Raw genomic sequence first — 57,671 nt, 5'->3', positions numbered from 1 at the left:
GCCCCACCGCACCGCGGTGGGGCGGGCGTCGGCGTTGTGCGGGTGTGCGCCCTCGGCGAACACCGGCCGTGGCGGGAGTGGGCTGTCGGACGTGCGCGTTAGGGTCGACGTGACACCGAGAAGGGGCCCGCCCGCACCGGGCGCGACCCGCCCCCGGCGGCCCACAGCACCACCGCACCACCACCCACGAGACCGCCTGCTCGACAGTCCTACGGAGGTCACCGCACACGTGAGCACCACACACCCGACCGCGCCGGTGATGCGCGGCGCCGGGACCATGATGAACCTCGGCGACTCGGTCTACGAGCGCCTGCTGCGCGAGCGCATCATCTTCCTGGGCACCCAGGTCGACGACACGATCGCCAACCAGTTGGCCGCGCAGATGCTGCTGCTGTCCGCCGAGGACCCCAAGCGCGACATCCACCTGTACATCAACTCGCCCGGCGGCTCGGTCAGCGCCGGCATGGCGATCTACGACACGATGCAGTTCATCGACTGCGACGTCGCCACCTACGGCATGGGGCTGGCCGCCTCCATGGGGCAGTTCCTGCTCACCGCCGGCACCAAGGGCAAGCGCTACGCCCTGCCGCACGCGCGGATCATGATGCACCAGCCCTCGGCCGGCGTCGGCGGCACCGCGGCCGACATCGCCATCCAGGCCGACCTGTTCCGGCGCACCAAGCGCGAGCTCAACGAGCTGCAGTCGCTGCACACCGGGCAGACCGTCGAGCGCATCAACGAGGACTCCGACCGCGACCGCTGGTTCACCGCCCAGGAGGCGTTGGAGTACGGATTCGTCGACCACGTGGTCACCCGGGCCTCCGCGACGACCGAGACCGACAACCCGGTCACCGAGAACTGACGGTCGGAGGACCTGACATGAGCTTCCAGCTGCCGAGCAGCCGCTACATCCTGCCCTCCTTCACCGAGCGCACCAGCTACGGCATGAAGGAGTCGAACCCCTACAACAAGCTCTTCGAGGAGCGCATCATCTTCCTCGGGGTGCAGGTCGACGACGCCAGCGCCAACGACGTCATGGCCCAGCTGATCACGCTGGAGTCCACCGACCCCGACCGCGACATCACGATGTACATCAACTCGCCCGGTGGCTCCTTCACCGCGCTGATGGCCATCTACGACACGATGCAGTTCGTCCGGCCCGACATCCAGACCGTCTGCATGGGCCAGGCGGCCTCCGCCGCCGCCGTCCTGCTCGCGGCCGGGACCAAGGGCAAGCGGCTCGCGCTGCCCTACTCGCGGGTGCTCATCCACCAGCCCTCGGGCGAGGCCGGTGGCCAGGTCACCGACCTGGAGATCCACGCCGCCGAGATCGAGCGCGTGCGCACCCAGATGGAGCAGATCCTGGCCCGGCACACCGGCCGGTCCCAGGAGCAGGTCCGCAAGGACATCGACCGCGACAAGATCCTGACGGCCGACGAGGCCAAGGAGTACGGGATCGTCGACGAGGTCATCAAGAGCCGCAAGCTCAACGCCCTCCCGGCCTGACCCGGTGGGCTCCGGGGTCTCGCTCCTGAGGCTCCGGAGCCCTACGGTCGCAGGCGTGCACCGGGGGTCCCCGGGGCTCGTGCGACTCGGGGTGAACGACAGCAGAACACCGGGTGCGTCACTGCCCGAGAACGTCGGAGATGGCCGGTACGGTCGGCGAGCGCCCGATCCCCGGTGACCACCGGCTCGTGCACGAGGCCCGCCGCCGGCGGGGTGATCAGGGACGACGAACGAGGGACCTGCACTTCCCAGCAGGCCCGTTGTGACACGGAGGTCAGCCAGGTGGCACGTATCGGTGAGAGCGGCGACCTGCTCAAGTGCTCGTTCTGCGGGAAGAGCCAGAAGCAGGTCAAGAAGCTCATCGCTGGCCCCGGGGTCTACATCTGCGACGAGTGCATCGAGCTCTGCAACGAGATCATCGAGGAGGAGCTCAGCGAGTCCACGGACCTCAAGTTCGACGAGCTGCCCAAGCCCAAGGAGATCCACGACTTCCTCGAGCAGTACGTCATCGGCCAGGACAAGGCCAAGCGCACGCTCGCGGTCGCGGTCTACAACCACTACAAGCGGGTGCAGGCCGGCGGTGAGCGCTCCTCCCGCGACGAGAGCGTCGAGCTGGCCAAGTCCAACATCCTGCTCATGGGCCCGACCGGGTGCGGCAAGACCCACCTGGCGCAGACGCTGGCCCGCATGCTCAACGTGCCCTTCGCCATCGCCGACGCCACCGCGCTCACCGAGGCCGGGTACGTCGGCGAGGACGTCGAGAACATCTTGCTCAAGCTGATCCAGGCCGCCGACTACGACGTCAAGCGCGCCGAGACCGGCATCATCTACATCGACGAGGTCGACAAAATCGCCCGCAAGAGCGAGAACCCGTCGATCACCCGTGACGTGTCCGGAGAGGGTGTGCAGCAGGCGTTGCTGAAGATCCTGGAGGGCACCACGGCGTCGGTGCCGCCGCAGGGTGGGCGCAAGCACCCGCACCAGGAGTTCATCCAGATCGACACGACGAACGTGCTGTTCATCGTGGGTGGTGCCTTCGCCGGGCTCGAGGAGGTCATCGAGGCCCGCACCGGCAAGCAGGGCATCGGCTTCGGGTCGACGGTGCGCGGCAAGGCCGAGATCGAGGAGGCCAACGCCATCGCCCAGGTGCTGCCCGAGGACCTGCTCAAGTTCGGCATGATCCCCGAGTTCATCGGCCGCCTGCCGGTCATCACCACGGTGCAGAAGCTCGACCGCACCGCGCTGATCAACATCCTGACCGAGCCGAAGAACGCGCTGGTGCGCCAGTACCGGAAGCTGTTCGAGCTCGACGGGGTGGAGCTGGAGTTCACCGACGACGCCCTCGAGGCCATCGCCGACCAGGCGTTGCTGCGCGGCACCGGCGCGCGTGGGCTGCGGGCCATCCTCGAGGAGGTGCTGCAGTCGGTCATGTACGACATCCCCAGCCGCGACGACGTGGCCACTGTCGTCATCACCGGCGAGGTCGTGCTGGAGCGCGTGAACCCGACCATCGTCCCGCGCAAGCCCGTCCGCGAGCGCCGCGAGAAGTCCGCCTGACCCGCCGCTGACGCCGTGAGGCCCAGGACCCTGTGGGGTCCTGGGCCTTTCGCGTTCCGGGCGCGCCGCCCTCTGGACCCGTGGGCTCCCGCAGGCTGCGGCGCTCCAGGGATCCTGTGCCCCTGCAGCGCCGCAGGATCCCTGTAGCGCCACAGGGCGCGCGGGCTGGCGCCCCGCGGCGACTACTCGGCAGCGGGGACTTCGGCGAGCACCACGTCGACGCTCAGCGGGCCCTGGCCGGGCTCGACGGTCAGGGTCGAGATGATGCCGGCGGCCACGAGGTCGCGGCGCACCGCCTCGACCAGCCCGACCGCGGCCTCCGGGGCGTGCACCACGGCGGACTCGACCGGCGCCCGCATCGACACCTTGGCCTCGCTCTTGGCCTTGCGCACCGCGGCCAGCGCCTCGGCGGCCAGCCCCACCAGCGCTGGGTCACCACCGGCGGGCAGCTCGTCGACGGTCGGCCACGCGGCGCGGTGCACCGACCCCGTCTGCCACCACGACCAGACCTCCTCGGCGGCGAAGGGCAGCACCGGGGCGAGCAGCCGGCCCAGCACCGACAGCGCGGTCGCGAGGCCTGCCTTCGCGGAGGTGGCGCCCTCGACGGGGCCGCCGTCCTCGCCGTAGGCCCGGGTCTTCACCAGCTCCACGTGGTCGTCGCAGAACTGCCAGAAGAAGGTCTCGGTGACCTCCAGCGCGCGGGTGTAGTTGTAGGCCTCCATCGCGGCGGTGGCCTCCTCGACCACGGCGCGCAGCCGGGCCAGCAGGGCGGCGTCGACCGGCTCGGTGACCTCGGCGCCCACCAGGTCGGCGGTGGCCCCCAGGCTGCCCAGGACGAACTTGCCGACGTTGAGCAGCTTGATGGCCAGCCGGCGGCCGACCTTCATCTGCACCTCGTCGAAGGGCGAGTCCGCACCGGGGCGGGCGCCGGCGGCTCGCCAGCGCACGGCGTCGGTGCCGTACTTCTCCAGCACGTCGATCGGCGTGGTGGCGTTGCCCTTGGACTTGCTCATCTTCTTGCGGTCGGGGTCGACCACGAAGCCGGAGATGGCGGCGTGCGTCCACGGCACCTGGTCCTGCTCGTAGTGCGCGCGCACGACGGTGGAGAACAGCCAGGTGCGGATGATGTCGTGCGCCTGGGGCCGCAGGTCCATCGGGAACACGTGCGCGAACAGCTCGGGGTCGGTGTCCCAGCCCGAGGCGACCTGCGGGGACAGCGACGAGGTCGCCCAGGTGTCCATGACGTCGGGGTCGGCCATGAACCCGCCGGGCACGCCGCGCTGGTCCTCGGTGTACCCCTCGGGCACCTCGGAGGACGGGTCGACCGGCAGCGCCGACTCCGGGGCCAGCAACGGCTGGTCGAACACCGGCTCGCCGGCGTCGTCGAGGCGGTACCACACCGGGAACGGCACCCCGAAGAACCGCTGGCGGCTGATCAGCCAGTCACCGTTGAGGCCCTCGACCCAGTTCTCGTAGCGGTGCCGCATGTGCTCGGGCACCCACTGGATCTCCTTGCCCCGGGCCACCAGGGCCGCGCGCAGGTCGGCGTCGCGGCCGCCGTTGCGGATGTACCACTGCCGGGTGGTGACGATCTCCAGGGGGCGCTCGCCCTTCTCGAAGAACTTGACCGGGTGGGTGATCGGCCGCGGGTCGCCCTCGAGGTCGCCGGACTCGCGCAGCATCTCGACCACGCGCTGCTGGGCGCTGAACACCGTCTTGCCGGCGAGCTCGGCGTACACCTCGGCGGGGACGCCGTCGGGGGCGTCGGCCAGCAGCCGGCCGTCCCAGCCGATGATCGCCCGCGTGGGCAGCTGGAGCTCGCGCCACCAGGTGACGTCGGTGAGGTCGCCGAACGTGCAGATCATGGCGATGCCCGAGCCCTTGTCCTTCTCGGCCAGCCGGTGCGCGACGACGGGGACCTCGACGCCGAACAGCGGCGTGCGCACGGTCTGGCCGAACAGCGGCTGGTAGCGCTCGTCGTCGGGGTGGGCCACCAGCGCGACGCATGCCGGCAGCAGCTCGGGGCGGGTGGTCTCGATGTGCACCGGGCCGTCGGGACCGGCGAAGGCCACCCGGTGGTAGGCGCCGGGTCGCTCGCGGTCCTCGAGCTCGGCCTGGGCGACCGCCGTGCGGAAGGTGACGTCCCACAAGGTGGGGGCCTCCTGCGCGTAGGCCTCGCCGCGGGCCAGGTTGTGCAGGAACGCCCGCTGCGCGGTCGCGCGGGAGGTCTCGGAGATGGTGCGGTAGACGTTGCCCCAGTCGACCGACAGACCGACCTGGCGCCACAGCTTCTCGAACTCGGCCTCGTCGACGGCGGTGAGCTGCTCGCACAGCTCGACGAAGTTGCGCCGGCTGATGGGCACCTGCTCCTTGCCCGGCTTCTCCGGCGGGGTGAAGTCGGCGTCGTAGGGGAGCGACGGGTCGCAGCGCACGCCGTAGTAGTTCTGCACCCGGCGCTCGGTCGGCAGACCGTTGTCGTCCCAGCCCATCGGGTAGAAGACGTGCTTGCCGGTCATGCGGTGGTAGCGGGCGACGATGTCGGTGTGGGTGTAGCTGAACACGTGACCCACGTGCAGCGACCCGCTGGCGGTGGGCGGCGGGGTGTCGATGGCGTAGGTCTGCGACCGCGGCGCGGCGAGGGCGGCGGACCGGTCGAAGCCGTAGACGTCGTCGCGGGCCCACGCGGCTACCCACTTGGCCTCGAGGCCGTCGAGGGTGGGCTTGTCGGGCACGGTGCCCGGGGCGGTGACGTCGGTGGACATGCCCTCATCCTAGGAAGGGCCGCGACTGGCATCCTGGGCGGAGTGACCACCTCCCGTGACGAGGCCCGGGTCGAGGCCGAGCTGCTGGCCCGCTGGCCCGAGAGCCGGCTCGAGCCCAGCCTCACCCGCATCTCGGCCGTGCTCGACCTCCTCGGCTCCCCGCACCGCGCCTTCCCGGTCGTGCAGGTCACCGGCACCAACGGCAAGACCTCGACCGCGCGGATGGTCGACGAGCTGCTGCGCGGTTTCGGGCTGCGCGTCGGGCGGTTCACCAGCCCGCACCTGGAGTCGATCCGCGAGCGCATCGTGGTCGACGGGCGACCCATCAGCGCCGAGCGGTTCGTCGAGGTGCACGACGACGTCGCGCCCTACGTGCAGATGGTCGACGGGTCCTCCGACGTCCCGATGTCCTTCTTCGAGGTCATGGTCGCCATGGCCTACGCCGCCTTCGCCGAGACCCCGGTCGACGTCGCCGTGGTCGAGGTGGGCATGGGCGGTACCTGGGACGCCACCAACGTGGTCGACGCCCGGGTCGCCGTCGTCACCCCGGTCTCGATGGACCACGCCGAGTACCTGGGCCCCGACGTCGCCACGATCGCCACCGAGAAGGCCGGCATCATCAAGCCCGCCCCGCCCACCGACGAGGGCGTGCCCGGCCCCGACGTCGTCGCGGTGCTGGCCCACCAGCCCCCCGGAGCGCTGGAGTCCCTGGTCCGCCGCGCGGTCGAGGTGGAGGCGGTCGTGGCCCGGGAGGGCACGGAGTTCGGCCTGCTGGAGCGGAAGGTCGCCGTCGGCGGTCAGCAGCTGCGCATCCAGGGCCTGGGCGGGGAGTACCCCGAGGTGTACCTGCCGCTGTTCGGGGCGCACCAGGCGCAGAACGCCGTCGTGGCCCTCGCCGCCGTCGAGGCATTCCTCGGCGCCGGCTCGGCGAGCGGGCCGGTCGACCCCGAGGTCGTGCGGGCCGCCTTCGCCGCCGTCCGGTCGCCCGGTCGGCTCGAGCGGGTGCGCAGCTCGCCGTCCGTGCTGGTCGACGCCGCGCACAACCCGGCGGGCATGGCGGCCACGGTGGCGGCGGTGCGGGAGTCGTTCGACTTCACCCGGCTGGTCGGGGTCGTGGGCTGCGTGCGCGGCAAGGACGTCGCCGGCATGCTGGCCGAGCTCGAACCGCTGTGCGCCGAGCTGGTCGTGACCCAGAACAGCTCGCCGCGGGCGATGCCGGCCGACGAACTGGGCGCGCTGGCCGTGGACGTCTTCGGGGCCGACCGGGTCAGCGTGCACCCGCAGCTGTTCGACGCCCTCGAGTCGGCCATCGAGCTGGCCGAGGCCGGCCGCGACCACGCCCTGGGCGGGTCCGGTGTCCTGGTCACCGGCAGTGTTGTGACGGCGGGGGAGGCCCGCACGCTGATGGGCGGGAAGGGGAAATGAGCGCGCCGCGCGCGGCCGACCCCGCGCGGGCGGCCAAGGCGCTGTCGGGCGCAGCTGCGGCCGTGCTGCTGCTGGAGGGCATCGCGGTGCTGTTCGTGCCGCGGGGGATCGTGCAGTCCGACGGGCTCGGCTGGGTGCGGCTCACCGTCCTGCTCGTGCTCGCGGTGGTGCTGGTCCTGGCCAGCGGGCTGCAGCGCCGTCCGCGGGGCCTGCTCGTCGGCACGGTGCTGCAGGTGCCCCTGCTGCTCACCGGGCTCTACTCGAACGCGATGTGGTTCGTGGGCGGTGTCTTCGTGCTGGTCTGGCTGTACCTGTTGCAGATCCGCAAGGACCTCGTCGGCTCCCCGTTCGGCCCGCCGCCGGACGCCCCGGCGCCGGTCGACGACGATCCCCGCCGATAGGGAGCAGGACGGTCCGGTGAGCAGGGGAGTGACGGTGCGCCCGACGAGGATCCGCCGACGGGTGGTGCCAGCGGTGCTGGCCCTCACGCTGCTGGCCGGCTGCGGGGGCGAGGACCCGGCCCCCGCCGCGGCCCCCAGCACCACCGCACCGACGCCGCCGCCCGCGGCGCCGGTCACGACCCCCGCCCCGCAGCCGGTGGCGCCGCTCACCGGGCTGCCGGTGGACGCCGTGGCACCCCGGGCGGCGCTGGCCGTGAAGGTCGAGAACCCGCCGATCGCCCGACCCCAGGCAGGGCTGACCGAGGCCGACATCGTCTGGGAGCAGGTCGTCGAGGGCGGGACCAGCCGGTTCGTGGTGGTCTACCAGTCGCAGCTGCCCGCCTCGATCGGCCCGGTGCGCTCGACCCGTCCGATGGACCCCGCGATCGCGGCCCCGCTGCACGGGCTCTTCGCCACCTCGGGCGGGCAGGGGCAGTACCTGTCGGCCGTGTCGGCCGCCGGCCTGCAGCTGTTCAGCTTCGACGCCGGGGACGACGGCTTCGCCCGGCAGGGCCCGCGGCAGGCGCCGCACAACGTCTACCTCGACCCCACTGCCCTCTACGCCGCCGCCGACGCCGAGCACCAGGCGCCGCCGGCCGCCCAGTTCGGCTACGCCCCGACCGCCGGCACGCAGACGACCATCGCCCAGGGGAGCGCGGCGACCGGGCTGGACTTGGAGCTGGCGGCGGCCGCCACGCCGTCGTGGCGCTGGGACCCGGTGGCGCGCACCTGGGCCCGCGCCGAGGCCGGCACCCCGGCCACGGCCGCCGACGGCGTCCAGGTGTCGGCCACGAACGTCGTCGTCCTGCGGGTCGAGGTCGTGGAGACCGACGCGGTCGACCCGGCCGGCAACCCGGTGCCCGAGACCCTGCTGGCCGGTCGTGGCGGCGAGGGCCTGGTCGCCACCGCGGGACGGACCGTGCCGATCACGTGGACCAAGGGTGCCGAGGGCGACGCGATCGCCCTCACCGCCCCCGACGGCAGCCCGGTGCTGCTGGCGCCGGGCACCACCTGGGTGGAGCTCGTGCCCACCGGCAGCGGAACGGTCACCGTCGTTCCGTAGGCTGCGGCCTCGTGACTGAGCGCACCCTGATCCTGGTCAAGCCCGACGGCGTCGCCCGCGGCCTCGTCGGCGAGGTCGTCTCGCGGCTGGAGGCCAAGGGCCTGCGCCTGGTGGCCGCCGAGCTGCGCACCCTGCCCCGCGAGACCGCCGAGCAGCACTACGCCGAGCACAGCGAGAAGCCGTTCTTCGGCTCGCTGGTCGACTTCATCACCGGTGGCCCGCTGTTGGCCCTGGTCGCCGAGGGCCCTCGCGCCATCGAGGCCTTCCGGGCCCTGGCCGGTGCCACCGACCCGGTGAAGGCCGCCCCCGGCACGATCCGCGGCGACTTCGCCCTCGAGGTGCAGAACAACATCGTCCACGGCTCGGACAGCCCCGAGTCGGCCCAGCGCGAGATCGGCCTGTTCTTCCCCTCGCTCTGAACGAGGACCCCCTCGCCCCCCACCGCGGGCACGCTCGCGGCGGGACCGTGCGAGGGGGCCTTGCGGGCCCCCGCGCCCGTCTACCCTGGGTGCCGCTATGACTGTCGAGAGCCTGTACCCCCGACTCGAGCCGCTGCTGGCGCAGGTCCAGAAGCCGATCCAGTACGTCGGCGGCGAGCTGAACGCCCAGACCAAGCCGTGGGAGGACGTCGCCGTCCACTGGGCGCTGATGTACCCCGACGCCTACGAGGTGGGGCTGCCCAACCAGGGTCTGATGATCCTGTACGAGGTGCTCAACGAGCGCGCCGACGCCCTGGCCGAGCGCACCTACGCCGTCTGGCCCGACCTCGCCGCCCTCATGCGCGAGCACGGCGTCGGCCAGTTCACGCTCGAGAACCACCGTCCGGTGCGCGCCTTCGACTTCCTCGGCGTCAGCTTCGCCACCGAGCTGGGCTACACCAACCTGCTCGAGGCCCTCGACCTCGCCGGGGTGCCGCTGCACGCGGTCGACCGCGACGAGACCCACCCGGTCGTGGTCGCCGGCGGGCACGCCGCCTTCAACCCCGAGCCGGTCGCCGACTTCGTCGACTGCGCCGTCCTCGGGGACGGCGAGCAGGTCGTCGGTGACATGACCGACGTGCACAGCGCCTGGACGGCGGCCGGCCGGCCCGGCGGCCGCGCCGAGCTGCTGGCCCGGCTGGCCCGCGTCGAGGGCGTCTACGTGCCGCAGTTCTACGCCGTGGCCTACGCCCCCGACGGCACGATCGCCTCGCTCGACCGCACCCGCGACGACGTGCCCGCGACGATCACCAAGCGCACCGTCATGGACCTCGACGAGTGGCCCTACCCCAAGCAGCCCCTGGTGCCGCTGGCCGAGAGCGTGCACGAGCGCATGAGCGTGGAGATCTTCCGCGGCTGCACCCGCGGTTGCCGCTTCTGCCAGGCCGGCATGATCACCCGTCCGGTGCGCGAGCGCACCATCACCGGCATCGGGTCGATGGTCGACACCGGGCTGAAGGCCACCGGGTACCAGGAGGTGGGCCTGCTCTCCCTCTCCAGCGCCGACCACTCCGAGATCGGGCAGCTGGCCAAGGAGCTCGCCGACCGGTACGAGGGCACCAACACCGGGCTGTCGCTCCCCTCCACCCGGGTGGACGCGTTCAACGTGACGCTGGCCAACGAGCTGTCCCGCAACGGCCGCCGCTCGGGCCTCACCTTCGCCCCCGAGGGCGGCAGCGAGCGCATCCGCCGGGTCATCAACAAGACCGTCTCCAAGGACGACCTCGTCCGCACCGTCACCACCGCCTACGCCAACGGCTGGCGGCAGGTGAAGCTCTACTTCATGTGCGGTCTGCCCACCGAGACCGACGAGGACGTCCTGGAGATCGCCGAGCTGGCGGTCGAGGTGATCCGGGCCGGGCGCGAGGCGAGCGGGTCCAAGGACATCCGCTGCACCGTGTCGATCGGCGGCTTCGTGCCCAAGCCGCACACCCCGTTCCAGTGGGCGGCCCAGGCCTCGGCCGAGACCATCGACCACCGGCTGCGCGTGCTGCGCGAGGCCATCAATGCCGACCGGCGCATCGGCCGCTCCATCGGGATCCGCTACCACGACGGCAAGCCCGGCGTCGTCGAGGGCCTGCTGTCCCGCGGCGACCGCCGCGTCGGCCGGGTCATCGAGCGGGTGTGGCGCGACGGCGGGCACTTCGACGGCTGGAGCGAGCACTTCTCCTACGACCGCTGGGTCACCGCCGCCGCCGAGGAGCTGGCCCCCTTCGGCGTCGACCTCGACTGGTACACCGTCCGCGAGCGGGGCGAGCACGAGGTGCTGCCCTGGGACCACCTCGAGTCGGGCCTGGACAAGGAGTGGCTCTGGGACGACTGGCAGGAGGCGCTGAACGAGGACGAGGTCGCCGACTGCCGGTGGACCCCCTGCTACGACTGCGGCGTCTGCCCGACCATGGGCACCGAGATCCAGATCGGCCCCACCGGCCGCTCGCTCATCCCGCTGACCCCGGTCGGGGCCGGCCCGCGGCCGCAGGTGCGTGCCCAGGTCGACGTCGACGTCGAGGGTGCCGTGCCCGACCCGGTGCACACGCACTGATGGCCCGCCAGCCCGACGGCCCCCCGCCGCCGCCCACCGTGCAGAAGCTGCGGCTGCGCTACACCAAGCGCGGCCCGCTGCGGTTCGCCAGCCATCGCGACCTCGCGCGGGCGCTGGAGCGTGCCCTGCGCCGGGCGCAGGTGCCGATGGCGTTCTCGGCGGGGTTCAGCCCGCACCCCAAGATCAGCTACATGGGCGCGGCGCCGACCGGTGCGGCGTCGGAGGCCGAGTACGTCGAGATCGGGCTGGCGGCCCGCTGCGACCCCGAGGCGGTGCGGCTGGCCCTGGACGCGTCCCTGCCCCCGGGCATCGACGTCGTGGAGTGCGTCGAGGCGGCCGAGGGCGCCGGCGGTCTCGCCGAGCGGCTCGACGCCACCCGCTGGCGCATCGACCTGGCCGAGGTCGACCCGGCCGAGCTCGCCGCGGCCGTCGAGCAGCTGCTCGCAGCCGACGTCGTGACCATCGCCAAGCGCACCAAGAACGGCCTCAAGGACGTCGACGCCCGAGCCGCCGTCGTCTCGGCTGCGGTGTCCGAGGAGCCCGGTCGTGCCATACTGCACGTGGTCGTACGGCAGGTGACGCCGACCGTACGACCGGACGACGTGTTGGCCGCACTGGCTGCCGTCGCCGACCTGCACCCGCCGTTGCCCCCCCGGGCCGTGCGTGAGGCGCAGGGCCGGCTCGACGACAGCGGTGAGGTGGCCGACCCGCTCGGACCGGACCGCGAGGCCGGTTCCCGCTGCCAGGGGGAGCCCCAGCCGGTCTGACCCGGAGGGTCGCCCCGCCGGCCGACGGCGACGCCCGCGCCGCGAACTGCCAGCCGCGGAGCACCCCAGCCTTCTGCACCAGCAGCACCCGCACCACCGGCAGCACCGCTCCACCCCGCGAGCCAGCACTGCACCTGCACTGCACCTGCACCACCGGGGCCCGACCACGAGGCCGGGGCCCGGCACAGACTTCACGCGGGCCCGGCGCGCCGCACGGCGTACCGACCCGCCCGACCCGCGCCCCTGCGCGGCCGCCAGTCGTCGACGACGATCGGCGCCCGGGGGCGCACCAGGAGGCGAGCCCTTCGTGGCCGACACCGACGACACCAGCAACGAACCGACCAGCGAGGGCACCGCGCCCGGCAGCCCGGACCAGGACCTCACCCCGCCCGACACCGCCGCCGGCGACCCCCGCCCCGACGACTCCCCGGCGCCGGACGCCCCCGGGACGGGCGACCCGGCCACCGAGGACACGGCCACCGAGGACCCGGCCACCGAGGACACGGTGACCGAGGACACGGTGACCGAGGACCCGGCCGAGGAGGTGTCGCAGCCGCCGGTCGAGGAGTTCCGGCTGCGGGCCGACGCCGAGACCCTCGAGGCCGCGGCCATCCCGCCGTCCCGGGTCGTCGGCGAGCCGACCACCACCCGGTACGGCGCCCAGTTCAGCTCGGCCGACACCAGCACCGTCACCGCGCGTCCGCGCCGCCGCGCCACCCGGCCCGCGCTCGCCGCCGACCCGGACTCGGTGGAACCGGCCGCTCCCGCGCTGCCCCCGGCGCCGGCGTTCGTCGCCTTCGTCGCCCCTCCGGCCGAGGCCGAGCAGGCGCCCCCGGCGCCGCGCCGGCGCAGCCGCCGCACCCAGGCGGAGACCCCCGCCGAGGCACCGACCGAGGCGCCCGCCGACCCGGGGGCGGAGCGGGGCGCCGTCGAGGACAGCGCGGATGAGCAGTCCGGTCGCCCGCGCCGCAGCCGCTCGCGCCGCCGGGCGCCCGAGGCGGAGCGCCCGGCCGAGGACGAGGAGACCGTCGTCCTGCCGGCGCCCGACGCCGACGAGGACACCGAGGACGACACGGACGACACCGACGGCGACGACCGCGATGCCGACGCCGGTGGGTCGGGCAGCCGCCGCCGTCGTCGTGGCCGCCGCGGCCGGGGCCGGGGCCGGGCGGGCGAGGACGACGACGACCGCGACGAGTCCGAGGGCGGCACCGACGACGCCGCCACCGCCGACGGCGACGGCGAGGGCGCCGGCGAGGACGCCGAGGACACCGACGGCGACGCCACCGGGTCGGGGACGCGCCGACGCCGGCGTCGGCGGCGTCGCGGGGGCGAGTCCGCCGGGGAGAGCAACGACAGCAGCGACGACGACCGCCCCGAGCGGGCCGGGCGCAACGGACGCGACTCCAGCGACGACGCCGTGAAGGGCGTCTCCGGGTCGACCCGCCTGGAGGCCAAGCGCCAGCGCCGCCGGGACGGGCGCGACACCGGACGCCGCCGGGCGCCCATCCTGTCCGAGTCGGAGTTCCTGGCCCGCCGCGAGGCCGTCGACCGGGCCATGGTCATCCGCCAGCAGGGTGAGCGCACCCAGATCGCCGTCCTCGAGGACGACGTGCTCGTCGAGCACTACGTCACCCAGGCCCAGTCGACCTCGTTCGCCGGCAACGTCTACCTCGGCCGCGTGCAGAACGTGCTGCCCTCGATGGAGGCGGCGTTCGTCGACATCGGCAAGGGCCGCAACGCCGTGCTCTACGCCGGCGAGGTCAACTGGGAGACCGCGGGCCTGTCGGGCAAGTCGCGCTCCATCGAGCAGGCGCTGAAGTCCGGCGACAAGGTGCTGGTGCAGGTCACCAAGGACCCGATCGGCCACAAGGGCGCCCGGTTGACCCAGCAGATCAACCTGCCCGGACGCTTCCTGGTCTACGTGCCCGGTGGCTCCATGACCGGCATCAGCCGCAAGCTCCCCGACGTCGAGCGCCAGCGGCTCAAGGACATCCTGAAGAAGATCGTCCCCGAGGACGCCGGCGTCATCATCCGCACCGCCGCCGAGGGCGCCTCGGAGGAGGAGCTGACCCGCGACGTCGCCCGGCTGCAGGCGCAGTGGGAGGTCATCCAGACCAAGTCCCAGACGGTGACCAACGCGCCGACCCTGCTCTACGGTGAGCCCGACCTGGCCATCCGGGTCATCCGCGACGTCTTCAACGAGGACTTCAAGCGGCTGGTCGTGCAGGGCGACGACGCGTGGGACACCGTCGAGGCCTACGTCGCGCACGTCTCGCCCGAGCTGTCCGAGCGCCTGGAGCGCTACGTGGGCAACGGCGACGTCTTCCGCGACCTGCGCGTCGACGAGCAGCTGCTCAAGGCCCTCGACCGCAAGGTGTGGCTGCCCTCGGGCGGCTCGCTGGTCATCGACCGCACCGAGGCCATGACCGTCGTCGACGTCAACACCGGCAAGTTCACCGGCTCCGGCGGCAACCTCGAGCAGACGGTGACCCGCAACAACATCGAGGCGGCCGAGGAGATCGTGCGCCAGCTCCGGCTGCGCGACATCGGCGGCATGATCGTCATCGACTTCATCGACATGGTGCTGGAGAGCAACCGCGACCTCGTGCTGCGGCGGCTCACCGAGTGCCTGGGCCGCGACCGCACGAAGCACCAGGTCGCCGAGGTCACCTCGCTGGGCCTGGTGCAGATGACCCGCAAGCGGGTCGGGCAGGGCCTGCTCGAGGTGTTCAGCGAGAACTGCGAGCACTGCCGCGGGCGCGGCGTCGTCGTCCACCTCGACCCGGTCGACGAGAAGAAGCGCTCGGGCGGCAACGGTGGCTCCGGCCACGGCGGCTCCAACGGGGGCTCGGGCAACGGGAACCACGGTGGCTCGGGCAACGGTGGCTCGGGCAGCGGTGGTGGCCGCAACCGCGACGGCGGGCGGGGCCAGGACCGCGGTGCCGAGCCGGCCACCGACGAGTCGGTGGCGCCGGCGACCGGACCCGACGCCGGGGAGGAGACCGAGAGGGAGCCCTCGGGTCGCTCGGGCCGTCGCAACCGGGGTCGCCGCAACCGCGGCCGCAACGGCGACGAGCAGGTCGCCGAGGACGCCGCCGTCCTGGCCGCCAGCCACGGTGCGGCAGCGGACGCCGCCACCGAGGTCTCCGCCGACGCGCCCACCGAGGCCCCCATCGATGCCCCCACCGAGGCAGCGGCCGAACCAGCCGCCGACGCCCCGGTGGCGAGCCCGGATCCCGACGTCACCGACGACGAGGCCGGCCCGCAGGAGGACGCCGGCCCGCAGGAGAAGGCCGGGGTCGTCGAGCCCGACGAGCTGGCCGGCGCGGTCGACCAGGCCGCGGCGGAGGAGCTGGACCCGGTCGGGGCGACCCAGCGGGACGGCGCGGCCGGCCACGACGGCGGCGACGAGCCGGTGGTGACCCCCGAGGACGTGACCCGGGCGTTGCCCGAGGCCGCCGACGCGGTGTCCGAGGAGACCCCGGCCAGCAGCACGGAGGGCGACGCGGCCCCCGAGCCCACGGTGGACCCCGACGACGACGCGTCGGCGGACCCGGCGGCGCCCGTGGAGCCGCCGGCCGCACCGGCGGCCCGACCGCGCCGCAGGCGGGCCGCGAGCCGGCCCGCCGGACCGCCCGCGGTGTGACCCGGGCCGGCGCCGGGGGAGGCCCGTCCACCCCCGGCGCCGGCGCCCGGACGCGATGTCGGGCACAGGGTTCGACCCCGGGCCTGGGCCTCGGGTACGCTTGCCGGGTTGCTCCGTCCGGAGTGGCTGCTGCCCCGCGCCCCGTGCGTGGAGGTCGGTGGCCCCGGCCGCGCGAGCAGCCCGTCCCGCACACCGGCTCACCCCGGGGTGCGCCCAGGACAACGAAGACCTATCGAGGAGTCAGTGGTGTACGCAGTCGTCAAGGCCGGTGGGAAGCAGCACAAGGTGGCTGTCGGTGACCGGTTCACCGTCAACCGTCTCGAGGGGTCGGCCGGCGACACCGTGACCCTGCCCGTCGTGCTGCTGGTCGACGGCGACACCGTCACCAGCGACGCCGACGCGCTGGCGAAGGTCACCGCCACCGGCGAGATCGTCGAGCACGGCAAGGGCCCGAAGATCAAGATCCACAAGTTCAAGAACAAGACCGGCTACCACAAGCGCCAGGGGCACCGTCAGCCGCTGAGCGAGGTCGTGGTGACCGCCATCGGTTCCGAGAAGAAGGGCTGACGCCGCCATGGCTCACAAGAAGGGCGCATCGTCGTCCCGCAACGGTCGCGACTCGAACGCGCAGCGCCTGGGCGTGAAGCGCTTCGGCGGCCAGGTCGTGAAGGCCGGCGAGATCATCGTCCGCCAGCGCGGCACCCACTTCCACCCCGGCCTGGGCGTCGGCCGCGGCAAGGACGACACCCTCTTCGCCCTCACCCCGGGTGCGGTCGAGTTCGGTCGTCGTGGCGGCCGTCGTGTCGTCAACGTGCAGCTCGTCGAGCCGGCTCTCGAGCCGGCCGTCTGACGAAGGACCCCGGTACGGGGTCGCGCGACACGGGCCCGGCGGGATCACCCGCCGGGCCCGGTCCTGTTCTGAAGCCGGGGAGACCGGCACCACCCGCAACGGCCGACAGCGCAGAGAGGCGGCGACCGTGGCCGCTTTCATCGACCGCGTGACCGTGCACGTATCCGCAGGCAACGGCGGGCACGGCGTCAGCTCCGTGCACCGCGAGAAGTTCAAGCCCCTCGGCGGCCCCGACGGCGGCAACGGTGGCGACGGCGGCGACGTCGTCCTGGAGGTCGACGCCAGCGTGCACACGCTGCTCGACTTCCACCACCACCCGCACCAGAAGGCCCCCAACGGCAAGCCCGGCGCCGGTGGCCACCGCAACGGTGCCCGCGGCGAGGACGCCGTCCTGCGCGTACCCGAGGGCACCGTGGTCTCCGTCGGCGGCGAGGTGCTGGGCGACCTGATGGGCGTGGGCACCCGCCTGGTGCTGGCGGCCGGCGGCAAGGGCGGGCTGGGGAACGCAGCGTTGGCCAACGCCCGCCGCAAGGCCCCGGGCTTCGCGCTGCTCGGCGAGCCGGGCGAGGCCGTCGACGCCGTGCTGGAGCTCAAGAGCGTCGCCGACGTCGGCCTGGTCGGCTTCCCGTCGGCCGGGAAGTCGTCGCTGGTCGCCGCGATGAGCGCGGCGAAGCCGAAGATCGCCGACTACCCGTTCACCACGCTGGTGCCCAACCTCGGGGTCATCCGCTCCGGCGACGTCACGTACACGATGGCCGACGTCCCGGGCCTCATCCCCGGGGCCTCGACCGGCAAGGGGCTCGGCCTGCAGTTCCTCCGGCACGTCGAGCGCTGCGCTGTCCTGGTGCACGTGGTCGACATGGCGACGATGGAGCCCGGCCGTGACCCCGAGAGCGACATCGTCGCGCTCGAGCACGAGCTGCGGGAGTACGACGAGGAGCTCGACCTCGTCGGGCGGCTGCGCATCGCCGTCCTGAACAAGGTCGACGTCCCCGACGGGCGCGAGCTGGTCGACCTGGTCCGCGCGACCCTCGAGGCCCGCGGCCTCGAGGTCTTCCCGATCAGTGCCGTCACCGGCGAGGGCCTGCCCGAGCTCGGTTACGCCCTGGCCCGCGAGGTGCAGGCGCACCGCGCGTCGCTGCCCGCCCCGCAGGCCACCCGCATCACGTTGACCCCGCGGGCCGTCGACGACAGCGGGTTCACCGTGCAGCCCGACCCGCGCACCGACGGGTGGGTGGTGCTCGGCGTCAAGCCCGAGCGCTGGGTGCGCCAGACCGACTTCTCGAACGACGAGGCCGTCGGCTACCTGGCCGACCGGCTCAACCGGTTGGGCGTGGAGGTCGAGCTGGCCACGGCCGGCGCCGTCCCCGGGGACGCCATCACCGTCGGCGACGTCACCTTCGACTGGGAACCGACGCTGCCCGCCGGCACGCTCACCGTCGAGGAGACCGCGGGCCTGGGTGGCCGCGGCACCGACGTCCGGCTGGAGACCAACAGCCGCCCGCGGGCCGACGAGCGGCTGGCCGCCAAGCGCCGTCGCCGCACCCCGTACGAGCTGCTGGAGCCGGAGGGCGACGACCCCAGCTGGGACGACGAGTGAGCCGACAGGTCGTGGCGGCCGCCCACCGGGTGGTCGTCAAGGTGGGCTCCTCCAGCCTGACCTCGCTCGAGGACGGCCTGGACGTCGAGCGCCTGCGGGCCCTGGTCGACGTGCTGGCCGCGCTGCGGTCGGCCGGACGCGAGGTCGTGCTCGTGTCCTCGGGGGCGATCGGCACCGGGCTGTCCCCGCTCGGTATCGGCGGTCGCCCGCGCGACCTGGCCACCGCGCAGGCGGCGGCCAGCGTGGGCCAGCTGCTGCTCATGCGGGCCTATGCCGACGCGTTCGCCGAGCACGACGTCACCGTCGGCCAGGTGCTGCTCACCGCCGACGACCTCACCCGCCGCGGCCACTACCGCAACGCCCGGCAGACCGTCGAGCGGCTGCTGGCCCTCGGCGTCCTGCCCGTCGTCAACGAGAACGACACCGTGGCCACCGAGGAGATCCGCTTCGGCGACAACGACCGGCTGGCCGCCCTGGTGGCCCACCTGTCGGTGGCCGACGCGCTCGTCCTGCTCTCCGACATCGACGCGGTCTACGACGGCGACCCGCGGGTGGGTGCTGCCTCCCGCATCGACACGGTGCGCTCGGCCGCGGACCTCGACGCCGTCGTCCTGGGCTCCGCCGCCCGCAACGGCGTGGGTACCGGGGGCATGGCCACCAAGGTCGAGGCGGCCCTCATCGCCTCGCAGGCCGGGGTGCCGGTGCTCGTGACGTCCACCCCGCAGGCCGCGGCCGCGCTCGCCGGCGAGCCGGTGGGCACCCTGTTCGCCGCGCACGGGCGCCGTCCCTCGGCCCGGCAGTTCTGGCTGCGGTACGCCTCCCGGCCCCGTGGGCAGGTGCAGCTGGACGCCGGGGCGGTCGCCGCGGTTCGCGAGCGCGGGGCGTCCCTGCTGGCTGCCGGGGTGGTGGGGAGCACCGGGGACTTCCTGGCCGACGACCCCGTGGAGCTGGTGGGCCCCGACGGCGCCGTCGTGGCTAGGGGACTGGTGTCCTACGACGCGCGGGAGCTGCCGGCGCTGCTCGGGCGGTCCACCGGCGACCTCGAGCCCGACCACCGGCGACCGGTCGTGCACCGCGACGAGCTGGTGCTCGTGGGCACCTGAGAGGATCGGCGACCGTGGCTGTCCGTCCCATCCGTGAGCTCGGTGACCCGGTGCTGCGCACCCCCTGCGACCCGGTGCGCGCCTTCGACGAGAAGCTGGCCGGGCTGGTGCGCGACCTCGAGGAGACCGTCGACCACCCCGGCCGCGCGGGCCTGGCAGCCAACCAGATCGGTGTCTCGCTGCGGGTCTTCAGCTACAACATCGACGGGCGGATCGGCCACCTGGTCAACCCGGTGGTCGTCGAGCGATCCGAGGAGACCCAGGACGGCGACGAGGGCTGCCTCTCCGTGCCCGGCCTGTACGCCCCGACCGTGCGGGCGATGTGGTGCGCGGCCGAGGGCTTCGACGTCGAGGGTGCGCCGCTGCGGCTGGAGGGGGAGGGGCTCATGGCCCGGTGCCTGCAGCACGAGGTCGACCACCTCGACGGCACGGTCTTCCTCGACCGGCTGACCGGCGACGCCCGCAAGGCCGCCTTCCGGGCCCTCCGCGGCTGAGGCTCACCCGCCCCTCCCGTCGTTGATCATCGTCGGGTGGCGGCCGGCCTCGGCGCGCCGAGGGCCACCTGCCGATGATCAACAGGCGGACGCCTGCCACTCGGGGGCCAGCAGGCTGCCGATCCGGGCGTCGTGCCGCACGCCGCGGGCGACGCTGAACCCGCGAGCGGTGCCCTCCATCCGGAACCCGCACTTCTCGGCCACCCGGCGCGACGCCTCGTTGCCGACGAAGGCCTCCCACCGGACGCCGACCAGCCCGCCCTCGCTGCAGCCCCACCGCAACGCCAGGCCGACCGCGCTGGTCATCACCCCGCGGCCGCGGGCCCACGGGTGCAGGCCGTAGCCGATGCCGGCCCAGCCCTCGCCGAGGCGCAGGTCCACCGTGCCCGCGAACCGGCCCCCGACCTCGATCGCCCAGGACGCGGTCGAGCCGTCGGCCCAGCCTGCGCGCACGTGGTCGAGGAAGGCGGCGGCGTCGCTGGCCGCGTAGGGGACGGGGACACTCGTGAAGCGCTGCATGTCCGGGTCCTGGCACTGCTCCACGACCGCCGGCAGGTCGGCCTCGGTGTGGGCGCGGAGCAGCACGTCGCCGTCCTGCAGGCGGGGCACATCGGTCATGCCCGGACCGTAGGCCGCCGGGGCCGTCGTCCTCACCTGGTTTCCGTCCACGGTCAGGGCTGACGGTTCGGTACTGTCGGGCGTGTGCCCGAGGTCGAGCTGCCCCTGATCGGCGACGCCGCACGTCGCGCCCGCGCCGCTGCCCGGGTGCTGCGCACGCTGCCGACCGCCACCAAGGACGCCGCGCTGCTGGCGATGGCCGACGCGCTGGTCGCGCACGCCGACGACGTGCTGACCGCCAACGCCGCCGACGTCGAGGCCGCGCGAGCCGGGGGCACCCCCGACGCGATGCTCGACCGGCTCAGGTTGGACGCCGACCGGGTCGCCGGGGTGGCCGAGGCGTTGCGCCAGCTCGTCGCTTTGCCCGACCCGGTCGGCGACGTCGTCCGCGGCTCGACGCTGGAGAACGGTCTGCAGCTGCGCCAGGTGCGCGTGCCGCTGGGCGTCGTCGGCATCGTCTACGAGGCCCGGCCCAACGTCACCGTCGACGCCGCCGGCCTGTGCCTGAAGAGCGGCAACGCCGCACTGCTGCGCGGGTCGGCGTCGGCCTACCGCACCAACGTCGTCCTGGTGCAGGTGCTCGCCGAGGCCGCGGCGAAGGCCGGGCTGCCGGCCGACAGCGTGCAGCTGCTGCCCGCCGAGCGCGCCTCGGTGGGCGAGCTGCTCAACGCTCGCGGGCTCGTGGACGTCGTCATCCCGCGCGGCGGCGCCGAGCTGATCCAGCGGGTCGTGCGCGAGTCGACCGTGCCGGTGATCGAGACCGGGGTGGGCAACTGCCACGTGTACGTCGACGCCTCCGCCGACGCCGACATGGCCGAGGCGATCGTGCTCAACGCCAAGACCCACCGGGTCAGCGTCTGCAACTCCGCCGAGACCCTGCTGGTGCACCGCGACTCGCCGCTGCTGGGCCGGCTGCTCACCGCGCTGGCCGACGCCGGGGTCACCCTGCACGGCGACCCCGCCGTGATCGATGCGGCCGCCCGCTCCGGTCTGTCCTCCGTCGTCCCGGCCACGGACGAGGACTGGGCCACCGAGTACCTGTCGATGGACATGGCCGTGCGCGTGGTCGACGACCTGCCGCAGGCGCTGGACCACATCGCCGCGTGGGGGAGCGGGCACAGCGAGGCGATCGTGGCCGACTCCGCGAGCGCGATCGGTGCCTTCGTGGCCGGGGTCGACGCCGCGGCCGTGCTGGTGAACGCCTCGACCCGGTTCACCGACGGCGGCGAGTTCGGGTTCGGCGCCGAGATCGGCATCTCCACCCAGAAGCTACATGCCCGGGGGCCGCTCGGCCTGCCGGAGCTCACCTCCACCACCTACGTCGTGACCGGCAACGGCCACACCCGTTAGGAGCCCCGTGCCCCCGCAGCAGCCCCACCACTTCGCCGACGTCGCCGACGTCACCGCCCGGCTGTCCGCGGCGGGCTACCTGCCCGACCCGCAGATCGCCACGACGGTCTTCCTGGCCGACCGGCTGGGCAAGCCGTTGCTGGTGGAGGGTCCGGCCGGCACCGGCAAGACCGAGCTGGCCAAGGCCCTGGCCACGGCCACGTCGTCGGACCTGATCCGGCTGCAGTGCTACGAGGGCCTCGACGAGGCGCGGGCGCTGTACGAGTGGAACTACAAGAAGCAGCTGCTGCGCATCCAGGCCTCCCAGGGCACCGACGGCGCCGACTGGGGGGACCTGCACGACGACGTCTTCGGCGAGGAGTTCCTGCTCTCCCGCCCGCTGCTCACCGCCATCCGGCGCACCGACCCCACCGTGCTGCTCATCGACGAGACCGACAAGGCCGACGTCGAGGTCGAGGGCCTGCTGCTCGAGGTGCTCAGCGACTTCCAGGTGACCATCCCCGAGATCGGCACGATCACGGCCACCCGTCGGCCGATGGTGGTGCTGACCTCCAACGCCACCCGTGAGCTGTCCGAGGCCCTCAAGCGGCGCTGCCTGTACCTGGCGCTGGACTACCCCAGCGCCGAGCGCGAGCGGGAGATCGTGCTCTCCCGGGTGCCCGAGCTGGCGCCGGGGCTGGCCGAGCAGCTGGTGCGCACCGTGCGGGCGCTGCGGGCCATGGAGCTGAAGAAGTCGCCGTCGATCTCCGAGACCCTCGACTGGGCGCAGACGCTGCTGGCCCTGGGCCTGGACACCCTGGGCAACGACGAGGTGCGCGAGACCCTCGGCGTCGTGCTCAAGCACGCCAGCGACCAGACCCGCGCCGCGGCCGAGCTGCGGCTGAACTGATGACCGACGGCGGCCTCCCGGCCCACCTCGACGGCTTCGTGCGCGCGGTGCGCGAGGCCGGCATCCCGGTGGGCATCTCCGCCGCCGTCGACGCCGCCTCGGTGCTCACCGCCGTCGACCTGCTCGACCGCGAGCAGCTGCGGCACGGGCTGGCCGCCGTCCTGCTGCAGCGCGCGGCCCAGCGGCCGACCTACGACGTGCTGTTCGACCTGTGGTGGCCGCTCACGGACCGGCCGGCCGACCCTGCCGAGGTCGACGAGGACGCGCCGGCCGCCGACGACGGGATCCCGGACGCCGACCGGCAATCAGCCCTGGCCGCCGAGCTGCGGGAGGAGCTGCTGCGCCGGCTGCTCGACGGTGACGAGGAGGCCCTGCGGCGGTTCGCGCGGATGGCCGTCGACCAGCTCGGGCAGGGCCAGCCCTCGCCGTCCGGGCAGTCGTTCTTCTCCTACCGGGTGCTGCGGGCGCTGTCCCCGGACACCCTCGTCTCCCAGCTGCTCGACGGCCTGCTCGGTGGGGCCGACCGGGGCGGGCTGGCCGAGCAGGTCGCCCGGCAGACCGTGCGCGAGCGGCTGGCCGCGTTCCGCGCCGCGGTGGAGGCCGAGGTGCGGCGCCGCTCGGCCGCCGAGCGCGGTCGCGACCGGGTCGCCCGCACGGCGGTCAAGCCGCTGGCCGACCAGGTGGACTTCCTGCGCGCGCAGTCCGCCGACCTGGCCGAGCTGCGCCGGTCGGTCGCTCCGCTGGCCCGGCGCCTGGCCGCGCGGCTGTCGGCCAAGCGACGGCTGGGCCGGGAGGGCCGGTTGGACTTCCGCAAGACGGTGCGGGCGTCGCTGGCCACCGGTGGGGTGCCGGTGGTGACCCACCACAAGCCGCGTGCGGTGCACAAGCCCGAGCTGGTGGTGCTGTGCGACATCAGCGGCTCGGTCGCCGGGTTCAGCCACTTCACGCTCATGCTCACCCAGGCGTTGCGCGAGCACTTCTCCGGGGTGCGGGCGTTCGCCTTCGTCGACTCCACCGACGAGGTGACCAGGTTCTTCGCCCCCGGGGCCGACGTCGCCGACGCGGTGCAGCGGATCGGCCGCGAGGCCGAGGTCGTGACCTTCGACGGGCACAGCGACTACGGCAACGCCTTCGGGGTGTTCGCCGAGAAGTGGGCCACGGCGGTGGGGCCGAAGACGTCGCTGCTGGTGCTCGGCGACGGCCGCACGAACTACCGGCAGCCGGGGGTGCCCGTGCTGGCCGACCTGGTGCGCCGGTCGCGCTCGGCGTACTGGCTCAACCCCGAGCCGGCACGACTGTGGGGGAGCGGGGACTCGGCGGCGGACAAGTACAGCCGGGTGATCCCGATGATCGAGGTGCGCAATGCCGCCCAGCTGGCGGACTTCGTCACCACCCTCTGAGTGCATTGCACGCGATCTTGTAAAGCGCGTCGAGAAAATGTCCGCGACCCCGTAACCGAGTCGAGGCAGTCCCGTTGGACACGGCGGAGGCGGCCACACCGCCTCCGCTCGAGGGCCGGGGGGACCTGGTCCCGGCCGGCGACACGGGGGCGCCGGCCGGACGGGCCGGTCGTCGCGGTGCTCCACGGGGATGCCGGGGACGGCCGGCCCGTTCGAGCGCCCCGCACCGGCGACGTCCGACGATCGGGGCGGTGACCTGCGGGGGCCGGGCTACAGTCGTGCGGTGGCGGGCAGTCGACTGGGCGTGATGGGTGGGACCTTCGACCCGGTCCACCACGGCCACCTGGTGGCCGCCAGCGAGGTCGCGAGCCTGTTCGGCCTCGACGAGGTCGTCTTCGTCCCGACCGGCGAACCCTGGCAGAAGGCCGACCGGCAGGTCAGCCACGCCGAGGACCGCTACCTGATGACCGTCATCGCCACCGCCTCCAACCCGCGCTTCTCGGTCAGCCGGGTCGACGTCGACCGCGGCACGACGACCTACACCATCGACACCCTCACCGACCTGCACCGGCAACGGCCCGATGCCGACCTGTTCTTCATCACCGGGGCCGACGCGCTGGCCCAGATCGTGGGCTGGCGCGACACCGAGCACCTCTTCGACCTGGCGCACTTCGTGGGGGTGACCCGTCCGGGCTACCAGCTGGCCACCGCCGACCTGCCCGCCGGTCTCCCCGAGGACGCGGTGAGCCTGGTCGAGATCCCGGCCCTGGCGATCAGCTCCACCGACTGCCGCGACCGGGTACGCCGCGGGCAGCCGGTCTGGTACCTCGTCCCCGACGGCGTCGTGCAGTACATCGAGAAGCGCGGCCTCTACCGGGACGGCCTGCCGGCCAGCCCCCCGGGTCAGCTGCTCCCGGGCAGCGGGATCCGGCTGCCGGCGAACGCGACCGGCCCCCGCTCCGGCCCCCGCTCCGACCCCCGTCGCGATCCCGAGGCCGCCCCGCCCCGGTCGGCGAGCCCGTACCCGCACACCGCCCCGCCGCGACCGACCGACGGTCCCGGCACCACCGAGCTCCAGGAGATCCCCCGATGACCGCCTCGACGGAGGCCCGCGAGACCGCACTGCTGGCCGCCCAGGCCGCGGCCGACAAGCTCGCCACCGACGTGTCGATCGTCGACGTCAGCGAGCGTCTGGCCATCACCGACGCCTTCGTGCTGGCCTCGGCACCCAACGAGCGCCAGGTGCAGTCCATCGTCGACGAGGTCGAGGACCGGCTGCGCGCGCACGGCATCAAGGCGGTCCGCCGCGAGGGCGTCGCCGAGTCCCGCTGGGTCCTGCTGGACTTCGTCGACGTCGTGGTGCACGTGCAGCACGCCGAGGAGCGGGCCTACTACTCGCTCGAGCGGCTCTGGAAGGACTGCCCCACGATCCCGTTCACCGACGCCGCGCTGCCGGCGGCTGCCGGTGGCACGCCCACCCCGGGCGCCGGGGACACGCGCGTCGTGGACGACGCGGACGCTCCCGGTGACCCTGACGCCGACGACGCCGACGACGACGACGCTGCGGATAACCAGGTGCCCGGCGGGGTCTCCGGCGAGGGGGAGACCGCGCCCTCCGCGCTCGACCCCGCCACCGCGCAGGAACCGCAGGCGGACACCCCCCGGTGAGCGCCGCCCCGGCCCCGGTCGGCACCCCCACCGTCGAGCGGGTCCTGGTGTGGCGGCACGGGCGCACCGCCTGGAACGCCGGCGGACGGTTCCAGGGCCAGCTCGACCCGCCCCTGGACGACACCGGGCGGGCGCAGGCCCGGCAGGCGGCCGCGGCCCTCGCCGCCGAGCTCCCCGCCGGTGCGCTGGTGGTCAGCAGCGACCTCGTCCGCGCCCGGGACACCGCCCAGGCGCTCGCCGACGCGCTCGGCACGCAGCTGCGGGTCGACGAGCGGCTGCGCGAGCACGGGTTGGGCAGCTGGGAAGGCCTGACCCGGGACGAGGTGGCCCGCGACCTGCCCGAGCAGTACGCCGACTGGGTCGCCGGTCGGCCCGTGCGCGGGCGCGGGGGCGAGGACCCGGCCGAGGTCGCGCGCCGCGCCACGGCCGCCCTGGCCGATCTGCCGGCGGCGCCGGTGGTCGTCGTGGTCACCCACGGCGGCACGGGCGGCCGGCTGATCGAGGCGCTGCTGGGCCTGGGGCCCGAGCACCGGCGGGTCCTGGGCCCGCTGGGCAACTGCCACTGGACCGAGTTGGCGCACCAAGGCAGCCGCTGGCGGGTGCTCCGGCACAACGCCTCGGCCCGTGGCGGTTCACCGGGCCTGCCGCGGCAGTCGGGAGCAGAGACCGGACCGGACGTCGCTGAGGCAGCCGGGGTCGGTCCGGGCCCCGCCGGTCCGGCCGGTGCGGGTGCCACGCCGGCGGTCCCCGGCGACCAGCCGCTGCCCGCAGGCGCCACCCCCGACGACGGAGCCCCGGCCGCGGCCACCACCCCGACCGACGCCGACGCCGCGCTCTGAGCCCGGCGAGCACCCCGTGGGCGTGCAGGTGTCCGGAGCAGCAGGTTCCCGGCGGCGGGCCGGAGGCAGCCGGTTAGCCTCGCCACCATGTCCGTCGCCGTGGTCACCGACTCCACGGCCTACCTGCCCGCCGACCTGGTGACCGACCTCGACATCGAGGTGGTCCCGCTCTACGTGGTGCTCACCGGGAGGTCCGGCCGGGAAGGCCTGGACGTGGGCTCGGCGGAGGTGGCCCGCACCCTCGCCGTGCGCGGGCAGCAGGTGACCACGTCGCGGCCCACCCCGGGGGACTTCGTGGCCGCCTACCGACGCCGGCTGGCCGCCGGGGCCGACCGCATCGTGTCGGTCCACCTCTCCGGCGAGCTGTCGGGCACGTGGGACGCGGCCCGCACGGCGGCCTCCCAGGTCGGCGACCACGTCGTCACGGTGGTCGACGGCCGCACCGCGGCGATGGGCACGGGGTTCGCGGTGCTCGCCGCGGCCCGGGCCGCCGCCGCGGGGGCCGGGGCCGACGAGGTCGCGGCGATCGCCCGGTCGACGGCGGAGGCCAGCAGCACGCTGTTCGTCGTCGACACCCTCGAGCACCTGCGCCGCGGGGGGCGCATCGGGTCGGCCGCGGCGGTGCTGGGCACCGCGCTGTCGGTGCGGCCGGTGCTGCACGTGCAGGACGGGCGGATCGTGCTGCTCGAGAAGGTCCGCACCACGTCGCGGGCGGTGTCCCGGCTGGTGCAGCGCGCGGTCGACCTCTGCGGGGACGGCCCGGTCTCGCTCGCGGTGCACCACCTGGCGGCCGCCGGCCGGGCCGAGGCCCTGGCCGACCAGCTTCGCGCCCGGGTGCCGGCGCTGCACGAGCTGCACGTGAGCGAGCTCGGCGCGGCCATCGGGGCGCACGTGGGCCCCGGCGCGGTCGGGGTGGTCGTGGACCCGACGGGGCAACCCTCCGGGGCCGGCGGCCGCTGACCGGGTCGTCCTGGCCGGTGCGCCGCCGGCTCGGTGCGCCGCGGGGTTCGGGTGCCACGGGCGCCGTCCGGCTCGTCAGCAGTGCCCGGAGGGGCGCCAGCCGCTGGTCACCGTCACGGTGCCCGGCGTCTCGGCACGCAGCACCACGGTGCCGGGGGAGGCCCCGGGCGCCAGGCAGCCCTCACCGTGGAGCACCAGGCGTGCGTCCCAGAACAGCGACAGCACGACGTCGCCGGGCGCCTCCACGCCGAGGTGCAGCTCCCGCCGGTCGCTCGCCAGCACCGTCGCCGACCCGCTCAGCACCACGCCGGGGCCGTCGACGGACCAGAGGGTCCAGGTGCCGTCGGACCACACGGGGTCCAGCCCGGGCACCCCCGAGACCACCAGGTCGGCCTCGGCGCGAGCGGCCCAGTCGGGCCGCCGCACCGACGAGACGACGTAGGAGACCCCGCGCGCCCGCAACCAGTCGAGGTAGGCGGCGGCGTCCAGGGTGCCGTCGTAGAAGAGCGGGTTGCGGGCCACGTCCAGCTGCCGGGTCCAGCCCCGGGCCAGGGGTACGTGCTGGCCCAGCGCCGCGTCCGAGTGGTCGGCCAGCGGCACCACCTCCACCCGGCCCACCGGCCCCCGGCGGTCCAGCTCGGCCAGCAGCGGCGCGGCGGCCGCGTCCTGCGCCGTCGGGTCCCTCGGCACGAGGTCCCCGGGTATCAGGGGTGGGAGCAACCAGGTCACCATCGCCGCGGCCAACCCCACCAGCACCGGGTCCCGCCCCGGGACGCCCACCAGCACCGGGGCTGCGAACAGCAGCACCATCCGTGTCGTGTTCGAGCCCATCGGGTCCGGCAGCACCCAGGTCGCCAGCAGGAGCAGCACGGTCAGCGTCGCCCCGACGGAGACCGCGGGGAGCCGCCGACCGGCCACGGCCAGCACCAGGAGCGTCGCCAGCACCGCAGCCACCATCTGGTGCGCGGTGCCCGTCATCGGCCCGCCCGCCGCGCCCAGCACCACCATCGTCAGCAACGGCAGCGCCGCGCCCAGCAGCAGCGCCAGCGTGTCCCACCCGGGCCGTGACCTCGGTGCGGCGGCCCACCACCACGCCGCGGCAGCGAGGCCGAGCAGCACGGCGCTGACCGGGCTCAGCGCCCCGGACACCGCGGCGAGCGCCACCGTCGCCGTCCGGCGGGGCCCCGGCGCCAGACGTGGGGTCCGCGCCGCCACCAGCGCCACCAGGGCCACCGCCGTGCCCATCGCGAACGTCGTCCGCCCCGTCAGCTGGTTGGCCAGGAACCCCAGCGCCGCCGCCACCGCGACCGCCCGCAGCCGGACCGCACCCGCCCGGGTCAGCAGCGTGGTCACCGCCCAGGCCCCCGCCGTCGTGCTGGTCACCCCCGCCACCGCCGGTCCCAGCCCGAGCAGCACCCAGGGGGCGAGCAGGCTGTAGGAGAAGGCGGGCGAGCCGGCGTACCAGGCCAGGTCGACCGGCTGCCCACCCGCCGAGGCGGCCCAGGACAGCCACCAGCGCTGCGCGACCAGGTCGCCCCCGACCACGGGCAGCAGCTCGACCAGCACCCCACCGACTGCGCCGACGCAGGCGGCGAGGAGGGCTGCCCGCGACGCGGGTCCTCCGGCCACCCGGCCGGCGGCGTCGCTCGGACGCACGCTCCGGGGCACGGGAGGGGGGCACCTGCGCAGGCTCTCCTGGACCGGCACGGTCGTGCATGCTGCCATCCACAACCGGGGCCGTCGTCCACAGATCCGGTGGCACCGCCCCGCGCGACCCTCTGCGGCCCTACGTTCCGGCCGTGCTGTTCTCCTCCCGCCGCGCCGACGACGCCGACGTGATCCGGGCCCGACTGCGGGCGCTGCTCGCCGAGGGCGCCGGCCGGTCCGGCTGGCTGCCCGACGACGACCCGGACCCCTCCGGCGCGCGAGCCGGTGGCGGGACCGAGCCCTGGGAGGACGACGAGGACGACAGCTGGACCCTCGAGGACCCCGGGCCCGCAGTCGTGGACCGCCGCGCCGTCGGGGCGGGCGGCCCCGAGCGCCCCGAGCCGCCGGGTGCGGAGGGCGGCCCGGGGAACGGCGGTGGCCGGCACCGGGCGGCCGGTCCGGCCACCCGGGTCGACCCCGGACCGCACGGCGCCCGCACGTTGTGGGTGGTGGCCGTCGCCGCCGCCGTCCTGGTCGCCGGGTGGAGCTGGTGGACCCGGCCCGAGGTGTCGCCGGTGGACGCGGTCGGCGACTCCGTGGCGCTGCCCGCGGCCAGCACCGGGTCCCCGACGGGGTCGACCGGCCCGGGGGCGACCCCGACGCGGTCCCCGGTGCCGACCGCGGCGCAGATCGTGGTCGACGTCGTGGGCCAGGTGGTCGACCCCGGGCTGGTCACCCTGCCCGCCGGGGCACGGGTGGCCGACGCGCTCACCGCAGCCGGTGGACTGCTGCCCGGGGCCGACCCGGCCAGCATCAACGCGGCCGCGGTGCTCACCGACGGCCAGCAGGTCGCCGTGGGCGTGCCCGGGGCCGGCGGGTCGAGCACGGGTGGGTCGGGCAGCGGCGGTGGCGGTGGTGGAGGGGGGAGCGGCACCGGCGGACCGGTCGACCTCAACACCGCCACCCCGGCCGACCTCGACGGGTTGCCGGGCATCGGTCCCGTCCTGGCCCAGCGCATCGTGGACCACCGGACCGAGCACGGCCGGTTCACCTCCGTCGAGCAGCTCGACGACGTCGGCGGCATCGGCCCGGCCCTGTTCGCCCAGCTCGCCCCGCTGGTGACCGTCTGAGCGCACCTCGTGTGGGATGGCGAGATGGACGCGGGCCTGTACGAGACCATCCACCGCCGGCGGGACGTCCGGCGCGAGTTCACCGGCGATCCGGTCGACACCGCTGCCCTGCAGCGCGTGCTGGCTGCCGCGCACGCGGCCCCCAGCGTGGGGATGACCCAGCCCTGGGATTTCGTGCTCGTGCGCGACGAGGACCTGCGCCGCCGCTTCCGGGCGCACGTGGTCGGGGAGCGGGCGGTGTTCGAGGCGAGCCTGGACGCGGCCCGCTCCGAGGTGTTCGCCCGGATCTCCGTCGAGGGGGTGCTGCAGGCCAGCCTCGGCATCGTGGTCACCCACGACCAGACCCGGGGGGACCCGGGGGTGCTCGGTCGGCACGCGATCGCCGACACGGGGTTGTTCTCCACCTGCCTGGCGGTGCAGAACCTCTGGCTCGCCGCCACCGCCGAGGGGTGGGGGGTGGGGTGGGTGTCGTTCTACCGCGAACCCTTCCTGCGCGAGCTGCTGGGCATCCCCGAGCACGTCCGTCCGGTGGCCTGGTTGTGCGTGGGCCCGGTCGCCGGTCTGCAGGAGGTCCCCGACCTGGAGCGGCACGGATGGCGCCGCCGACGGTCGCTGGCCGACGCCGTGCACGCCGACCGGTGGGGCGCGCCCGGCGAGCTGACCGGACCCGACCACGCCCAGCCGCCACCGGCCGCGGGCTCCACCACCCGGTAGCACGCCCGGGCCCGGTTCCGCTGGCCGTCGTCCCCATCGGCGGTGCTTGTCCACAGCCGTGGTCGGCCGAGGGCCCCGGACCTTCCCCGTCCCTAGCGTCACCGGGGTGCGGGTGCAGCGGCGGCGAGTGGTCCAGCGGTGGTCGTGGACCGACCTGCGCCTCGTCCCCCCGGCCGTGGGCACGTGGGCCACGACCGTCCTCGTGCCGTGGCTGCCCACGGCGGCCGCCGCAGCTCTCGCCGCGGCCGCCGCGGTGGCCGTCCTGGCGCTCGGTGCGACCCGACGACGGGGAACCCGGACCCGGCGTCGCCCGCCTCGACCCCGGGCCCCCACGGCCGGGGTGCGCCGGCGGGTGGTCGCCGCCGCGCTGGCCGGGGTGGCGGTGGCCGCGGCGACGGGGACCGTGCGCTCGGCCGAGCGGACGACGTCCCCGCTGGTCGCGATGGCCCAGGACGGGGCGACCGCGCAGGTGCAGCTCACCGTCGAGGACGACCCGCGGGTGCTGGCCGGCGGGCCCGGCCCCGCGCGGGTGCTGGTGGACGCGACCGTGTCCGGCCTGGACGGCGTCGAGGTGCGTGCCGCGGCGGTGCTGGTGTTCGCGCCGGCCGAGGAGTGGACCGGGGTGCTGCCCGGCACGCAGGTGCTGGTCAGGGCCACCGTGCGCCCGGCCGACACGGGGGACGTCGTCGTCGCGGTGCTCTCGGCCCGCGGCCCGCCGACGGTGGTCGCGGGCGCCGGCGCGGCCCAGGAGGTGGCCGGGGAGCTGCGCGCCGGGCTCTCCGCCGCGGCGGCGCGGGTCCTGCCCGCCGAGGCGGCCGGCCTGCTGCCGGGGCTGGTCGTGGGGGACACCACGGCCATGCGCCCGGAGGTCACCGCCGACTTCCGGCAGGCCGGGCTGGGGCACCTCACCGCGGTGTCGGGGGCCAACGTGGCGATCGTGCTCGCCCTGCTGGTGTGGCCGTTGCGCCGGCGTGCCGTCGACCGCCGGTGGCAGGCCGTGGTCGGTCTCCTGGGCCTGGCCGGGTTCGTCCTGCTCGCCCGGCCCAGCCCCAGCGTGGTGCGGGCGGCGGCGATGGGTGCGGTCACGCTGCTGGCACTGGCGTCGGGTCGGTCGCGGGTCGCGGTGCCCGCGCTGGCGGCCTCGGTCTGCGTGCTGCTCGTGGTCGACCCGGCTTTGGCCACCGACGGCGGCTTCGCCCTGTCGGTGGCGGCCACCGCCGGGATCGTGCTGCTGGCCCCGGGGTGGTCGCGGGCCTGGCGGCGTCGGGGCCTGCCGGGCCCGCTCGCCGACGCCCTGGCGGTGAGCGCCGCCGCCGGCCTGGTCACCGCACCGTTGGTGGCCGGGCTGTCCGGGCTGGTCAGCACGGTCTCCTTGCCGGCGAACCTGCTGGCTGCCCCGGCCGTCGCCCCGGCCACCGTGCTGGGCCTGCTGGCGGTGCTCGTCGGACCGGTCAGCCCCGGGGTGGCCGACGTGCTGGTCTGGACGGCGGGCTGGCCCACGCGCTGGCTGGTGCTCGTCGCCGACCGGGCCGCCGCCGTGCCGGACGGGGCGAGCGGGTGGCCGTCCGGGGTGGTCGGCGCCCTGCTGCTGACCGCGGTGCTCGCGGCCGGGGCCGTCATCCTGGTTCGTTGGCCGCGCGCCCGGCCGCTGGCCGTCGCGGCGGTCGTGGGTGCGGTCGCGCTGGGGTGGCCGGCCCGCCAGCTGGCCGACGGCTGGCCCGCGCCGGGCTCGGTGGTGGTCGCCTGCGACGTGGGGCAGGGCGACGCGCTCGTGCTGCCGACCGGTGCGGGCGAGGGGGTGCTGGTCGACACCGGTCCCGACCCCACCCTCGTCGACGGTTGCCTCACCCGGCTCGGCGTCGACCGGCTGCCGTTGGTGCTGCTGTCGCACCTGGACGCCGACCACGTCGGCGGGTTGAGCGGTGCGCTGGCCGGCCGCGAGGTGGGCGAGGTCGCCACCGGGGAGCTCGCCCCCACGGAGGACCGCATCGCCGGGGTCGCCCGCACGGTCGCGGCGGGCGGCGCCGAGCTGGTCGTGCTGCCGGCCGGCGCGGTGCGTACGGTCGGGACGGCGACGGTGCAGGTGCTGGCCCCCGACGACGTGGCCGCCCGCGCGGGCGCCGATGCGAACGCGCTCTCGATGGTGGCCCGGGTGACCCAGCGGGGCATCAGCACCCTGCTCACCGGCGACCTGGGGGCCGACGCCGAGGAGCGGTTGCTGACCTCCGGGGTCGACCTGCGGGCCGACGTGCTCAAGGTGCCCCACCACGGCAGCGGCGACGCCGACCCGGCCTTCCTGGCCGCCGTCGGTGCCCGGGTCGCCCTGGTGTCGGTGGGTGCCGACAACCCGTACGGCCACCCGGCCGACCGGCTGCTCCGGTGGCTGGCCGACGACGGGGTGCAGGTGCACCGGACCGACCTGGAGGGCGACCTGGCGGTGGTGGGGGAGGCCGGGGGCTGGGGCGTAGTGGCCCGCGGGGTGGACGACGTGCAGCGGGCCGTGGCTGCCCCTGCCCCGGTTCCTGCCCCCGCCCCGGGCACGACGCCGGGCGACGCGGGGGAGCGGTCGAGCGCCGGGCGCTGTCGGAGGTGCGTGACACGATGGCCCGGTGCCGCAGTCCGCCTCCCCACCGCCCCCGCTGTCCCGGCTGCGGCTGGTCGTGGGGGAGGAGGAACTGCTGCGCGCCCGCGCGGTGTCGGAGGTGCGGGCCGCGGTCCGCCAGGTCGACCCGGGCACGGAGGAGCACGAGCTGGCCGCCGCCGGGCTGCCGCTGGGCGACCTGGCCGAGGCGCTGTCGCCGTCGCTGTTCGGCGGGCACCGGCTGGTGGTGGTGACCGGGGTGCACGAGGCCGCCGGTGCCCTCGCCGACTCCCTGGTCGCCTACGCCGCCGATCCCGACCCGGACCTCACGCTGGTGCTGGTGCACGCAGGCGGCAAGCGCAACGAGGCACTGCTGAAGGCGTTCCGGCAGGCAGGTGCCGCCGAGGACGAGTGCGCCAAGCTCACCAACGCCGGCGAGCGCATGACGTTCGTGCGCAACGAGGTGCGCCGGGCCGGTGGGCGGATCACCCCCGACGCCGCCACCGCGTTGCTGGAGGCGGTGGGCAACGACCTGCGTTCGCTGTCGGCGGCGGCCAGCCAGCTGGTGTCGGACTTCGGCGGCTCGATCGACGCCGACGCCGTGGCCCGCTTCCACCGGGGGCAGGCCGAGGTCAGCGGCTTCACCGTCGCCGAGCGCGTGCTGGTGGGGGACCAGGCCGGCTCGGTGGAGATGCTGCGCTGGGCGCTCGACCGCGGCGTGCCGCACGTGCTCCTGGCCGATGCCATCGCCGACGGCGTGCGCACGGCGGCGCGGGTGGCGTCGCTGAGCACGTCCAACGTCGGTGAGCTGGCACGTCAGCTCAAGATGCCGCCGTGGAAGGTGAAGAAGGCGCAGGCCCAGGCGCGGGGGTGGAGCATCCCCGCCCTGCAGCAGGCGATCGGGGTGGCGGCAGAGCTGAACGCCGACGTGAAGGGCGTCGCGGCCAGCGCCGACTACGCCCTGGAACGGGCGGTGCGGCGCATCGTGCAGCTGCGGCAGACTTCAGGTGCTGGCCGGGGCGCCCGGCGCTGACCCTGCCGCTGAACGCGACGAGCCCCCGTCCCCGGTGCCGGGGAGGGGGGCTCGTGGAGCGTGCCGGGGGCTCAGAGAGCGGCGGCCTGCTTGGCCAGCGACGACTTGCGGTTCGCGGCCTGGTTCTTGTGGATGACGCCCTTGCTGGCGGCCTTGTCCAGCAGCTTGCTGGCGTTGCGCAGCGCCGTGGTGGCGGCGTCCTTGTCCCCGGCCTGGGCGGCGGTGTGGAAGCGCCGGACCGAGGTCTTCAGGGCGGACTTGACCGCGACGTTGCGCTGACGCGCCTTCTCGTTGGTCTTGATCCGCTTGATCTGGGACTTGATGTTCGCCACGCGTGAGCCTCGGGTCTTCTCGGGGAAAGTCAGCTGTCTCGTCCGCGGCGCACAGGCGCAGCGCGAACCGGTGTGCCAGGCTACCAGCCCGGCCGGCCGCTGGACAGGCGCGGGCCGGGAGGCGCACGCCACTGCTCGCCCGACGCCGTCGGACCGGCAGGTGCTCGGCCGTGGCGGGCGGACGTGGGACGATGGACGGCACTGTGACTGCACCCGCCCGCACCGACCCGGCCCGCATCCGGAACTTCTGCATCATCGCCCACATCGACCACGGCAAGTCGACGCTGGCCGACCGCATGCTCGAGGTCACCGGGATCATCGAGGCGCGCCAGATGCGCGCCCAGTACCTCGACCGCATGGACATCGAGCGCGAACGCGGCATCACGATCAAGTCGCAGAACGTGCGGTTGCCGTGGACCCCGCGCGCGGGCGAGCACGCCGGCGTCGAGCACGTGCTGGACATGATCGACACCCCGGGCCACGTGGACTTCACCTACGAGGTGTCCCGGTCGCTGGCGGCCTGCGAGGGTGCCGTCCTGCTGGTCGACGCGGCGCAGGGCATCGAGGCGCAGACGCTGGCCAACCTGTACCTGGCGATCGAGAACGACCTCACGATCATCCCGGTGCTCAACAAGATCGACCTGCCCGCTGCCCAGCCCGAGAAGTACGCCGCCGAGATCGCGCACATCATCGGCTGCGACCCCGACGACGTCCTGCGGGTCAGCGGCAAGACCGGTGAGGGCGTGCCCGAGCTGCTCGACCGCATCGTGGAGCAGATCCCGGCCCCGACCGGTGTCGACGAGGGCCCGGCGCGGGCGATGATCTTCGACTCGGTGTACGACATCTACCGCGGCGTGATCACCTACGTCCGCGTCGTCGACGGCCGGATCAACAGCCGCGACCGAATCAAGATGATGTCCACCGGTGCGACCCACGAGCTGCTCGAGATCGGGGTCATCAGCCCCGAACCCAAGCCGGTCGAGGGCCTCGGGGTCGGCGAGGTGGGCTACTTCATCACCGGGGTGAAGGACGTCCGGCAGTCCAAGGTCGGCGACACCGTCACCCTGCAGCACGCCGCGGCCACCGAGGCGATCGGCGGCTACTCCGACCCCAAGCCGATGGTGTACTCCGGCCTCTACCCGGTCGACGGCAGCGAGTACCAGCTGCTGCGCGAAGCGCTGGACAAGCTGCTGCTCAACGACGCCGCGTTGACCTACGAGCCCGAGACGTCGGCGGCGCTGGGCTTCGGCTTCCGCGTCGGCTTCCTGGGCCTACTGCACCTGGAGATCGTGCGCGAGCGGTTGGAGCGCGAGAGCAACCTGAGCCTGATCTCCACCGCGCCCAACGTGGTCTACCGGGTGGAGATGGAGGACGGCAGCGAGCACGTCGTCACCAACCCCAGCGACTGGCCGCACGGGAAGATGACGACCATCTACGAGCCGATCGTGAACGCCACCGTGATCGCGCCCAGCGACTACACCGGCACGATCATGGAGCTCTGCCAGAGCCGCCGCGGGTCGCTGTCGGGCATGGACTACCTGTCGGAGTCCCGGGTCGAGCTGCGCTACACGCTGCCGCTCGGCGAGATCATCTTCGACTTCTTCGATGCGCTGAAGTCCCGCACCCGCGGCTACGCGAGCCTGGACTACGCCGAGGCCGGCGAGCAGCAGGCCGACCTGGTCAAGGTGGACATCCTCCTGCAGGGCGAGGCCGTGGACGCCTTCTCCTCGATCGTGCACAAGGACAAGGCCTACGCCTACGGCGTGATGATGGCCGGGAAGCTCCGCGAGCTGATCCCGCGCCAGCAGTTCGAGGTGCCGATCCAGGCCGCCGTCGGCGCCCGGGTCATCGCCCGCGAGACCGTGCGCGCGATCCGCAAGGACGTCCTCGCCAAGTGCTACGGCGGTGACATCTCGCGCAAGCGCAAGCTGCTGGAGAAGCAGAAGGAGGGCAAGAAGCGGATGAAGATGGTCGGCCGCGTCGAGGTCCCCCAGGAGGCCTTCGTGGCCGCGCTCTCCAACGCCGAGCCCACCAAGAAGTGACCGGCCGGGTCGAGGCCGTCTGCGTCTCGGGCAGCGACCTGCTGCCGCTGCCCGGCAAGCGCCCCTCGACCACCGGCATCCGCAAGCGGCCGGTCGGAGGTCGGGTCGCCGTGCTCGACGAGACGCTGGACGGCGACCGGCAGGTCAACCGCAAGCACCACGGCGGCGAGGGCCAGGCCGTCTACGCCTACGCCGCCGAGGACGCCGCCTGGTGGGCGACCGACCTGGGCCGCGACCTGCCGGCCGGGTCGTTCGGGGAGAACCTGCGGACGACGGGGCTCGACCTCACCGGCGCCGTGCTGGGCTCCCGGTGGGCCGTGGGCAGCGCTCTGCTCGAGGTGACCGCGCCCCGCATCCCGTGCGCGAACTTCGCCCGGTTCTGGGACGTGCCCGACCTGGTCAAGCGGTTCACCGCGCACGGGGCCAGCGGTGCCTACCTGCGGGTGCTGCAGACCGGTGACGTCGGGGCCGGCGACGCGGTCGAGGTGGTGCACGTCCCCGACCACGGGGTCACCACCGGGCTGCTCTTCCGGGCGCTCACCACCCAGAGGTCGCGGCTGGTCGAGGTCGAGCCCGCGCTGGACGTCGTCCCGCACAAGGACCGCGACAAGCTGACCCGGCGCATCGCCGCGCTGGTCGGCTGAACCGTCGTACCGCCGCGCTACTGTCCGCGCGGGTCTCACGGGGAGTCCCGCGAGGAGGCGACATGCGACTGCGGACGACGGCGACCGCGCTGCTGGCCGTGCTGGCGGTGGCCCTGGGGCTGGCCGGGTGCGGCGGGGGCTCCGACGAGTCCGCCGGTGACCTGCTGGCCCGCGCGAAGACCACGCTCGACGACGCCAGCAGCGTGCACTTCGTGCTGACCAGCGACGGTGCCCCGGCCAGCGGGAACGCCCTGCTCGGCGGCGAGGGCGACATCGCCCGGCCCGCCTCCTTCGCCGGCACGCTGCAGGTGCAGGCACTGGGCAGCTCCGTCGACGCCCAGGTCGTCTCGGTCGACGGCACCGTCTACGCGCAGCTGCCGTTCACCAGCGGCTACAGCGTCGTCGACCCGGCCACCATCGGGGTCGGTGACCCGGGCGCGCTCATCGACCCCGACACGGGCATCAGCCAGCTGCTGACCGCCACCGAGCACCCCACCCTCGGCGAGGAGTCCCGGGTGGACGGCGAGGTGGTCCGCGAGGTCAGCGGCACCTTGCCCGGCCAGCTGGTGGCCGACCTGCTCACCAGTCAGGACCCGTCGACCGACGTCGCGGCGGTCTTCTCGGTCGCCACCGACAGCGGTGAGCTGCGCCAGGTGCAGCTGACCGGTCCGTTCTTCTCCGCCGACGACCAGGGCAGCTACACCATCGTGCTGTCCGACTACGGGGCCGATGTCTCCATCACCGCACCGCCCACCGGCTGAGGTCGCGGCCCCGGGGCGGGCCGCCGTCGTCCTCGCGACGCTGGCGGTGCTCGTCTCGGCGGCGGACACCTACGTCGTCGTGCTGGCCCTGCCCGACATCCTCACCGGGGTCGGCGTCGGACTCGACCAGCTGCAGGAGGCCACCCCGATCATCGGGGGCTTCCTGCTCGGCTACACCGCCACGTTGCCGCTGCTCGGGCGGCTGGCCGACCTCCGCGGTCGGCTGCCCGTGCTGGTGGGGTGCCTGCTGTTGTTCGCCCTCGGCTCGCTGCTGACCGCCACCGCCGTCTCGCTGGGACCGGCCGTGCTCGGCCGCGGGCTGCAAGGCATCGGCGCCGGGGGGTTGGTCCCGGCCACCCTCGCGCTGGTCGCCGACCGCTGGCCCCCCGAGCGCCGGGCCGTGCCGCTCGGCGTGGTCGGGGCGGTGCAGGAGGCCGGCGCCGTGCTCGGCCCGCTCGCCGGCGCGGCCGTGCTGGCGGTCTCGGACTGGCGGGCCATCTTCTGGCTAAACCTCGTCCTCGGCGTGGGTCTGGCGGTGGCGCTGCGGTCCACCGGGCCGCGGCGGGCCGGGCACGACGTCGCCGGGGTCGCCTGCGCGGTGGTCGCCGCGGCAGCATTGGCCCTCCAGCTGGCCGAACCCGATGCGCTGGCCACCGACGTCACCCTCGGTCTGGCCTGGGTGCCGCTGGCCGGCCCGGCGTGGACCACGCCGCTCGTCGTCGTCGCGGGGCTCGCCGCTGCCGGCCTGCTCGTCCGGTCGCTGACCGCGGCGCACCCGGTGCTGCCGCTGCGCGGGGTGCCGGCGCTGGTGCGCGAGGTCGACGTCGTCGGGGCCGTGCTGGTGGTGGTGGCGCTCGGCAGCCTGGTCTGGGCCTTCGCTGCCGCCGACCCGGCCACGCAGGTCGTGGCCCACGGCCCGGTGCTGCTGCCGCTGGCCGCCGTCGCCGCGGTCCTCTTCGTCGTGCACGAGCGCCGCACCGCCGAGCCGCTGCTGCCGCTGGCCGAGCTCCGGCCGGTGGGTGCGTGGGGGGCCTTGCTGGTCAACGTGCTGGTCGGGGTCGCGCTGGTGGCCGCCCTGGTCGACGTCCCGCTGTTCGCCCGGGCCACCACCGAGCCCGACCAGCTCGGTGCCGCGCTGGTGCTGGTCGAGCTGCTGGTCGCCGTCCCGGTCGGTGCGGTGGCCGGCGGCTGGCTGTGCCGGCACGTCCCGCCGCGCGCCGTCGCCGGCGTCGGCATGGCCCTGGCCGCGGTCGCGTTCGTCGGGATGACCCGGTGGGACGCCACGTCGCTGGACGGCTGGACGTCGACCGTGGCCCTGCTGGCCGCCGGGCTGGGGTTCGGACTGGCCGTGGCACCGGTCAACGCGGTGCTGCTGGCGCTGACGCCGTCCCGGGTGCACGGCAGCGCGAGCGCACTCGTGGTGGTCGCGCGCACCGTCGGCATGCTGGTCGGCCTCTCCCTGCTCACCGCGATCGCGCTGCGCCGGTTCACCGCGGTGGTGCGTGACATCCCCAGCCCGCTGGTCAGCTGCCCCGCGGCGCCCACCGACTGCCCCGTCTACGACCGGGCCGTCGACGCCGCGGTGCTGACCCAGCTGCACACCGTCTTCGCCGGCGCCGCGGTGGCCGCCGCCCTGGCTGCGATCGCCGCCGTCCTCCTGCTCCACGCCCCCGCCTCCAGGCGGCACTGATCAGCTGGGTTCACCAGAATCCGTCGTGGCTCACCGGCGTCGGCGAGCCAGGACGGCCATCGGTGAACCCAGCTGATCCACGCCGGGCGTACGAAGGTCAGACGGTGAAGACGATCTTGCCGTTGGTGCGGCCCGCGAGCATGCGCTCGAAGCCCTCGCGGGCGTCGGCCAGCGGCAGCTCGACGTCGATCTGCGGGCGCAGGCCAGTCGTCAGGCACAGCTGCACGAGCTGCTCGAGCTCGGCCCGGGTGCCCATCGTCGAGCCCTCGACCCGCAGCTGGGTGAAGAAGATGCGGTTGAGCTCGGCGGAGGGGTCGAAGCCGGTGGTGGCGCCGGAGGTGACGATGACCCCGCCGGGCTTGAGCGACTTCACGCTGTGCGACCAGGTCGCCTTGCCCACCGTCTCCATGACGGCGTCGACCCGCTCGGGCAACCGGGCGCCGGTCTCGAAGGCCTGGTCGGCGCCCAGCGCCAGCGCCGCGGCCAGCTTGTCCTCGGTGCGGCCCGTCACCCACATGCGGTAGCCGGCGACCCGGCCGAGGGCGATGAGCGCGGTGGCCACCCCGCCCGAGGCGCCCTGCACCAGCACGGTCTGGCCCGGCTGCAGACCGGCCTTGGTGAACAGCATCCGGTAGGCGGTCAGCCACGCGGTGGGCAGGCACGCGGCCTCGGCGAACGACAGGTCGGCCGGCTTGGGCAGCACGTTGCGCGCGGGCACCAGCACCTGCTCGGCCAGCGTGCCCTGGTGCAGCTCCGAGAGCAGCGAGCGCTTGGGGTCCAGCGTCTCGTCACCCGACCAGCCAGGGGTCCCGGTGATGACCGCGTGCACGATCACCTCGTTGCCGTCGGCGTCGAGGCCGGCGGCGTCGCAGCCCAGGGTCATGGGCATCCGCTCGGCGGGCAGGCCCACGCCGCGCAGGCTGAACAGGTCGTGGTGGTTCAGCGACGCCGCCTTCACGTCGACGGTGACCCACCCGTTGCGGGGCTCGGGGGCCCGGCGGTCACCGACCTCCAGCACGGACAACGGGTCGTCGGCGGACGGTGTCGACACGAAGGCAGCCAGCATGGCTCGGACTATTGCATCGTCGTCCTCCGGACGACACCGCGGCCAGGTGCCGTCCCTCGACGCGCGGAGCCCGCACGAGTTCCCGGTCGGGAGGTCTCCGACCCCCGCGACCGGGACCTCCGGACGACACCGCGGCCAGGTGCCGTCCCTCGACGCGCGGAGCCCGCACGAGTTCCCGGTCGGGAGGTCTCCGACCCCCGCGACCGGGACCCCGGGCGCACTACCGGACGACGACGGCGAACTCCTGCGCGGCCACGAACTCGCCAATGACGGTCGCGCCCGCCACCTCACCGGCCAGCAGCAGCCCGCCCGAGGTCTGCGCATCGGCCAGCAGCAGCGCGTCGTCCTCCCCGACGGCGCTCAGGTCGGCGTGCGGACGCACCCAGTCGAGGTTGCGCCGGGTGCCACCGGAGACGTAGCCGTCGGCCACCGACTGCCGGGCGCCGGCCAGGTAGGGGACGTCGGCGGCCGACACCACGGCGGTCACGCCGCTGGCCCGGGCCATCTTGTAGAGGTGGCCGAGCAGGCCGAACCCGGTGACGTCGGTGCCGGCCCGCACGCCGGCGGCGACCGCGGCCACCGAGGCCTCGGCGTTGAGCCGGGTCATCGAGTCGATGGCCTCGGGCGAGGGCTCACCGGTCGCCTTCATCCGGTTGTTCAGCGTGCCCACCCCCAGCGGCTTGGACAGCGAGACGGGGTCACCGGCGGCGGCCCGGTCGTTGCGGATCAGGCGGTCGAGGTCGACCAGCCCGGTCACGGCCATGCCGTAGGTGGGTTCGGGGGAGTCGATCGAGTGCCCGCCGCCCACGTGGCAGCCGGCGGCGTGGGCCACCTCGAGCCCCCCGCGCAGCACCTCGGCGGCGAGGTCGGCGGGCAGCACGTCGCGGGGCCACCCCAGCAGGTTGACCGCCACCGTCGGCACGCCCCCCATCGCGTAGACGTCGGACAGGGCGTTGGCGGCCGCGATGCGACCGAAGGTGTAGGCGTCGTCGACGACCGGGGTGAAGAAGTCGGTGGTGAGCACGAGCCCCTGGCCACCGGGCAGGCGGACGACCGCGGCGTCGTCGCCGTCGTCCAGCCCGACGACGAGCTCCGACGACGGGTACCGGGGGCCCGTGTGCGTCAGCCCCGCGACCACCGCCTCGAGCTCACCGGGCGGGATCTTGCAGGCGCACCCGCCACCGTGCGCGTACTGGGTCAGCCGGGTCGTCGTCACCTCACCCAGTGAACCGGACCGGGCGGGAGGGGGCATGATCGACCGTGCAGTCCGGGCTCCAGACGGTGGGCGAGGGCTCCTGCGCGCGGAGAGGTCCTGCTGATGTCCACCACCGAACGCCCCTCGACGCCGCCGTCCCCGGCCGGCACGCCGGTCGACCAGGCCGGGGCGCCAGCGACCCCCGACCGCCGGCGCGTGCTGCTGCTGGGGGGCCTGGCCGTCCTCCTGCTGGTCGGCGGGCTGTGGTGGGCCAAGTACGGGCCCTACAGCGGCAAGGTGCCGGCGGTGCTGGGCAGCCACGACCTGGGCGCCTCCGTCGTCACCGGGGGCGCCGAGCAGGCCCCACCGGTCTCGCTCGCGGCCGGCTGGGACTTCACCGTGGCCTACACCGCGGCCATCTGGAAGGCCCTGGTCGTCGGGTTGGTGCTGGCCGCCGCGGTGCAGGTGCTGCTGCCGGCGACCTGGTTGCGCCGCGTGCTGGGTGCGCCCGGCGCGAGCCCCGCCCGCGGCGGGCTGCGCGGGGGGCTGGCCTCGGTGCCCACGTTGATGTGCTCGTGCTGCGCGGCCCCGCTGGCCGTCGGCCTCCGGCGGGCCAGGGCGGGCACCAGCGCCGTGCTGGCGTTCTGGTTGGGCAACCCCGCGCTGAACCCGGTCGTGCTGGTGTTCTGCCTGGCCGTGCTGCCCTGGCCGTGGGCCGTGCTGCGGTTCGGTGCCGGGCTGCTGGTCGTCGTGGGTGCCGTCGCGCTGGCCGGCACGCTGGCCCGACGGCGTCGACCGGGCGCCCTGGCCGAGGGGCCCGACGCCGCGGGGGATGCCTCGGTGGATGTCCCGGTGGACGTCCCCGTGGACACCCGCCCCCTGCCGGTCCGGTTCGTGGCGACCCTGGCCGGGTTGTCGGTGCGGCTGGTGCCCGAGTACCTGGCCGTGGTGTTCGTGCTCGGGGTGTTCCGCGGCGTGCTGTTCCCGGCCGACACCGGTGCCGGGGTCGGGGCGGTCGCCGTCCTGTTGCTCCTGGTGGTCGCCGGCATCGCCCTGCCGGTGCCGACCGGCGGCGAGGTCGCCGTGGTCGCCGCGGCGCTCGCCGCGGGGCTGGCCGCGCCCGCGGCTGCCGTCCTGCTGGTCACGCTGCCGGTGCTCAGCCTGCCCTCGCTGCTCATGGTGCGGCACGTGTTCGGACGCGGCCTGCTCGTCGGGACGACGGTGCTGGTCGCCGCGGTGGCCCTGCTCGGTGCCGGGCTCACCGCCGTGCTGGTGGGCTGAGGCCCACGTAGGGTCTGCCCCGGAGGCGTCAGGGTGTCTGGTGACCCCCGCGGCCTCTAAAGCCGACGTGGCCCGGTAGCCGGGCCAGGCGGGTTCGATTCCCGTCCGCCTCCGCCACATCCCCCGAGGAGTCCCCACGAGCGACCCCCGCCGCCGGGTGCCCCGCACCGACGTGCTGCTGGCCGACCCCAGGGTGGTCGCGGCCGGCGACCGCCTGGGCCGCGACCTGGTCAAGGCGGCGGTGACGGCGGTCCAGCAGCGGGTCCGGGACGGCGGACTGGCCGCCGAGGCCGCCGTCGACGCGGTGGTCGCTGCCCTGCCGGCCTCGGCGGCGAGCCTGCACCGGGTGCTCAACGCGACCGGTGTCCTGGTGCACACCAACCTGGGCCGGGCCCCCTGGTCGGCCGCCGCGGTCGACGCCGTGGTCGCCGCCAGCGGCACCACCGACGTGGAGCTCGACCTGGCCACCGGCCGGCGCGGTCCCCGCGGGGAGGGTGCGATCGGGGCGCTGCTGGACGCCGTCCCGGCCGCGGAGGCGGCGATCGTGGTGAACAACTGCGCGGCGGCCCTCGCCCTGGTCGCCACCTGCCTGGGTGGGGAGCTCGTGGTCGCCCGCGGGGAGCTGGTCGAGATCGGGGACGGGTTCCGCATCCCCGACCTGCTGGTGTCCACCGGTGCCCGCCTGCACGAGGTGGGGACGACGAACCGGGTCACCCTCGCCGACTACACCGCCGCGGTCGACTCGGACACCGGCGCGGTGCTCAAGGTGCACCCGTCGAACTTCGTGGTCCGCGGCTTCACCCGGTCCGTCGAGGTCGAGGAGCTGGTCGGCATCGGCGTCCCGGTCGTCGCCGACGTCGGGTCGGGACTGCTGCGGCCGCACCCGGCGCTGCCGGACGAGCCGGACCTGCAGAGCACCCTCGCGGCCGGCGCCGACCTGGTGCTGGCCAGCGGCGACAAGCTGCTGGGCGGCCCGCAGGCCGGGCTGGTGCTCGGCCGCGCCGACCTGGTGCAGCGGCTGCGCCGGCACCCGCTGTACCGCGCGCTGCGGGTCGACAAGACGACCCTCGCCGCGCTGGAGGCAACGCTGCGCGGACCGGTCCCGCCGGTGCACCGCATGCTGGGGACGACGACCGGCGAGCTGCGCGCCCGCGCCGAGGCGGTCGTGGCCGCCCTCGGCGGGCAGGCGCAGGTGGACGTGCAGGTGGTGGAGTCGAGCGCACGGGTCGGCGGCGGCGGGGCGCCGGAGTTCGAGCTCCCCAGCGTGGCCCTCTCGCTGCCGGCGGCCTGCGCGGAGCCGCTGCGGCACGGGTCGCCCCCGGTGGTCGGCTACGTCGCCGACGGCCGCACCCTGCTCGACCTGCGCAGCCTCGACCCGGCCGACGACGGCGCGCTGGTGGGGGCGGTCCGCGCGTGCAGGTGATCGCGACCGCCGGGCACGTCGACCACGGCAAGTCCTCCTTGGTCACCGCCCTGACCGGCATGCAGCCCGACCGGTGGGAGGAGGAGCGCCGCCGCGGGCTGACCATCGACCTCGGGTTCGCCTGGACCACGTTGCCCGGCGGCCGCACCGTCGCGGTGGTAGACGTCCCCGGCCACGAGCGCTTCGTGGGCAACATGCTCGCCGGGGTGGGGGCGGTGCCCGCCGCGCTCGTGGTGGTGGCCGCCGACGACGGCTGGTCGGCGCAGACCGCCGAGCACGTCGCGGTCCTCGACGCCCTCGGGGTCGGGCACGGGCTGCTGGTGGTCACCAAGAGCGACCTGGCCGACCCCGCCCCGGTCCACGCCGACGTCCGGGAGCGGCTGGCCGCCACCTCGCTGGCCGGCATCCGGGGGGTCGCCGCCAGCTCGCGGACCGGGCACGGCGTCCCCGCCGTCGCCGGCGCGCTGGAGGAGGTGCTGGCCGGGCTGCCCGCCCCCGACCCCGCCGCGCCGGTGCGGCTCTGGGTCGACCGCGCCTTCACCATCCGGGGCGCCGGGACCGTCGTCACGGGGACCCTGGCCGCGGGCACCGTCGGCACCGGCGACCGGTTCGCGCTGGGCGGCCGGGAGGTCGTGGTCCGCGGGCTGCAGTCGCTGGGTGAGCCGGTCGAGCAGGCCACGGCGACGTCGCGGGTGGCGCTCAACCTGCGGGGGGTGGCCGTCGAGGAGCTCTCCCGCGGCGATGCCCTGCTCACCCCCGGCGCGTTCCGGGACACCGCCGAGCTCGACGTCGTCCTCGTGCGGCCGGCCGAGCGGTTGCCGGCCGAGCTCGTCGTGCACGTCGGCTCGGCCACCGTCGCGGCCCGGGTGCGCCCGCTGGACGACGCCGCGGTGCGGTTGCGGCTGGCCCACCCGCTGCCGCTGCGGGTCGGCGACCGGCTGCTGCTGCGCGACCCGGGCACCCGCACCGTGCACGGCGCGGACGTGCGCGACGTCGACCCGCCCGAGCTGCGCCGCCGGGGGGCGGCGCGGGCGCGCGCCGCCGACCTGGCCGCGGGCGGGGGAGCGCTCGCCGACCTGGTCCGCCGCCGCGTGGTGCTGCGCTCGGAGTTCGTCGCCATGGGCTGGCCGGTGCCCGACCAGGCCACGGTGGTGGGCCGGTGGCTGCTCGCCCCCGGCCTGGCCGACGAGCTGGCCGCCCGGGTGCCCGCCGTCGTGGCCCGCTACCGCCAGCTGCGCCCGCTGGAACCCGGACCGCCCACGGCCGTGCTGCGCAGCGCGCTGGAGCTGCCCGACGCCGAGCTGGTCGCCGGGCTCGTGCGGGAACCGCTGCGGCTGCGCGACGGGCGGGTGGTCGACGAGGGCGGGCTGCCCGAGCCGGTGCAGCGCGCGGTGGGGCAGATCCTGGCGCGGCTGGCCGCCGAGCCCTTCGCCGCCCCCGACGCCGAGGAGCTGGCCGCCGCGGGGCTGGGTCCGCGGGAGCTGGCCGCCGCGGTGCGCGACGGGCAGCTGGTGCGGGTCGGCGAGTCGGTGTTCCTGGCGCCGGGGGTGCAGGAGCGGGCGCGCCGGGCGCTGGCCGGCCTGCCGCAGCCGTTCACCCTCAGCCAGGCCCGGCAGGCGTGGGGGACGTCGCGCCGGGTGGCCGTCCCGCTGGCCGAGTGGCTCGACGCCCGCGGCGTCACCGAACGCCTGCCCGACACCACCCGCCGCCTCCGCTGACCTCCTTCGTCGGGTCACGCGATCGGCACGCCGGCGATAGCGCAACTGATATCGTCCTCGCATGGCTGATGTGCTGGTGCGCAACGTGTCGGACGAGGTGATGGCGATCATCCGGTCGACGGCGGCCGAGCAGGGCGAGACCTTGCAGGGTCGGTTGAGTCGCATCCTCGAGGAGTGGGCGATGTACCAGCGGCGGCAAACGGCCCTTCGGCAGACGGCCGCGCGGCTCGCTGGACAGCCTGATCAGCCCCTGTCCGACGAGGAGCACGAGGCCTTGCTCGACGAGATGAAGGCGACGATCGACCTTCGTTGGCAGCCGGATCCCGGCACGCGGTGATCGTCGACGCCTCCGTGCTGGTCGATGCGCTCGCGGGTGCCGCCACACGGTCGGCGCTCGCGCGAGACGCGCTGGCCGGGGTCCCAGCCGGCGAGCCACTGGTGGCGCCCGGACTGGTGACCGCCGAGGTGCTCGCGGGGCTGCGTTCCTGTGCTCACGACCAGTCGAACCCGTTCACGGCGGACGACGTCCCCCGCGCTCTGGCAGAGGTGGCCCAGTACGGCATCAGGATCGAGGCCACCCCGTGGGCCGACGTGCAGCGCGCCCACGAACTGTCCCTGGGCTCGCTCCGGTACACCGACGCGCTCTACGTCGCAGCGGCCGAGCGGCGCCGGACGTCCCTGCTCACCAGCGATGCCCGCATCGGTCGATCTGGTGCGCCCATGACCTGCACCGTGGTGACGGTGGGATGACCGCGGTCGTGCGCCGTGCCGGCCCCGGCGAGGCCGCAGAGCTGGCCCGGGCGATGGACGCGCCCCCGAGCATCTACGACGCACACCTCGCGGCGCAGGTCGGCGGGCATTGCACCGTGCTGGTCGCCGAGGTGGGTGGGCGGGTCGTCGGGACCGAGCTGCTGCGCCGGGAACCGCGCGACGCCGTCGTCCGGGAACGACTGGGGACGATGCCCGAGATCAGCAACCTGCAGGTGCATCCCGACGAGCGGGGCTGCGGACACGGCACCGCGCCTCAGGCGGTGGGCACCCAGGACGCCGGGCGCTTCTCGCGGAACGCCGCGATGCCCTCCTGGCCCTCGGCGGAGGCGAAGAACCGCGCCGAGGTCTCCAGCAAGGGTGCGAAATCCAGCTCCGAGCGCAGCAGCCGCTTGGTCTCGGCCAGCGCCGCCGGGGCACCCGCCGCCAGCGCGGTCACCTGCGCCTGGACGGTCGCGGTCACGTCGTCGTCGGCCACCGCGAGGTCGACCAGACCCGTGGCCTGGGCGGTCGCGGCGTCGAAGACCTCGCCGGTGAGCATCAGCCGGTGCACCGCGTTGGCAAGCATCCGCGGCCGGCACACCGCCGAGATGACGGCCGGGACGACGCCGATGCGCACCTCGGCGAACCCGAAGGTGGCCGAGGCGCCGGCGACCACGACGTCGCAGGCGGCCAGCAGGCCGACCCCACCGGCCCGGGCCGGGCCGCGGACGGCGGCCAGCACCGGCTTGGGCGAGTGCCACAGCGTCGAGAGCAGGTCGGGGAACTCGTTGACGCCCTGGTCGGCCGCGGCGCCACCGGCGGCCTCGGAGAGGTCCATGCCGGAGCAGAAGACCCGGCCGGTGTGGTCGAGCACCACCACCCGGACGGCGTCGTCGGCCAGCGCCGAGGTGAGTGCCTCCCGCAGCTGGGCGCGCATCGCCCGGGACAGCGCGTTGCGGTTGGCGGGGGAGTCGAGGGTGAGGGTGGCAACACCGCGGGACACCTGGACGTCGAGCACCTGATCGGTCACGAGCCCATCCTGCACGGGCAGGGGGACACTGGGTGCAGCGATGACCATCACCCTGCCTGTGCTCGGCCAGGCCCCCGCCCTCCCCGCCGACCCGACGATGCTCGACGAGGCGGCCCGGGCGGCGCTGCCGGGCACCCCGTTCGGGCTCTACCTGCACGTGCCGTTCTGCGCGACCCGCTGCGGCTACTGCGACTTCAACACCTACACCTCAGACGAGCTCGGCCCCGGTGCCAACCGCAGCGAGTACGCGGCCACCGCGATCGCCGAGCTCGAGCTGACCGCCCGGGTGCTGGGCCCCGAGCCGCCCGAGATCAGCACGGTCTTCGTCGGCGGTGGCACGCCCACGCTGCTGCCCGCGGCCGACCTGGTCGCCGTCCTGGCCCGGGCCCGTGAGCTGTTCCCGGTGGCCGCCGACGTCGAGGTGACCACCGAGGCCAACCCGGAGTCGGTGACACCGGAGTCCCTCGCCGTGCTGCGGGCCGGCGGGTTCACCCGGATCAGCCTCGGCATGCAGTCCGCCGCGCCGCACGTGCTCGCCGTCCTCGACCGCCGGCACACCCCCGGCCGGGCCGCCGCGGCCGCTCGCGAGGCCCGCGCGGCGGGGTTCGAGCACGTCAACCTCGACCTGATCTACGGGGCTCCGGGGGAGTCCGACGCCGACTGGGACCTCTCGCTGCAAGCCGTGCTCGACGCGCCCGTGGACCACGTCAGCGCCTACGCCCTCATCGTCGAGCAGGGCACCAAGCTGGCCCGCCGGGTCGCCCGCGGCGAGCTGCCGATGCCCAACGACGACGTCCTCGCCGACCGGTACGAGCAGGCCGACCGGGTGCTCCGCGGCGCCGGGCTCGAGTGGTACGAGGTCTCGAACTGGGCCACCGACCGCGCGGCCCGCTGCCGGCACAACGAGCTGTACTGGGCCAACGCGCACTGGTGGGGCATCGGCCCGGGTGCGCACAGCCACGTCGGCGGGCTGCGCTGGTGGAACGTCAAGCACCCGGCCGCCTACGCCGGGCGCCTCGCGGCCGGCGAGCACCCGGCCGCCGGTGCCGAGCGGCTGACGGCCGAGGACGTCGCCCTGGAGACCGTGATGCTCGGCCTGCGGCTGCGCGACGGGTTGCCGCTCACTGCGCTGTCTGACGCCGGCCGGGCCCGTGCCGCCGACGCCGTCGTCCGCGGCCTGCTGGAACCCGACGCCCACGCCGCCGGCCGCGCCGTCCTCACCGACCCCGGTCGCCTGCTCGCCGACGCCCTCGTCCGCGACCTGACCGACTGAGGTCTGGTCCCCGGAGGGTGACCTCTGGCACAGTCAGGTCTGACTGCTCGACCAGGGAGGCATCCGTGCGGCACCGCCACGACATCCTGACCCGGATCACCGCGATGGACCCGGTGGCCGACCACCTGGAGATCTACCGGCTCACCGCGACGTACGAGTTCCCGTGGGACATGAACCAGGCGCTGAGCTTCGCGCTGTTCCGCACCTACGCCGTCCCGTCCATCGGGGAGCTGCTGGCCAGCACCGGCGAGTTCACCGAGCGGGTGCAGAAGCGCTACAACGACACCGGGCTGATCCTCGACGCCGTCCTGGAGCACGGCCCGGACAGCGGCACCGGCAGGGCAGCGATCCGCCGGATGAACCAGATGCACCGCTCCTACGACATCAGCAACGACGACATGCGCTACGTGCTCTGCACCTTCGTCATCACCCCGATCCGGTGGATGGCGGCCTACGCCTGGCGGCCGATGAGCGGCGTGGAGAAGATCGCCAGCGCCGAGTACTACCAGGCCCTGGGCAAGCGCATGGGCATCAAGGACATCCCGGACACCTGGCAGGAGTTCGCCCGGGTGCACGACGCGTACGAGGCCGAGCACTTCGCGTACAGCGAGGGCGGCCGGGCGGTCGCCGACGCCACGCTGGCGTTGCTGGGCACCTTCCCGCCGCACGACAGGCTGCCGGCGTCGGTGGTGCGGCAGACCTCGTTCGCGCTGATGGACGACGCCCTGCTCGCCGCCTTCCGCTACCCGAAGCCCAACCCCGTGCTGGCCGCCGCCACCCGGGCCGGCCTGCGGGCGCGGGGGCGGGCCCTGCGGTTCGCCGCACCGCGGGAGGAGCCGTTCCACGCCCGGCAGCTGCCGACCATCCGCAGCTACCCGAACGGCTACGACGTCAGCGCGCTCGGCACCTTCCCCACCGGCTGCCCGGTCCCGCACTGATCAGGAGTGCAGGGCGGCGAGCAGGCCCTCGCCGTAGCGCTCGAGCTTCGCCGCGCCGACGCCGCTGATCGACCCCAGCGCCGCGACGTCGGCCGGTTCCTCGGTGGCGATCTGGCGCAGCGTGGCGTCGTGGAACACCACGTAGGCCGGCACCCCCTGCTCCTTGGCGGTCGCCGCCCGCCAGGCCCGCAGCCGCTCGAACGCCGGGGCCGCCTCGGCGGGCAGGTCGACCGCGGCCTTCGCCTTGCCGGTGCGGCCGCGGGCGACCCGGTCGGGCTCGCGGCGCATGGGCACCGACCTCTCCCGGCGCAGTACCGGCCCGCTGCCCTCGGAGAGCGCCAGCGTCCCGTACTCGCCCTGCACGGCCAGCAGACCCTGCGCCAGCAGCTGCCGCACGACCCCGCGCCACTGCACCTCGGTGAGGTCGGTGCCGATGCCGAAGGTGGTCAGCTCGTCGTGCCGGTGCTGCACCACCTTCTCGGTGCGCTTGCCCAGCAGGATGTCGATCGACTGGCCGGCGCCGAAGGACTGGCCGCGCTCGCGCTGCAGCCGCAGCACGGTGGACAACAGCATCTGCGCCGGGATCGTGGCGTCCCAGGTCTCCGGCGGCACCAGGCAGGTGTCGCAGTTGCCGCACGGCTCGGCCTGCTGCCCGAAGTGGGCCAGCAGCCGCACCCGCCGGCACTCCACCGTCTCGCAGAGGGCGAGCATGGCGTCGAGCTGGGCGGAGAGCATGCGGCGGTGCGCGGCGTCGCCGTCCGAGCCGTCGATCATCTTGCGCTGCTGCACGACGTCCGCGAGCCCGTAGGCCAGCCACGCCGTGGAGGGCAGGCCGTCGCGGCCGGCGCGGCCGGTCTCCTGGTAGTAGCCCTCGACCGACTTCGGCAGGTCCAGGTGCGCGACGAACCGGACGTCGGGCTTGTCGATGCCCATCCCGAACGCGATGGTCGCGACCATCACCAGGCCGTCCTCGCGCAGGAACCGGGACTGGTGGGCCGCGCGGGTGCGCTGGTCCATCCCGGCGTGGTAGGGCAGCGCGGGGATGCCGTTGCGCACCAGGAACTCGGCGGTGGTCTCGACCGAGGCCCGCGACAGGCAGTAGACGACGCCGGCGTCACCGGGGTGCTCGGTGCGCAGCAGGTCCAGCAGCTGCTTGCGCGGCTCGGCCTTGGGCACGATGCGGTACTGGATGTTGGGCCGGTCGAACCCGGCCACGACGTGCAGGGCGTCCTCGAGCTGCAGCCGGGTGCTGATCTCGGCGTGGGTGCGCGGGGTGGCGGTCGCGGTCAGCGCGACGCGCGGGACGTCGGGCCACTTCTCGTGCAGCACGGACAGGGCCAGGTAGTCGGGCCGGAAGTCGTGCCCCCACTGGGCGACGCAGTGCGCCTCGTCGATGGCGAACAGCCCGATGCGGCCCCGCTCGAGCAGCCGAGCGGTACGCGACTCGCCACCGCCCAGCGACTCGGGGGCCACGTAGAGCAGGTCGAGCTCCTCGGCGAGGAAGGCCTGCTCGACCGCGCGGCGCTCGTCGGGGTCCTGGCTGGAGTTGAGGAACCCGGCCCGGACGCCGAGCGCGGTCAGCGCATCGACCTGGTCCTGCATGAGCGCGATGAGCGGTGAGACGACGACGCCGACGCCCTCGCGCAGCAGCGCCGGCACCTGGTAGCACAGCGACTTCCCGCCGCCCGTGGGCATGAGCACCAGGGCATCGCCACCGGCCACCACGTGGTCGACGACCTGCTCCTGCGGGCCGCGGAACGAGTCGTAGCCGAAGACCCGGCTCAGCACCTCCAGGCTCTGCTCGCTCACGACAGCGAGGGTAGGGCGACCGGGTCTGACATCCGTCACGAGCGGTGGACGACGTCCGGCACTTCAGCACCGGGGCCGCGCTGACCAGGCTGGACGCATGACACCGGCACTCGGCACCCCGGCGCTGCAGGCGCAGGGCCTCACCGTCCGCTACGGCACCACCACCGCCGTCCACGACCTGGACCTGTCCATCCGCCGCGGCGAGACTGTCGCCCTCCTGGGCACCAACGGCGCCGGCAAGTCCTCGACCGTCAACGCCGCGCTGGGCCTGTTCCGGCCCGCCGCGGGCACGGTCGAGGTGATGGGTCGCAGCCCGCTGGAGGCCGTCCGGTCCGGTGGGGTCGGCGCAATGCTGCAGCACGGCGGGCTGCCCTCCGAGACGCGGGTCGGCGAGGTGCTGCGGCTGGTCGCCGGCCGCTACGCCGACCCGTGGCCGCTGGCCGACCTGGTCACCACCACCGGCATCGACGGCCTGCTGGGCCGACGCACCGAGCAGCTGTCCGGCGGTCAGCGCCAGCGCGTGCTGCTCGCCCTCGCGCTGGCCGGCACCCCGCCGCTGCTGGTGCTCGACGAGCCGACCAGCGCCATGGACGTCGAGGCGCGCCAGGCCTTCTGGACGACGATGCGCGCCCTGGCCGACCGCGGCCACACCGTCGTCTTCGCCACCCACCACCTCGCCGAGGCCGACGCGGTCGCCGACCGGGTCGTCGTGGTGGACGGCGGCCGCGTGGTCGCCGACGGCAGCTCCGCCCAGATCAAGTCCCGCATCGCCGGGCGCACCGTGCGGTTCACCTGCACCGACCACGCCGGGCTCGACCGGCTGCCCGGCGTCACCGCCGTCCGCGACACCGGCGACCTCGTCGAGCTGGCGACCACCGACGCCGAGGCCACCCTGCGCGCCCTGCTCACCACCCGCGACCGCCTGCCTGACCTCGAGGTGGCCGGCGCCAGCCTCGAGCAGGCCTTCCTCACCCTCACCGGAGGCACCCGATGACCGCCCTGCTCGTCTTCCAGCTCCGTCGGCTCACCCGCTCGTGGCAGTACCTCGTCTTCACCGTGCTGCTGCCGGCGCTCTTCACGATCTTCTTCACCAAGATCTTCGGTGGCCAGGCAGCCAGCGGGGCCGAGTACCAGGACTACGCGCGGGACTACATGGTCTCGATGATGTGCTACGGCGGTCTGGGCGCGGCGCTGGGCGCCACGATCCGGCTGTCGTTCGACCGGGCCTCGGGGTGGCTGCGCCAGCTGCGGGTGCTGCCCGTGCCCGGCCGCACCGTCGTCGCCGTCGACGTGCTCGTCGGGATGCTGCTGGTGCTGCCCAGCCTGGTGGTCGTGGCGCTGGTGGGCCGGTTCGTCAACGACGTCCAGCTCGGCATCGGCACCTGGCTGACCCTGCTGGGGGCGCTGTGGCTGGGCTCGGGGGCGTTCGTCGCCCTCGGCCTGCTGCTGGGCCTGGCGCTGGAGGAGAAGGCGGCCGGTGCGGCGATCGGTGCGCTGTCCGTGGTGCTCGCCGGGTTGGGCGGCCTGTGGATCCCCGTGTGGCTGTTCCCCGACGGCCTGGCCACGGTGGCCCGGGCGACGCCGTCCTACTGGCTGGGCGAGCTCGGCCGCGGCGTGGTCGGCGACGGCGGCACGCTGCTGCCGGCGCTGGTCCTGGCCGGGTTCGCCGCCGTGTTCGCCCTGGCCGCGGTCGCGGTGGGCGCGCGGCGCCCGCTGCACGCCGTGGCCGGCTGAGCGGGGAGACTGACGCCGTGGAGCCCGTCGCGCCTGCCCGCCCGCCGCTGTGGCGGCGCCTCGCCTGGACGGTGCCGTGGCTGGTGTTCCAGGTCTTCCCGGTGCTCGACCTGGTGCTCACCCCCCGGCCCGTGGCGCTGAGGGTGCTGATCGGGGCCGCGCTCGTGGTCTTCACGGCCGCCTACATGAGCGTGCTGGCCCGGTTCAACGACGCCCGCGGGGTGCGACCGGACTTCCTCGTCGTCGTGGTGCTGGCCCTGGCGCTCTCGGCCGGGTTCGGGACCAGCTACGCGGGGCTGTGGATCTACGTCTCCGCCGCCGCCGCGGCCAGCCTGGCCGAGCGCCTGGTCTGGCCGGTGACCGGGGCCGCGACACTCGCCTCCGCGGTGGTGATCGTCTCCTACCAGGACTGGACGTCGCTGTTCCTGCCCGTCCTGTGCCCGCTGACCGCCGCCACGCTGTGGGGCACCCGGCACCTGCTCACGGTCAACGCCGAGCTCACGGCCGCCCGCGAGGAGCTGGCGCGCAACGCCGTCGTCGAGGAGCGCCTGCGCTTCGCCCGCGACCTGCACGACCTGCTGGGGCACTCGCTGTCGCTGATCGCGCTCAAGAGCGAGCTGGCCCGCCGGCTGGCCCCGGTCGACGGCGCCCGCGCCGCGGCCGAGATGGGCGACGTCGAGACCACCGCGCGCCGGGCCCTGGCCGAGGTGCGCGACGCCGTGAGCGGCTACCGCCAGGTCAGCTGCGGGCAGGCACTGGCCGAGGCGCGGGCCGCGTTGTCGGGTGCGGGCATCGCCTTCCGTGGCCCCGACCGCGTGCCGGTGCTGCCCGGCACCGTCGACGCGGCGCTGGGCTGGGTGGTCCGCGAGGCCACCACGAACGTGCTGCGGCACAGCGGCGCGGCGACGGTCACCGTGGACATCACCGACGACGGCACGGAGGTGCAGCTGGTGGTCGCCGACGACGGCCGCGGCCCCACCGACGCCACCGCGCCCGGCTCCGGGCTCACCGGGCTGCGCGAGCGGGTCGGCGCGGTCGGCGGCTCGCTGACCGGTGGCGCGGGCCCCCGCGGCGGGTGGCGACTGACCGCCGTCGTCCCGCTCGTGCCCGCGGCGCCGCCGGCCGCCGAGGTGACCGCGTGATCCGGGTGCTGCTCGCCGAGGACCAGCAGCTGGTGCGCGGCGCGCTGCGGGCCCTGCTCGAGCTGGAGGAGGACATCGAGGTGGTGGCCGAGGTCGGGCGCGGCGACCTCGTGGTCGCCGCCGCCCACGAGCACGCCCCCGACGTCGCCGTCATGGACATCGAGATGCCGGGGTGCGACGGCATCGAGGCCGCGCGGGCGCTGGCCGCCGCGCTGCCGCAGGTGAAGGCGGTCATCCTGACCACCTTCGGCCGGCCGGGCTTCCTGCGCCGCGCCATGGAGGTCGGCGCCCAGGGGTTCCTGGTCAAGGACTCACCGGTCGCCGAGCTGGCCGCCGCGATCCGCTCGGTCGTGGCGGGGGAGCGGGTCATCGACCGCGACCTCGCCGCGGCGGCGCTCGCGCTGGGCTCCTCGCCGCTGTCGGCGCGGGAGGCCGACGTGCTGCGGGCGGCCGCGGACGGCGCCACCGTCGCCGACATCGCCGGCCGGCTGTTCCTGTCCGAGGGCACGGTGCGCAACTACCTGTCCAACGCGATCGGCAAGACCGGCGCCCGCACCCGGGTGGAGGCCGCGCGGGTGGCCGCGGACAAGGGCTGGCTGTAGCCCCGGGCCTTGGTGCGGCCAGCATCCGGTTCGACGTCCGGGGCCGCGTGTGCGCGCAGGCGCCGCACCACTGCGCGCCCAGGCGGGTCACGGCGGCGTCCAGGGCGCGTGGACGCGCACCATCCCTACCGGTGCGCGCCAGGACGCAGTCTCGGGCTGCGGTGGCCGCCTCGGAACGCACCTGCGGGCCGGGCGCGCTCCCACCCGACCCGTGGCCGGCCTCGCCTCGGAGCGCACCGGCGCGGCACTGCGCCACCAGGCGGCCCGTGTGTGTCGTCGGGCCGCCTCCGGGCGCACCGGGGGAGGTGTGCCTGGTGCCGCTCCGCTGTCCAGGGGGTCGGCCGATCTGTGGACGGCGGCCCTGCGTGTGGACGACGGCGCACGTCGTCCAGCGGCACGCGGCACCCTCCGCGTCCATGCCCCGCCGTCCCCGTGCCGTACCCGAGCTGGCCGACCGTCCCTTCCGCGGCACCGCCGCCGTCGCGGCCGGGTTGCTCACGCGCAACCACCTGGCCGGGCCCGGGTGGTCCCGGGTGCACCGCGACGTCTACGTGGCCGCGGGCACCCAGCTCACCGTCGAGGTGCGGGCCCGGGCCGCCGTCGCGCTCATCCCGGGCGCGGTGGTCAGCGGCAGCACGGCTGCCCGGCTGCTGGGCATCGACCTCGGTCCGGTGGACGACGAGCCGGTGGAGATCACCGTCGCGGCCTCGTGCGGTGGTCGGGCCCCGACCGGTGTGCGGATGCGGCGCAGGGACCTCCCCGACGGGTCGGTGGTCGTCGTGGACGGCGTGGCCGTGACCTCGGCACGGGTCACCGCGGTCGACCTGGCCACCCGGCTGCCGCCCGGTCGAGCGGTGCAGGTCCTCGACCAGTTCGTCGCCGCCGGGCTGGCGGGGCTCGACGAGCTCCGCGCCGAGGCGGCGGCGCGTACCGGCCCGGGCGCCGTTCGCGCACGACGTGCGGCGGCCGCCGCCGACGGGCTGGCCGCGTCCCCGCCGGAGACCACGCTGCGGCTGGTGCTGCTGCGTTCGGGGCTGCCCCGTCCGGTCGCCCAGCACGAGGTGCGGGACCGAGCAGGACGCTTCGTGGCCCGGGTGGACTTCGGCTGGCCGGAGCTCCGGTTCGCCCTCGAGTACGACGGCGCCGGCCACGTCGACCGGTTGGCCCAGGACCGGCGCCGTCTGAACGCGTTGCAGGACGCCGGCTGGCGGGTCTTCTACGTCACCGCGGCGGACATGCACGACCTGCCCCGTCTGCTGATGCGCATCGCCGCTGCCATGGCGGCGTGCCCCGCCCGCTGAACGCCACCCGCTGGCCCCGCCCGGCGGATGCGGCGTGGACTGACGCACGCGGCGGAGTGCGCACGCGCTGTTCCGGTGCGCGCCCAGGCGGTCGAGGCACTCGACGAAGCCGCATGCGGGCGCAGTCGCTCGGCCCGCGCGTCCGTATGCGGGGTGTGCCCTGGGGGACGCCGACGCGCCTCGGCCGCCTCCCCGGCGCGCAGAGGCGGTGCGGGTGCGCGCTCATCCGCCTCTGGCGCCGGGGTGTCGCGCATGCGGGCGCATCGGCGATCAGCCCGCGCCCGCAACCGGCCGGGGATGGAGCAGGGGCGCCTGGGAGCGCAGTGGCCGCCGCGGTGCTGCGGCAGGCGCCAGGGGCCAGGGGGGCCGGGGGCC

Annotated in this window: 49 protein-coding genes, 1 tRNA gene and 1 pseudogene; 43 read left to right on the top strand and 8 right to left on the bottom strand. The window is 74.8% G+C overall.

Annotation, left to right across the window (positions count from 1 at the left end):
* The first annotated feature begins 229 nt into the window (after nt 1-229).
* From TEK04_RS18180 to clpX, 3 genes are all read left to right on the top strand, one after another.
* Entirely contained in the window at nt 230-862 is a 633-nt protein-coding gene (locus TEK04_RS18180; protein WP_432277355.1) for an ATP-dependent Clp protease proteolytic subunit, read from the top strand.
* Between the two features lie 17 nt (nt 863-879).
* Nucleotides 880-1,506 carry an ATP-dependent Clp protease proteolytic subunit gene (locus TEK04_RS18175; protein ID WP_336405769.1) on the top strand — a complete coding sequence of 209 codons (627 nt, stop codon included), beginning with the start codon at nt 880-882 and terminating at the stop codon, nt 1,504-1,506.
* A gap of 282 nt (nt 1,507-1,788) precedes the next feature.
* Nucleotides 1,789-3,063 carry an ATP-dependent Clp protease ATP-binding subunit ClpX gene (gene clpX / locus TEK04_RS18170; RefSeq protein ID WP_336405768.1) on the top strand — a complete coding sequence of 425 codons (1,275 nt, stop codon included), beginning with the start codon at nt 1,789-1,791 and terminating at the stop codon, nt 3,061-3,063.
* A 182-nt stretch (nt 3,064-3,245) separates the two neighbouring features.
* Here the strand turns inward: clpX and valS are convergent, their stop codons facing one another.
* Nucleotides 3,246-5,825 (bottom strand): valine--tRNA ligase, encoded by a 2,580-nt coding sequence (valS, locus tag TEK04_RS18165; RefSeq protein WP_336405767.1) that lies wholly within the window; start codon nt 5,823-5,825, stop codon nt 3,246-3,248.
* A 42-nt stretch (nt 5,826-5,867) separates the two neighbouring features.
* On the opposite strand from valS, the gene TEK04_RS18160 reads away from it, so the two are divergent.
* The 12 genes from TEK04_RS18160 (at nt 5,868) to def (ending at nt 19,736) form a co-directional block, all read left to right on the top strand.
* On the top strand, nt 5,868-7,250 hold the full coding sequence (locus tag TEK04_RS18160) for a bifunctional folylpolyglutamate synthase/dihydrofolate synthase (RefSeq protein ID WP_336405766.1): 1,383 nt from the start codon (nt 5,868-5,870) through the stop codon (nt 7,248-7,250).
* On the top strand, nt 7,247-7,651 hold the full coding sequence (locus TEK04_RS18155) for a DUF4233 domain-containing protein (RefSeq protein ID WP_336405765.1): 405 nt from the start codon (nt 7,247-7,249) through the stop codon (nt 7,649-7,651). The genes TEK04_RS18160 and TEK04_RS18155 overlap by 4 nt, the downstream gene beginning before the upstream one ends.
* Nucleotides 7,652-7,724: 73 nt before the next feature.
* Nucleotides 7,725-8,753, top strand: coding sequence for a DUF3048 domain-containing protein (locus tag TEK04_RS18150; protein WP_336405764.1), 1,029 nt, complete (start codon nt 7,725-7,727; stop codon nt 8,751-8,753).
* Between the two features lie 11 nt (nt 8,754-8,764).
* Nucleotides 8,765-9,172 (top strand): nucleoside-diphosphate kinase, encoded by a 408-nt coding sequence (gene ndk / locus TEK04_RS18145; RefSeq protein WP_336405763.1) that lies wholly within the window; start codon nt 8,765-8,767, stop codon nt 9,170-9,172.
* A gap of 97 nt (nt 9,173-9,269) precedes the next feature.
* Nucleotides 9,270-11,273, top strand: a complete 2,004-nt coding sequence (locus TEK04_RS18140; RefSeq protein ID WP_336405762.1) for a TIGR03960 family B12-binding radical SAM protein — start codon at nt 9,270-9,272, stop codon at nt 11,271-11,273.
* Nucleotides 11,273-12,040, top strand: a complete 768-nt coding sequence (locus tag TEK04_RS18135; RefSeq protein ID WP_336405761.1) for a TIGR03936 family radical SAM-associated protein — start codon at nt 11,273-11,275, stop codon at nt 12,038-12,040. The genes TEK04_RS18140 and TEK04_RS18135 overlap by 1 nt, the downstream gene beginning before the upstream one ends.
* A 307-nt stretch (nt 12,041-12,347) precedes the next feature.
* A complete protein-coding gene (locus TEK04_RS18130) occupies nt 12,348-15,689 on the top strand; it encodes an Rne/Rng family ribonuclease (RefSeq protein WP_336405760.1) in 3,342 nt (1,113 codons plus the stop codon).
* Between the two features lie 246 nt (nt 15,690-15,935).
* The gene (gene rplU / locus TEK04_RS18125; protein WP_092803544.1) at nt 15,936-16,256 is read left to right on the top strand and encodes a 50S ribosomal protein L21; all 321 of its coding nucleotides are present in this window, start codon (nt 15,936-15,938) and stop codon (nt 16,254-16,256) included.
* Between the two features lie 7 nt (nt 16,257-16,263).
* A complete protein-coding gene (rpmA, locus tag TEK04_RS18120) occupies nt 16,264-16,539 on the top strand; it encodes a 50S ribosomal protein L27 (RefSeq protein WP_091244642.1) in 276 nt (91 codons plus the stop codon).
* Between the two features lie 127 nt (nt 16,540-16,666).
* Nucleotides 16,667-18,139, top strand: a complete 1,473-nt coding sequence (gene obgE / locus TEK04_RS18115; RefSeq protein ID WP_336405759.1) for a GTPase ObgE — start codon at nt 16,667-16,669, stop codon at nt 18,137-18,139.
* Entirely contained in the window at nt 18,136-19,242 is a 1,107-nt protein-coding gene (gene proB, locus TEK04_RS18110; RefSeq protein WP_336405758.1) for a glutamate 5-kinase, read from the top strand. The genes obgE and proB overlap by 4 nt, the downstream gene beginning before the upstream one ends.
* 14 nt (nt 19,243-19,256) lie before the next feature.
* Nucleotides 19,257-19,736 (top strand): peptide deformylase, encoded by a 480-nt coding sequence (gene def / locus TEK04_RS18105; RefSeq protein ID WP_336405757.1) that lies wholly within the window; start codon nt 19,257-19,259, stop codon nt 19,734-19,736.
* A gap of 78 nt (nt 19,737-19,814) precedes the next feature.
* Here the strand turns inward: def and TEK04_RS18100 are convergent, their stop codons facing one another.
* A complete protein-coding gene (locus TEK04_RS18100; protein WP_336405756.1) occupies nt 19,815-20,354 on the bottom strand; it encodes a GNAT family N-acetyltransferase in 540 nt (179 codons plus the stop codon).
* 84 nt (nt 20,355-20,438) lie between these two features.
* Here TEK04_RS18100 and TEK04_RS18095 point away from each other — a divergent pair, with 84 nt between their 5' ends.
* The 7 genes from TEK04_RS18095 to TEK04_RS18065 all read left to right on the top strand — a co-directional run bounded on the left by TEK04_RS18095 (nt 20,439) and on the right by TEK04_RS18065 (nt 27,460).
* On the top strand, nt 20,439-21,704 hold the full coding sequence (locus tag TEK04_RS18095) for a glutamate-5-semialdehyde dehydrogenase (protein WP_336405755.1): 1,266 nt from the start codon (nt 20,439-20,441) through the stop codon (nt 21,702-21,704).
* A 7-nt stretch (nt 21,705-21,711) separates the two neighbouring features.
* The gene (locus TEK04_RS18090; RefSeq protein WP_336405754.1) at nt 21,712-22,593 is read left to right on the top strand and encodes an AAA family ATPase; all 882 of its coding nucleotides are present in this window, start codon (nt 21,712-21,714) and stop codon (nt 22,591-22,593) included.
* Nucleotides 22,593-23,993: a vWA domain-containing protein gene (locus TEK04_RS18085; protein WP_336405753.1), complete on the top strand. Its 1,401-nt coding sequence runs from the start codon at nt 22,593-22,595 to the stop codon at nt 23,991-23,993. The genes TEK04_RS18090 and TEK04_RS18085 overlap by 1 nt, the downstream gene beginning before the upstream one ends.
* Before the next feature lie 283 nt (nt 23,994-24,276).
* Nucleotides 24,277-25,086 (top strand): nicotinate-nucleotide adenylyltransferase, encoded by an 810-nt coding sequence (nadD, locus tag TEK04_RS18080; RefSeq protein WP_336405752.1) that lies wholly within the window; start codon nt 24,277-24,279, stop codon nt 25,084-25,086.
* Nucleotides 25,083-25,661, top strand: a complete 579-nt coding sequence (gene rsfS / locus TEK04_RS18075; RefSeq protein ID WP_336405751.1) for a ribosome silencing factor — start codon at nt 25,083-25,085, stop codon at nt 25,659-25,661. The genes nadD and rsfS overlap by 4 nt, the downstream gene beginning before the upstream one ends.
* Entirely contained in the window at nt 25,658-26,500 is an 843-nt protein-coding gene (locus tag TEK04_RS18070) for a histidine phosphatase family protein (protein WP_336405750.1), read from the top strand. Before rsfS ends, TEK04_RS18070 begins: the two co-directional genes overlap by 4 nt.
* Nucleotides 26,501-26,587: 87 nt before the next feature.
* A complete protein-coding gene (locus TEK04_RS18065; protein WP_336405749.1) occupies nt 26,588-27,460 on the top strand; it encodes a DegV family protein in 873 nt (290 codons plus the stop codon).
* Nucleotides 27,461-27,535: 75 nt separating this feature from the next.
* Here TEK04_RS18065 and TEK04_RS18060 read toward each other — a convergent pair whose 3' ends face one another.
* Entirely contained in the window at nt 27,536-29,116 is a 1,581-nt protein-coding gene (locus TEK04_RS18060; RefSeq protein WP_336405748.1) for a hypothetical protein, read from the bottom strand.
* Nucleotides 29,117-29,259: 143 nt separating this feature from the next.
* On the opposite strand from TEK04_RS18060, the gene TEK04_RS18055 reads away from it, so the two are divergent.
* The 4 genes and pseudogenes from TEK04_RS18055 to holA all read left to right on the top strand — a co-directional run bounded on the left by TEK04_RS18055 (nt 29,260) and on the right by holA (nt 34,565).
* Nucleotides 29,260-30,237: a ComEA family DNA-binding protein gene (locus TEK04_RS18055; RefSeq protein ID WP_336405747.1), complete on the top strand. Its 978-nt coding sequence runs from the start codon at nt 29,260-29,262 to the stop codon at nt 30,235-30,237.
* A gap of 24 nt (nt 30,238-30,261) precedes the next feature.
* The gene (gene bluB, locus TEK04_RS18050) at nt 30,262-30,951 is read left to right on the top strand and encodes a 5,6-dimethylbenzimidazole synthase (protein WP_336405746.1); all 690 of its coding nucleotides are present in this window, start codon (nt 30,262-30,264) and stop codon (nt 30,949-30,951) included.
* 442 nt (nt 30,952-31,393) lie between these two features.
* Nucleotides 31,394-32,893: pseudogene (locus TEK04_RS18045) on the top strand (ComEC/Rec2 family competence protein); the annotation flags it as partial.
* Between the two features lie 667 nt (nt 32,894-33,560).
* The gene (gene holA / locus TEK04_RS18040) at nt 33,561-34,565 is read left to right on the top strand and encodes a DNA polymerase III subunit delta (protein WP_336405745.1); all 1,005 of its coding nucleotides are present in this window, start codon (nt 33,561-33,563) and stop codon (nt 34,563-34,565) included.
* A gap of 71 nt (nt 34,566-34,636) precedes the next feature.
* Here the strand turns inward: holA and rpsT are convergent, their stop codons facing one another.
* Nucleotides 34,637-34,897, bottom strand: coding sequence for a 30S ribosomal protein S20 (rpsT, locus tag TEK04_RS18035; protein WP_336405744.1), 261 nt, complete (start codon nt 34,895-34,897; stop codon nt 34,637-34,639).
* Nucleotides 34,898-35,100: 203 nt separating this feature from the next.
* Here rpsT and lepA point away from each other — a divergent pair, with 203 nt between their 5' ends.
* The 4 genes from lepA to TEK04_RS18015 all read left to right on the top strand — a co-directional run bounded on the left by lepA (nt 35,101) and on the right by TEK04_RS18015 (nt 40,034).
* Entirely contained in the window at nt 35,101-36,939 is a 1,839-nt protein-coding gene (gene lepA, locus TEK04_RS18030) for a translation elongation factor 4 (protein ID WP_336405743.1), read from the top strand.
* Nucleotides 36,936-37,583 (top strand): MOSC domain-containing protein, encoded by a 648-nt coding sequence (locus TEK04_RS18025; RefSeq protein ID WP_336405742.1) that lies wholly within the window; start codon nt 36,936-36,938, stop codon nt 37,581-37,583. The genes lepA and TEK04_RS18025 overlap by 4 nt, the downstream gene beginning before the upstream one ends.
* A gap of 62 nt (nt 37,584-37,645) precedes the next feature.
* On the top strand, nt 37,646-38,344 hold the full coding sequence (locus TEK04_RS18020) for an LppX_LprAFG lipoprotein (RefSeq protein ID WP_336405741.1): 699 nt from the start codon (nt 37,646-37,648) through the stop codon (nt 38,342-38,344).
* A complete protein-coding gene (locus tag TEK04_RS18015) occupies nt 38,313-40,034 on the top strand; it encodes an MFS transporter (RefSeq protein WP_336405740.1) in 1,722 nt (573 codons plus the stop codon). Before TEK04_RS18020 ends, TEK04_RS18015 begins: the two co-directional genes overlap by 32 nt.
* A 97-nt stretch (nt 40,035-40,131) precedes the next feature.
* On the opposite strand, the gene TEK04_RS18010 is transcribed toward TEK04_RS18015, so the two are convergent.
* A complete protein-coding gene (locus TEK04_RS18010; protein WP_336405739.1) occupies nt 40,132-41,100 on the bottom strand; it encodes a zinc-binding dehydrogenase in 969 nt (322 codons plus the stop codon).
* 220 nt (nt 41,101-41,320) lie between these two features.
* Nucleotides 41,321-42,316 (bottom strand): selenide, water dikinase SelD, encoded by a 996-nt coding sequence (selD, locus tag TEK04_RS18005; protein ID WP_336405738.1) that lies wholly within the window; start codon nt 42,314-42,316, stop codon nt 41,321-41,323.
* A 102-nt stretch (nt 42,317-42,418) separates the two neighbouring features.
* On the opposite strand from selD, the gene TEK04_RS18000 reads away from it, so the two are divergent.
* The 6 genes from TEK04_RS18000 to TEK04_RS17975 all read left to right on the top strand — a co-directional run bounded on the left by TEK04_RS18000 (nt 42,419) and on the right by TEK04_RS17975 (nt 47,467).
* Complete coding sequence (locus TEK04_RS18000; protein WP_336405737.1) at nt 42,419-43,576, top strand: permease; 1,158 nt, start codon at nt 42,419-42,421, stop codon at nt 43,574-43,576.
* Nucleotides 43,577-43,597: 21 nt separating this feature from the next.
* Nucleotides 43,598-43,693, top strand: a tRNA-OTHER gene (locus TEK04_RS17995).
* Between the two features lie 40 nt (nt 43,694-43,733).
* The gene (gene selA / locus TEK04_RS17990; protein ID WP_336405736.1) at nt 43,734-44,999 is read left to right on the top strand and encodes an L-seryl-tRNA(Sec) selenium transferase; all 1,266 of its coding nucleotides are present in this window, start codon (nt 43,734-43,736) and stop codon (nt 44,997-44,999) included.
* A complete protein-coding gene (gene selB, locus TEK04_RS17985; protein ID WP_336405735.1) occupies nt 44,990-46,717 on the top strand; it encodes a selenocysteine-specific translation elongation factor in 1,728 nt (575 codons plus the stop codon). Before selA ends, selB begins: the two co-directional genes overlap by 10 nt.
* A 61-nt stretch (nt 46,718-46,778) precedes the next feature.
* On the top strand, nt 46,779-47,054 hold the full coding sequence (locus tag TEK04_RS17980; protein ID WP_336405734.1) for a hypothetical protein: 276 nt from the start codon (nt 46,779-46,781) through the stop codon (nt 47,052-47,054).
* The gene (locus TEK04_RS17975) at nt 47,051-47,467 is read left to right on the top strand and encodes a type II toxin-antitoxin system VapC family toxin (RefSeq protein ID WP_336405733.1); all 417 of its coding nucleotides are present in this window, start codon (nt 47,051-47,053) and stop codon (nt 47,465-47,467) included. The genes TEK04_RS17980 and TEK04_RS17975 overlap by 4 nt, the downstream gene beginning before the upstream one ends.
* Nucleotides 47,468-47,741: 274 nt before the next feature.
* Here the strand turns inward: TEK04_RS17975 and TEK04_RS17970 are convergent, their stop codons facing one another.
* Nucleotides 47,742-48,497 (bottom strand): enoyl-CoA hydratase-related protein, encoded by a 756-nt coding sequence (locus TEK04_RS17970; protein ID WP_336405732.1) that lies wholly within the window; start codon nt 48,495-48,497, stop codon nt 47,742-47,744.
* A 40-nt stretch (nt 48,498-48,537) separates the two neighbouring features.
* Here TEK04_RS17970 and hemW point away from each other — a divergent pair, with 40 nt between their 5' ends.
* Both hemW and TEK04_RS17960 read left to right on the top strand, forming a co-directional pair.
* Nucleotides 48,538-49,770 carry a radical SAM family heme chaperone HemW gene (hemW, locus tag TEK04_RS17965; protein ID WP_336405731.1) on the top strand — a complete coding sequence of 411 codons (1,233 nt, stop codon included), beginning with the start codon at nt 48,538-48,540 and terminating at the stop codon, nt 49,768-49,770.
* 65 nt (nt 49,771-49,835) lie between these two features.
* Nucleotides 49,836-50,708: an oxygenase MpaB family protein gene (locus TEK04_RS17960; protein WP_336405730.1), complete on the top strand. Its 873-nt coding sequence runs from the start codon at nt 49,836-49,838 to the stop codon at nt 50,706-50,708.
* Here TEK04_RS17960 and recQ read toward each other — a convergent pair whose 3' ends face one another.
* On the bottom strand, nt 50,709-52,517 hold the full coding sequence (gene recQ, locus TEK04_RS17955; RefSeq protein WP_336405729.1) for a DNA helicase RecQ: 1,809 nt from the start codon (nt 52,515-52,517) through the stop codon (nt 50,709-50,711). It abuts the gene before it with no gap.
* A 97-nt stretch (nt 52,518-52,614) separates the two neighbouring features.
* Between recQ and TEK04_RS17950 the strand changes: the two genes are divergently transcribed.
* The 5 genes from TEK04_RS17950 (at nt 52,615) to TEK04_RS17930 (ending at nt 57,296) form a co-directional block, all read left to right on the top strand.
* A complete protein-coding gene (locus TEK04_RS17950) occupies nt 52,615-53,511 on the top strand; it encodes an ABC transporter ATP-binding protein (protein WP_336405728.1) in 897 nt (298 codons plus the stop codon).
* Nucleotides 53,508-54,251, top strand: coding sequence for an ABC transporter permease (locus TEK04_RS17945; protein ID WP_336405727.1), 744 nt, complete (start codon nt 53,508-53,510; stop codon nt 54,249-54,251). Before TEK04_RS17950 ends, TEK04_RS17945 begins: the two co-directional genes overlap by 4 nt.
* A 17-nt stretch (nt 54,252-54,268) precedes the next feature.
* Nucleotides 54,269-55,393, top strand: a complete 1,125-nt coding sequence (locus TEK04_RS17940; protein ID WP_336405726.1) for a sensor histidine kinase — start codon at nt 54,269-54,271, stop codon at nt 55,391-55,393.
* Complete coding sequence (locus tag TEK04_RS17935; protein WP_336405725.1) at nt 55,390-55,995, top strand: response regulator transcription factor; 606 nt, start codon at nt 55,390-55,392, stop codon at nt 55,993-55,995. The genes TEK04_RS17940 and TEK04_RS17935 overlap by 4 nt, the downstream gene beginning before the upstream one ends.
* A gap of 416 nt (nt 55,996-56,411) precedes the next feature.
* Entirely contained in the window at nt 56,412-57,296 is an 885-nt protein-coding gene (locus TEK04_RS17930) for an endonuclease domain-containing protein (protein WP_336405724.1), read from the top strand.
* Nucleotides 57,297-57,671 lie beyond the last annotated feature (375 nt).

The sequence above is a fragment of the Klenkia sesuvii genome, from assembly GCF_037083825.1.
GTDB lineage: Bacteria > Actinomycetota > Actinomycetes > Mycobacteriales > Geodermatophilaceae > Klenkia > Klenkia sesuvii.
The sequence above is the reverse complement of the archived record's forward strand: the minus strand, read 5'-3'. Positions and strand labels throughout refer to the sequence as shown.

What these genes read in the sequence shown, in the direction of transcription:
- TEK04_RS18175 (WP_336405769.1), top strand. Translation starts at nt 880, where the DNA reads ATGAGCTTCCAGCTGCCGAGCAGCCGCTACATCCTGCCCTCCTTCACC.
- valS (WP_336405767.1), bottom strand. Translation starts at nt 5,825, where the DNA reads ATGTCCACCGACGTCACCGCCCCGGGCACCGTGCCCGACAAGCCCACC.
- TEK04_RS18155 (WP_336405765.1), top strand. Translation starts at nt 7,247, where the DNA reads ATGAGCGCGCCGCGCGCGGCCGACCCCGCGCGGGCGGCCAAGGCGCTG.
- TEK04_RS18140 (WP_336405762.1), top strand. Translation starts at nt 9,270, where the DNA reads ATGACTGTCGAGAGCCTGTACCCCCGACTCGAGCCGCTGCTGGCGCAG.
- TEK04_RS18135 (WP_336405761.1), top strand. Translation starts at nt 11,273, where the DNA reads ATGGCCCGCCAGCCCGACGGCCCCCCGCCGCCGCCCACCGTGCAGAAG.
- rpmA (WP_091244642.1), top strand. Translation starts at nt 16,264, where the DNA reads ATGGCTCACAAGAAGGGCGCATCGTCGTCCCGCAACGGTCGCGACTCG.
- TEK04_RS18100 (WP_336405756.1), bottom strand. Translation starts at nt 20,354, where the DNA reads ATGACCGATGTGCCCCGCCTGCAGGACGGCGACGTGCTGCTCCGCGCC.
- TEK04_RS18085 (WP_336405753.1), top strand. Translation starts at nt 22,593, where the DNA reads ATGACCGACGGCGGCCTCCCGGCCCACCTCGACGGCTTCGTGCGCGCG.
- rsfS (WP_336405751.1), top strand. Translation starts at nt 25,083, where the DNA reads ATGACCGCCTCGACGGAGGCCCGCGAGACCGCACTGCTGGCCGCCCAG.
- TEK04_RS18065 (WP_336405749.1), top strand. Translation starts at nt 26,588, where the DNA reads ATGTCCGTCGCCGTGGTCACCGACTCCACGGCCTACCTGCCCGCCGAC.
- bluB (WP_336405746.1), top strand. Translation starts at nt 30,262, where the DNA reads ATGGACGCGGGCCTGTACGAGACCATCCACCGCCGGCGGGACGTCCGG.
- TEK04_RS18020 (WP_336405741.1), top strand. Translation starts at nt 37,646, where the DNA reads ATGCGACTGCGGACGACGGCGACCGCGCTGCTGGCCGTGCTGGCGGTG.
- TEK04_RS18015 (WP_336405740.1), top strand. Translation starts at nt 38,313, where the DNA reads ATGTCTCCATCACCGCACCGCCCACCGGCTGAGGTCGCGGCCCCGGGG.
- TEK04_RS18010 (WP_336405739.1), bottom strand. Translation starts at nt 41,100, where the DNA reads ATGCTGGCTGCCTTCGTGTCGACACCGTCCGCCGACGACCCGTTGTCC.
- TEK04_RS18000 (WP_336405737.1), top strand. Translation starts at nt 42,419, where the DNA reads ATGTCCACCACCGAACGCCCCTCGACGCCGCCGTCCCCGGCCGGCACG.
- TEK04_RS17980 (WP_336405734.1), top strand. Translation starts at nt 46,779, where the DNA reads ATGGCTGATGTGCTGGTGCGCAACGTGTCGGACGAGGTGATGGCGATC.
- hemW (WP_336405731.1), top strand. Translation starts at nt 48,538, where the DNA reads ATGACCATCACCCTGCCTGTGCTCGGCCAGGCCCCCGCCCTCCCCGCC.
- TEK04_RS17950 (WP_336405728.1), top strand. Translation starts at nt 52,615, where the DNA reads ATGACACCGGCACTCGGCACCCCGGCGCTGCAGGCGCAGGGCCTCACC.
- TEK04_RS17945 (WP_336405727.1), top strand. Translation starts at nt 53,508, where the DNA reads ATGACCGCCCTGCTCGTCTTCCAGCTCCGTCGGCTCACCCGCTCGTGG.
- TEK04_RS17930 (WP_336405724.1), top strand. Translation starts at nt 56,412, where the DNA reads ATGCCCCGCCGTCCCCGTGCCGTACCCGAGCTGGCCGACCGTCCCTTC.